Source organism: Pseudomonas sp. NBRC 111131 (genome assembly GCF_001320525.1).
GTDB classification, from domain to species: domain Bacteria; phylum Pseudomonadota; class Gammaproteobacteria; order Pseudomonadales; family Pseudomonadaceae; genus Aquipseudomonas; species Aquipseudomonas ceruminis.
Window position 1 is genome coordinate 227886 of the sequence record NZ_BCBH01000004.1, and the last position, 57277, is coordinate 285162.

The 57277-nt window shown below is 63.4% G+C and carries 52 protein-coding genes, 1 pseudogene and 1 riboswitch (2 of these 54 only partly in view); of the genes and pseudogenes, 35 read left to right on the top strand and 18 right to left on the bottom strand.

Features of this window, described 5'->3' with window-relative positions; genetic code table 11:
* Positions 1–535, top strand: the final stretch of a protein-coding gene (locus APH34_RS06210; RefSeq protein ID WP_054900302.1) for a sodium:proton antiporter. 698 nt of this gene lie to the left of the window's left edge; the window shows 535 of its 1233 coding nt (coding positions 699–1233); its start codon lies beyond the left edge, outside the window; it ends in the stop codon at positions 533–535.
* Between the two features lie 33 nt (positions 536–568).
* Here the strand turns inward: APH34_RS06210 and APH34_RS06215 are convergent, their stop codons facing one another.
* Positions 569–970: an acyl-CoA thioesterase gene (locus APH34_RS06215; RefSeq protein WP_054900303.1), complete on the bottom strand. Its 402-nt coding sequence runs from the start codon at positions 968–970 to the stop codon at positions 569–571.
* A 179-nt stretch (positions 971–1149) separates the two neighbouring features.
* A riboswitch (S-adenosyl-L-homocysteine riboswitch) is annotated at positions 1150–1245 on the top strand.
* 20 nt (positions 1246–1265) lie between these two features.
* Here APH34_RS06215 and ahcY point away from each other — a divergent pair.
* The 5 genes from ahcY (at position 1266) to APH34_RS06240 (ending at position 7790) form a co-directional block, all read left to right on the top strand.
* Positions 1266–2675 (top strand): adenosylhomocysteinase, encoded by a 1410-nt coding sequence (gene ahcY / locus APH34_RS06220; protein WP_054900304.1) that lies wholly within the window; start codon positions 1266–1268, stop codon positions 2673–2675.
* A gap of 148 nt (positions 2676–2823) precedes the next feature.
* Complete coding sequence (gene metF / locus APH34_RS06225; protein WP_054900305.1) at positions 2824–3669, top strand: methylenetetrahydrofolate reductase [NAD(P)H]; 846 nt, start codon at positions 2824–2826, stop codon at positions 3667–3669.
* Positions 3670–3763: 94 nt separating this feature from the next.
* Positions 3764–4840, top strand: a complete 1077-nt coding sequence (locus APH34_RS06230; protein WP_054900306.1) for a hypothetical protein — start codon at positions 3764–3766, stop codon at positions 4838–4840.
* A 46-nt stretch (positions 4841–4886) separates the two neighbouring features.
* Positions 4887–5675, top strand: coding sequence for an ABC transporter substrate-binding protein (locus APH34_RS06235; protein ID WP_054900307.1), 789 nt, complete (start codon positions 4887–4889; stop codon positions 5673–5675).
* 219 nt (positions 5676–5894) lie between these two features.
* On the top strand, positions 5895–7790 hold the full coding sequence (locus APH34_RS06240) for a DEAD/DEAH box helicase (protein ID WP_054900308.1): 1896 nt from the start codon (positions 5895–5897) through the stop codon (positions 7788–7790).
* A 60-nt stretch (positions 7791–7850) separates the two neighbouring features.
* On the opposite strand, the gene APH34_RS06245 is transcribed toward APH34_RS06240, so the two are convergent.
* The 3 genes from APH34_RS06245 to APH34_RS06255 form a co-directional block, all read right to left on the bottom strand.
* Positions 7851–8429: a YceI family protein gene (locus tag APH34_RS06245; protein WP_054900309.1), complete on the bottom strand. Its 579-nt coding sequence runs from the start codon at positions 8427–8429 to the stop codon at positions 7851–7853.
* A gap of 34 nt (positions 8430–8463) precedes the next feature.
* The gene (locus APH34_RS06250) at positions 8464–9015 is read right to left on the bottom strand and encodes a cytochrome b (RefSeq protein ID WP_054900310.1); all 552 of its coding nucleotides are present in this window, start codon (positions 9013–9015) and stop codon (positions 8464–8466) included.
* Between the two features lie 205 nt (positions 9016–9220).
* Positions 9221–11095, bottom strand: a complete 1875-nt coding sequence (locus tag APH34_RS06255) for a flavin monoamine oxidase family protein (protein ID WP_054900311.1) — start codon at positions 11093–11095, stop codon at positions 9221–9223.
* A 281-nt stretch (positions 11096–11376) separates the two neighbouring features.
* On the opposite strand from APH34_RS06255, the gene APH34_RS06260 reads away from it, so the two are divergent.
* Both APH34_RS06260 and APH34_RS06265 read left to right on the top strand, forming a co-directional pair.
* Positions 11377–12783, top strand: a complete 1407-nt coding sequence (locus APH34_RS06260; RefSeq protein WP_054900312.1) for an adenosylmethionine--8-amino-7-oxononanoate transaminase — start codon at positions 11377–11379, stop codon at positions 12781–12783.
* Positions 12784–12873: 90 nt separating this feature from the next.
* Complete coding sequence (locus tag APH34_RS06265; protein WP_054900313.1) at positions 12874–13593, top strand: 16S rRNA (uracil(1498)-N(3))-methyltransferase; 720 nt, start codon at positions 12874–12876, stop codon at positions 13591–13593.
* Here the strand turns inward: APH34_RS06265 and APH34_RS06270 are convergent.
* From APH34_RS06270 to APH34_RS06300, 7 genes are all read right to left on the bottom strand, one after another.
* On the bottom strand, positions 13590–14207 hold the full coding sequence (locus APH34_RS06270) for a hemolysin III family protein (RefSeq protein ID WP_054900314.1): 618 nt from the start codon (positions 14205–14207) through the stop codon (positions 13590–13592). The genes APH34_RS06265 and APH34_RS06270 overlap by 4 nt on opposite strands.
* A gap of 138 nt (positions 14208–14345) precedes the next feature.
* Positions 14346–14819, bottom strand: a complete 474-nt coding sequence (locus APH34_RS06275; protein ID WP_054900315.1) for a chemotaxis protein CheW — start codon at positions 14817–14819, stop codon at positions 14346–14348.
* Positions 14812–19701: an Hpt domain-containing protein gene (locus tag APH34_RS06280; protein ID WP_054900316.1), complete on the bottom strand. Its 4890-nt coding sequence runs from the start codon at positions 19699–19701 to the stop codon at positions 14812–14814. Before APH34_RS06280 ends, APH34_RS06275 begins: the two co-directional genes overlap by 8 nt.
* 10 nt (positions 19702–19711) lie before the next feature.
* Entirely contained in the window at positions 19712–21736 is a 2025-nt protein-coding gene (locus APH34_RS06285; protein WP_220462373.1) for a methyl-accepting chemotaxis protein, read from the bottom strand.
* A 47-nt stretch (positions 21737–21783) separates the two neighbouring features.
* Complete coding sequence (locus tag APH34_RS06290; protein ID WP_054900318.1) at positions 21784–22338, bottom strand: chemotaxis protein CheW; 555 nt, start codon at positions 22336–22338, stop codon at positions 21784–21786.
* Positions 22335–22700: a twitching motility response regulator PilH gene (pilH, locus tag APH34_RS06295; RefSeq protein WP_054900319.1), complete on the bottom strand. Its 366-nt coding sequence runs from the start codon at positions 22698–22700 to the stop codon at positions 22335–22337. The genes APH34_RS06290 and pilH overlap by 4 nt, the downstream gene beginning before the upstream one ends.
* A gap of 47 nt (positions 22701–22747) precedes the next feature.
* Complete coding sequence (locus tag APH34_RS06300) at positions 22748–23149, bottom strand: PleD family two-component system response regulator (protein WP_054900320.1); 402 nt, start codon at positions 23147–23149, stop codon at positions 22748–22750.
* Between the two features lie 241 nt (positions 23150–23390).
* Between APH34_RS06300 and gshB the strand changes: the two genes are divergently transcribed.
* The 14 genes from gshB (at position 23391) to APH34_RS06370 (ending at position 37245) form a co-directional block, all read left to right on the top strand.
* Positions 23391–24344, top strand: coding sequence for a glutathione synthase (gshB, locus tag APH34_RS06305; RefSeq protein ID WP_054900321.1), 954 nt, complete (start codon positions 23391–23393; stop codon positions 24342–24344).
* 147 nt (positions 24345–24491) lie between these two features.
* Entirely contained in the window at positions 24492–25397 is a 906-nt protein-coding gene (locus APH34_RS06310; RefSeq protein WP_054900322.1) for an energy transducer TonB, read from the top strand.
* An 86-nt stretch (positions 25398–25483) separates the two neighbouring features.
* Positions 25484–26053, top strand: a complete 570-nt coding sequence (locus APH34_RS06315; protein WP_054900323.1) for a YqgE/AlgH family protein — start codon at positions 25484–25486, stop codon at positions 26051–26053.
* Positions 26053–26478 carry a Holliday junction resolvase RuvX gene (gene ruvX / locus APH34_RS06320; protein WP_054900324.1) on the top strand — a complete coding sequence of 142 codons (426 nt, stop codon included), beginning with the start codon at positions 26053–26055 and terminating at the stop codon, positions 26476–26478. Before APH34_RS06315 ends, ruvX begins: the two co-directional genes overlap by 1 nt.
* A 50-nt stretch (positions 26479–26528) precedes the next feature.
* Positions 26529–27047 carry a bifunctional pyr operon transcriptional regulator/uracil phosphoribosyltransferase PyrR gene (gene pyrR / locus APH34_RS06325; protein ID WP_054900325.1) on the top strand — a complete coding sequence of 173 codons (519 nt, stop codon included), beginning with the start codon at positions 26529–26531 and terminating at the stop codon, positions 27045–27047.
* A gap of 13 nt (positions 27048–27060) precedes the next feature.
* Positions 27061–28065 (top strand): aspartate carbamoyltransferase catalytic subunit, encoded by a 1005-nt coding sequence (locus APH34_RS06330; protein WP_008099987.1) that lies wholly within the window; start codon positions 27061–27063, stop codon positions 28063–28065.
* Positions 28062–29333, top strand: coding sequence for a dihydroorotase (locus tag APH34_RS06335; protein ID WP_054900326.1), 1272 nt, complete (start codon positions 28062–28064; stop codon positions 29331–29333). Before APH34_RS06330 ends, APH34_RS06335 begins: the two co-directional genes overlap by 4 nt.
* 172 nt (positions 29334–29505) lie before the next feature.
* Entirely contained in the window at positions 29506–30036 is a 531-nt protein-coding gene (hslV, locus tag APH34_RS06340; RefSeq protein WP_054900327.1) for an ATP-dependent protease subunit HslV, read from the top strand.
* Between the two features lie 86 nt (positions 30037–30122).
* Positions 30123–31466 carry an ATP-dependent protease ATPase subunit HslU gene (gene hslU / locus APH34_RS06345; protein ID WP_054900328.1) on the top strand — a complete coding sequence of 448 codons (1344 nt, stop codon included), beginning with the start codon at positions 30123–30125 and terminating at the stop codon, positions 31464–31466.
* A gap of 136 nt (positions 31467–31602) precedes the next feature.
* Complete coding sequence (locus APH34_RS06350) at positions 31603–31980, top strand: gamma-butyrobetaine hydroxylase-like domain-containing protein (RefSeq protein WP_054900329.1); 378 nt, start codon at positions 31603–31605, stop codon at positions 31978–31980.
* Positions 31981–32331: 351 nt separating this feature from the next.
* On the top strand, positions 32332–33969 hold the full coding sequence (gene phaC, locus APH34_RS06355) for a class II poly(R)-hydroxyalkanoic acid synthase (protein ID WP_054900330.1): 1638 nt from the start codon (positions 32332–32334) through the stop codon (positions 33967–33969).
* A 59-nt stretch (positions 33970–34028) separates the two neighbouring features.
* The gene (gene phaZ, locus APH34_RS06360; RefSeq protein ID WP_054900331.1) at positions 34029–34880 is read left to right on the top strand and encodes a poly(3-hydroxyalkanoate) depolymerase; all 852 of its coding nucleotides are present in this window, start codon (positions 34029–34031) and stop codon (positions 34878–34880) included.
* Between the two features lie 54 nt (positions 34881–34934).
* Positions 34935–36617, top strand: a complete 1683-nt coding sequence (gene phaC, locus APH34_RS06365) for a class II poly(R)-hydroxyalkanoic acid synthase (RefSeq protein WP_054900332.1) — start codon at positions 34935–34937, stop codon at positions 36615–36617.
* Positions 36618–36630: 13 nt separating this feature from the next.
* Positions 36631–37245: a TetR/AcrR family transcriptional regulator gene (locus tag APH34_RS06370; protein ID WP_054900333.1), complete on the top strand. Its 615-nt coding sequence runs from the start codon at positions 36631–36633 to the stop codon at positions 37243–37245.
* A 118-nt stretch (positions 37246–37363) separates the two neighbouring features.
* Here the strand turns inward: APH34_RS06370 and APH34_RS06375 are convergent, their stop codons facing one another.
* Together APH34_RS06375 and APH34_RS06380 are read right to left on the bottom strand one after the other, a co-directional pair.
* Positions 37364–38134: a phasin family protein gene (locus APH34_RS06375; RefSeq protein WP_054900334.1), complete on the bottom strand. Its 771-nt coding sequence runs from the start codon at positions 38132–38134 to the stop codon at positions 37364–37366.
* A gap of 10 nt (positions 38135–38144) precedes the next feature.
* The gene (locus APH34_RS06380) at positions 38145–38564 is read right to left on the bottom strand and encodes a phasin family protein (protein WP_054900335.1); all 420 of its coding nucleotides are present in this window, start codon (positions 38562–38564) and stop codon (positions 38145–38147) included.
* Positions 38565–38746: 182 nt separating this feature from the next.
* Here APH34_RS06380 and APH34_RS06385 point away from each other — a divergent pair, with 182 nt between their 5' ends.
* Positions 38747–43474, top strand: a complete 4728-nt coding sequence (locus tag APH34_RS06385; protein ID WP_054900336.1) for a DUF6543 domain-containing protein — start codon at positions 38747–38749, stop codon at positions 43472–43474.
* 36 nt (positions 43475–43510) lie between these two features.
* Here APH34_RS06385 and APH34_RS06390 read toward each other — a convergent pair whose 3' ends face one another.
* On the bottom strand, positions 43511–43786 hold the full coding sequence (locus APH34_RS06390) for a polyhydroxyalkanoic acid system family protein (protein WP_003249289.1): 276 nt from the start codon (positions 43784–43786) through the stop codon (positions 43511–43513).
* Positions 43787–43910: 124 nt separating this feature from the next.
* Here APH34_RS06390 and ubiE point away from each other — a divergent pair, with 124 nt between their 5' ends.
* From ubiE to APH34_RS30275, 12 genes and pseudogenes are all read left to right on the top strand, one after another.
* A complete protein-coding gene (ubiE, locus tag APH34_RS06395; protein WP_054900337.1) occupies positions 43911–44681 on the top strand; it encodes a bifunctional demethylmenaquinone methyltransferase/2-methoxy-6-polyprenyl-1,4-benzoquinol methylase UbiE in 771 nt (256 codons plus the stop codon).
* Positions 44681–45304: an SCP2 domain-containing protein gene (locus tag APH34_RS06400; RefSeq protein WP_054900338.1), complete on the top strand. Its 624-nt coding sequence runs from the start codon at positions 44681–44683 to the stop codon at positions 45302–45304. Before ubiE ends, APH34_RS06400 begins: the two co-directional genes overlap by 1 nt.
* A complete protein-coding gene (ubiB, locus tag APH34_RS06405; RefSeq protein WP_054900339.1) occupies positions 45301–46920 on the top strand; it encodes a ubiquinone biosynthesis regulatory protein kinase UbiB in 1620 nt (539 codons plus the stop codon). The genes APH34_RS06400 and ubiB overlap by 4 nt, the downstream gene beginning before the upstream one ends.
* Before the next feature lie 73 nt (positions 46921–46993).
* Complete coding sequence (gene hisI, locus APH34_RS06410; RefSeq protein WP_054900340.1) at positions 46994–47386, top strand: phosphoribosyl-AMP cyclohydrolase; 393 nt, start codon at positions 46994–46996, stop codon at positions 47384–47386.
* A 1-nt stretch (position 47387) separates the two neighbouring features.
* Positions 47388–47723: a phosphoribosyl-ATP diphosphatase gene (locus APH34_RS06415; RefSeq protein ID WP_054900341.1), complete on the top strand. Its 336-nt coding sequence runs from the start codon at positions 47388–47390 to the stop codon at positions 47721–47723.
* Positions 47724–47748: 25 nt separating this feature from the next.
* On the top strand, positions 47749–48027 hold the full coding sequence (locus APH34_RS06420; RefSeq protein WP_054900342.1) for a twin-arginine translocase TatA/TatE family subunit: 279 nt from the start codon (positions 47749–47751) through the stop codon (positions 48025–48027).
* Between the two features lie 3 nt (positions 48028–48030).
* Positions 48031–48411 carry a Sec-independent protein translocase protein TatB gene (tatB, locus tag APH34_RS06425; protein ID WP_054900343.1) on the top strand — a complete coding sequence of 127 codons (381 nt, stop codon included), beginning with the start codon at positions 48031–48033 and terminating at the stop codon, positions 48409–48411.
* Positions 48408–49199, top strand: coding sequence for a twin-arginine translocase subunit TatC (tatC, locus tag APH34_RS06430; protein ID WP_054900344.1), 792 nt, complete (start codon positions 48408–48410; stop codon positions 49197–49199). The genes tatB and tatC overlap by 4 nt, the downstream gene beginning before the upstream one ends.
* The gene (locus APH34_RS06435) at positions 49196–49903 is read left to right on the top strand and encodes a 16S rRNA (uracil(1498)-N(3))-methyltransferase (RefSeq protein ID WP_054900345.1); all 708 of its coding nucleotides are present in this window, start codon (positions 49196–49198) and stop codon (positions 49901–49903) included. Before tatC ends, APH34_RS06435 begins: the two co-directional genes overlap by 4 nt.
* Before the next feature lie 103 nt (positions 49904–50006).
* Positions 50007–51923, top strand: coding sequence for a methyl-accepting chemotaxis protein (locus APH34_RS06440; protein ID WP_054900346.1), 1917 nt, complete (start codon positions 50007–50009; stop codon positions 51921–51923).
* 150 nt (positions 51924–52073) lie between these two features.
* Positions 52074–53114: pseudogene (locus APH34_RS30270) on the top strand (methyl-accepting chemotaxis protein); the annotation flags it as partial.
* Positions 53115–53312: 198 nt separating this feature from the next.
* Entirely contained in the window at positions 53313–54017 is a 705-nt protein-coding gene (locus tag APH34_RS30275; protein WP_371263297.1) for a methyl-accepting chemotaxis protein, read from the top strand.
* A gap of 32 nt (positions 54018–54049) precedes the next feature.
* Here APH34_RS30275 and APH34_RS06450 read toward each other — a convergent pair whose 3' ends face one another.
* From APH34_RS06450 to mdoH, 4 genes are all read right to left on the bottom strand, one after another.
* Complete coding sequence (locus APH34_RS06450; protein ID WP_054900388.1) at positions 54050–54784, bottom strand: amino acid ABC transporter ATP-binding protein; 735 nt, start codon at positions 54782–54784, stop codon at positions 54050–54052.
* Entirely contained in the window at positions 54777–55739 is a 963-nt protein-coding gene (locus APH34_RS06455) for an amino acid ABC transporter permease (protein ID WP_054900348.1), read from the bottom strand. The genes APH34_RS06450 and APH34_RS06455 overlap by 8 nt, the downstream gene beginning before the upstream one ends.
* Before the next feature lie 78 nt (positions 55740–55817).
* Complete coding sequence (locus APH34_RS06460) at positions 55818–56615, bottom strand: transporter substrate-binding domain-containing protein (RefSeq protein WP_054900389.1); 798 nt, start codon at positions 56613–56615, stop codon at positions 55818–55820.
* Positions 56616–56832: 217 nt separating this feature from the next.
* Positions 56833–57277: the final stretch of a glucans biosynthesis glucosyltransferase MdoH gene (gene mdoH / locus APH34_RS06465; protein ID WP_054900349.1), read on the bottom strand. Its footprint extends 2129 nt past the window's final position; the window shows 445 of its 2574 coding nt (coding positions 2130–2574); its start codon lies off the right edge, out of view; its stop codon occupies positions 56833–56835.

Consider the following 57277-nt stretch of genomic DNA (forward strand, 5'->3'; position numbering starts at 1 on the left):
GGTCATGCTGACCCTGGCACTGGTTATCGGCGGTTCGGCGATGTGCTACGAACTGCATGTCTCGGCGCCGATCGCCATGGTGGTGGCGGGGTTGATCATCGGCAACCTGGGGCGCAACCTGGCGATGAACGACATGACCCGTCGCTACATGGACGGTTTCTGGGAATTGATCGACGACATGCTCAACGCGCTGCTGTTCGCCTTGATCGGCCTTGAGCTGTTGCTGCTGCCGTTCAACTGGATGCACCTGGCAGCAGGGGGTGTGCTGGCGCTGGCGGTGCTGCTGTCTCGACTGCTGACTGTCGCCCCGGCGATCTTGCTGTTGCGCCGCTGGCGCAGTGTGCCCAAAGGCACTGTGCGGGTTCTGACCTGGGGTGGCCTGCGTGGCGGCGTGTCAGTGGCGCTGGCCCTGTCGCTGCCGCTGGGTGAGGAACGTGACCTGTTGCTGTCGATCACCTACATCGTGGTGCTGTCCTCGATCCTGGTGCAGGGGCTGAGCATTGGGCGGGTGGTGCGCAAGGTCAGCGCACCCTGAAAGGCCAGGGCCGCTTCGCGGCCCAATGGCCAGTCACTCCACCGCGGAGTCCGGGAACTGGTCCTGCACGTACTTGATCTCGGTCCGCCCGTGGGGTGCCGGCAGGCCATCCTCGCCAAGGTTGACGAAGACCATACGGTCAACCGTGAGAATGCTCTTGCGGGTGATCTTGTTACGCACTTCGCAGCGCAGAGTGATCGAGGTGCGGCCGAATTCGGTCGCGGTGATGCCCAGCTCGATGATGTCGCCCTGACGCGAGGCGCTGACGAAGTTGATCTCCGACATGTACTTGGTCACCACCCGCTGGTTGCCCAGCTGGACGATGGCGTAGATCGCCGCTTCTTCGTCGATCCAGCGCAACAGGCTACCGCCGAACAGGGTGCCGTTGGGGTTGAGGTCTTCGGGTTTTACCCATTTGCGGGTGTGAAAGTTCATCTGTACTCCTGACCTGCTTGGCTAACGTGTAGCCATGATGGCAGAGCGGCCGCCGCCACTCCATTGAACATCGACTATCGTCGCGATAAATCGACAGAAAGCCTTGGGTGTGTAACGCAGCCACGGCTATAATCCCTGCCGATTCACATGGTAGCCATTAGCGGTGCCATGCCCGCCACCCGTCCGAGGGGCGCTGCAGCAGGTCATCCTGTCAGGCTCGGATGGGGCGTTGTCCGCTCCCGCGGACGCTTAACGCACAACGGCGCCCATTCGCACACTACGAATGGAGGCTCTAATGAGCGCTGTAAACACGCCTGCAGGTTTTTCCGACTTCAAGGTCGCCGACATCTCCCTGGCCGACTGGGGCCGTAAGGAAGTCATCATCGCCGAATCGGAAATGCCCGCGCTGATGGGCCTGCGCCGCAAGTATCAAGCCGAGCAACCGCTCAAGGGCGCCAAGATCATCGGCTGCATCCACATGACCATCCAGACCGCGGTACTGATCGAGACCCTGGTCGCCCTGGGCGCCGAAGTACGCTGGTCGTCGTGCAACATCTTCTCCACCCAGGACCAGGCCGCTGCCGCCATCGCCGCTGCCGGTATCCCGGTTTTCGCCTGGAAAGGCGAGACCGAGCAAGAGTACGAGTGGTGCATCGAGCAGACCATCCTCAAGGATGGCCAGCCATGGGATGCCAACATGGTGCTGGATGACGGCGGTGACCTGACCGAAATCCTGCACAAGAAATACCCAGCCATGCTGGACAAGATCCATGGCGTGACCGAAGAGACCACCACCGGCGTGCATCGCCTGCTGGACATGCTGGCCAAAGGCGAGCTGAAGGTCCCGGCCATCAACGTCAACGACTCGGTCACCAAGAGCAAGAACGACAACAAGTACGGCTGCCGTCACAGCCTGAACGACGCGATCAAGCGCGGTACCGACCACCTGCTGTCGGGCAAGCAGGCCCTGGTGATCGGCTACGGCGACGTGGGCAAGGGCTCGGCCCAGTCCCTGCGCCAGGAAGGCATGATCGTCAAGGTCACCGAAGTCGACCCGATCTGCGCCATGCAGGCCTGCATGGACGGCTTCGAAGTTGTCTCGCCCTTCAAGGACGGTATCAACACGGGTACCGAGGCCGGCATCAATGCCGACCTGCTGGGCCGCATCGACCTGATCGTCACCACCACCGGTAACGTCAACGTCTGCGACGCCAACATGCTCAAGGCCCTGAAGAAGCGCGCCGTGGTCTGCAACATCGGCCACTTCGACAACGAGATCGACACCGCCTTCATGCGCAAGAACTGGGCATGGGAAGAGGTCAAGCCGCAGGTCCACAAGATCCACCGTACCGGCGCTGGCACCTTCGACCCGCAGAACGACGATTACCTGATCCTGCTGGCCGAAGGCCGCCTGGTGAACCTGGGCAATGCCACCGGCCACCCGAGCCGCATCATGGATGGTTCGTTCGCCAACCAGGTGCTGGCACAGATCTTCCTGTTCGAGCAGAAGTTCGCCGAACTGCCTGCCGCCAAGAAGGCTGAGCGCCTGACCGTGGAAGTACTGCCGAAGAAACTCGACGAAGAAGTGGCCCTGGAAATGGTCCGCGGCTTCGGTGGCGTGGTGACCCAGCTGACCCCGCAACAGGCCGAGTACATCGGTGTGACCGTCGAAGGCCCGTTCAAGCCGGACGCCTACCGCTACTAAGCGGCAAGCTTGCAGCCTCAAGCGACAACCATGCCGTTGTCGCTTGAGGTTCAGGCGCCCAGGATCTTGAACGATGCCCAAGCCAGATCGGCCATCACCGATCTGGCTTTTACTTGCAGCGTGAAGCGTGCTGCTTGAGGAACGACCAATGTCACAAGACCGCCGTTACAGTTTCGAATTTTTCCCGACCAAGACCGATGCCGGTCACGAGAAGCTGATGGCCGTCGCCCGTCAGCTGGCGACCTATAACCCCGACTTTTTCTCCTGCACCTATGGTGCCGGTGGCTCGACCCGCGACCGCACGCTCAATACCGTGCTGCAGCTGGAAAGCGAGGCCAAAGTCCCTGCCGCGCCGCACCTGTCGTGCGTGGGTGACACCAAGGAAGAGTTGCGCGCCCTGCTCGCCCAGTACCAGGCTGCCGGCATCAGGCGCATCGTCGCCCTGCGTGGCGACCTGCCGTCAGGCATGGGCATGGCCAGTGGCGAACTGCGTTACGCCAGCGACCTGGTCGAGTTCATCCGCCAGGAAACCGGTGACCACTTCCACCTGGAAGTGGCGGCCTACCCGGAAATGCACCCACAGGCTCGCAACTTCGAGACCGACCTGGCCAATTTCGTGCACAAGGTCAAGGCCGGTGCCGACAGTGCCATCACCCAGTACTTCTTCAATGCCGACAGCTACTTCTACTTCGTAGAGCGCGCGCAGAAGCTGGGTGTGGATATTCCAGTGGTACCCGGCATCATGCCGATCACCAACTACAACAAGTTGGCGCGCTTCTCCGACGCGTGCGGTGCCGAGATCCCGCGCTGGATCCGCAAGCAACTGGAAGCCTATGCCGACGATGCCGCCAGCATTCAAGCCTTCGGTGAGGAAGTGATCAGCCACATGTGCGAGCAATTGCTGCAAGGCGGCGCGCCAGGTCTGCACTTCTATACCCTGAACCAGGCCGAAGCGAGCCTGGCGATCTGGAACAACCTGAAGCTGCCTCGCTGAAATCTTTTGGCAATATCCTATTCAGAAATGCTTAAGGCTTTAGTCATAGACTAAGGCCTTATTCATTTTCTGGTTCAACAGGTCATTGCCTGCAATGCAACTGCCCCCACCCTCGCGCCCCCAGCTGGTCTACCTGGCCTTCGGCCCAGCCACCTACCATCAGGAAGCCTGCTTCAGCATCGTCAGCGCCCTGGCCCATCTGGGCTCGCCGGCAGGCCAGGCCATGGACATCCAGGTCTACACCGACACTGCCGAGCCCTACGCCCAGCTACCGGTCACCGTCCACCTGCTCGATGAGGCCACGCGCCAGGCCTGGAACGCACCCCATGGCTACCATTTTCGCAGCAAGCACGTGCTGTTGCGCCAAGTGCTGCAGCAGCACCCGCTTGCCGTGCTGATCGATACCGACACCTTTTTCCGCACCTCGCCGATGCAGTTGTTCCAGCGCGTACGGCCTGGCCAGCTGCTGTGCAACATGATCGGTTCGCGCTACGGGGCCAACCAGCAGTGCCTGCTGTATAAAAACCTGCTCACCCTCCTCAAGCAACGTGGCCTGGCCGACTGCCGGATGCCGCTGATCAATTCAGGGGTCATCGGGCTGACCGCCGCAGACGCCGGAACACTGGAGCAGTCCATTGCCATGATGGACGAGTTTCACCCTCTGGCACGCTCTGCCTACACCCTGGAGGAGTTCTGCCTTGCGGTGGCTGCCTACCGCAAGCTGGCACTGGCCCAGTGCCCCGACGTCATTCACCATTACTGGAGCCGCAAGGCGCAGTTTCGCGCCAAGATCCAGGCCTGGTTGCGCAAGCACGCCGACGACCTGCTCAGTGAGGCAGCCCTGGCGGATGTCGCCCTGGTCAACGACCAACTGCCGCGGCCGCCCACCTTGCAACGCCTGGGCTACAAGGCCTTAAGCCTGACCATGCCCAGCCGCGAACGTCAGTTTGCCCGCGAGTTGCTGTATGGCTGCTACCCCTACCCCAACGAGTTCGACCGCGCCTGCGCGCCGGCCTGGTGGGACAAAGCGCTGCAAAACCTCAACGAACGGTACGGCCACATCGAGCCCGACCGGCTGCGCCAGTGCCTGCGTCATCCAGGCCTGCGTCTGTCGCTCGGTGCACGACGCAAGGATATCGAGGCACATTTGCTGAGAGCCTCCCAATCCTGAACCGCAGGCTCTGGCCTTGGGTTTGCCTTGCGCGTAATCTCGCGCCATGCCGCACATCGCCCGCCTGTTCTGCATCCTGCTGCTCGCCTGCCTGAGCCCCATGGCGCAGGGCGAACGCCTGCGCCTGGTAAGCGACGACTGGGCGCCCTACATCTACCAGGATGCAGGCCAGGCCAAGGGTATCGACTATGAAGTCACCACTGAAGTGTTCAGGCGCCTGGGCGTCGAGGTGGAGTGGCAATTCCTGCCCTGGAAACGCTGTCTGGCCATGATCGAGCAAGGGCTGGCCGATGGAATCATGGACATCTTCCAGGTCGATACGCGTAAGGCGTACCTGATCTACCCTCTGGAACCGATGTCCAATGTCGAGTTCGTGCTGTACCAGGCCTCCGCCCGCCGCCACGCCATCGGCCAGCTCAGCGACCTCGCCGACCTGACCGTGGGCACGTCACCAGGCTATGCCTACAGCGCCGAATTCAATGAGGCGTCCAGTTTCAGGCGTGAAGCGGCGCCCAGCCAGGAAGCCAACTTCGGCAAGCTGATGCTTGGGCGTATCGACCTGCTGATCACCGACCGCCTGGTCGGCCGCTACCTACGCAAGCAATTGGGCCTTGAGCAGCAGATAGAAGAACTGCCGCTGGTGGTCAGCCGACAATCGCAATACCTGGGTTTGACCCGCAAACCCGGGCGCGAGGAACTGGCCCAGGCGTTTACCCAGGAGCTGCGGCGTTTCAAGCAGGAGGCGGCATTCACCACCATAATCCAACGCTATGTCAACGACGCTAGCCATCTTCCCGCCGCCGTTGAGCAGCAGGAAAGCAGCACGTTGCGATAGCTCTGTTATACTCGGGCCTTCCCGCCCGGCTCACGCCCGGACGCTCGGCCTCGCAACAGGCATCCCGATCAGCATCGACGCCCCTTTGGCGTCCACCCTGCGTTTTCCGGATGTGCAGTGAAAGCCCAGCTGGACCGGACGCGATCGCATCCCACCGATGCCCGTCGCGCCAGGCAGAATATCCCTACGGGCCCAGCCCACACGAGAACAGGATTGCCCATGTCCTTTGCTTCCCTCGGTCTCTCCGAGGCTCTTGTCCGCGCTATCGAGGCAGCGGGCTATACCCAGCCGACTCCGGTGCAACAGCGGGCGATTCCCGCCGTGTTGCAAGGCCGCGACCTGATGGTTGCCGCACAGACAGGTACCGGTAAAACCGGCGGCTTTGCCTTGCCGATCCTTGAGCGTCTGTTCCCGGCGGGCCACCCCGACAAGTCCCAACGCCACGGCCCGCGCCAACCGCGCGTGCTGGTGCTGACCCCGACCCGCGAACTGGCGGCTCAGGTGCATGACAGCTTCAAGGTATATGCCCGCGACCTGCCGCTGGTCAGTGCCTGCATTTTCGGCGGCGTTGGCATGAACCCGCAGATCCAGGCCATTGCCAAGGGCGTGGATGTCCTGGTGGCCTGCCCGGGCCGCCTGCTCGACCTCGCCGGGCAAGGTCGCGTCGACCTCGCCCACGTGGAAATCCTGGTCCTTGATGAAGCCGATCGCATGCTCGACATGGGCTTCATCCACGACGTCAAGAAGGTCCTCGCCCGCCTGCCGGCCAAACGCCAGAACCTGCTGTTCTCGGCCACCTTCTCCAAAGACATCACCGACCTGGCCGACAAGCTTCTGCACAACCCGGAGCGCATCGAGGTCACCCCACCGAACACCACGGTCGAACGTATCGAGCAGCGCGTCTATCGCCTGCCCGCCAGCCATAAGCGTGCACTGCTGGCACACCTGATCACGCTCGGTGCCTGGGAACAGGTCCTGGTGTTCACCCGTACCAAGCACGGCGCCAACCGCCTGGCCGAGTACCTGGAAAAGCACGGCCTGACCGCCGCCGCGATCCACGGCAACAAAAGCCAGAATGCACGCACCAAGGCACTGGCCGACTTCAAGGCCAACAATGTGCGAGTGCTGGTGGCGACCGACATCGCTGCCCGCGGCCTGGACATTGACCAATTGCCGCACGTGGTCAACTTCGAGCTGCCGAATGTCGAAGAAGACTACGTTCACCGTATCGGCCGTACCGGCCGTGCCGGGCGCTCGGGCGAGGCCATTTCCCTGGTTGCGCCGGATGAAGAGAAGCTGCTCAAGAGCATCGAGCGGGTCACCAAGCAGAAAATCGCCGACGGCGACCTGATGGGCTTCGACCCAAGCCAGGTGGAAGCCGAGAAGCCTGAAGTACGCGAACGCCCGCAGAACAACGGCCGCGGTGGCCGTAATCAGCAGTCGCGTGGCGACGGTGGCAAAGACGGCAGCGGTGGCCGCAAAGACAAAGGCAAGGACAGAGGCAAGGCCAAGCAGCAGGCTGCCGATAAGCCGGCCGACAAAGAAAAGGCCGGCGAAAAGCAGCAGCAACCGCGCAAGCCCCGGGACAAGAAACCCCGTCAGCAGCAGGCTGGCCAGAACGCCGCCCCTAAAGCACCCGCCGACCGTGCGCCGGATGAATTCCTGGACGACGAAATCGACAACTTCGGTAACCGTGCCGACTACGTCAGCCCGTACCAGAATGCCAAGAATCAGGGGCGCAACCGCCGCCCAGGTGGTGGCACCGGCCAAGCCCAGCAAGGCCAAGGTACCGGGCAACGCAGCAACGGCGGTGGCCAGGGCCGTAATGGCGGCCAGCCGCGCAACGCCAGTGGCGAGAAGCGTCCGCCGCGCAACAACAATGGTGGTGGCGCGCGCCGTGATGGCAACGGTGGTGGCCGCAACCGTTCAGCCGGCCGTGATGATGCGTCGCGCCAGGAACCGGCCGTGCGCAGCTCGCGCGAGCCGCAGAACCAGCCGGTGATCATCCGTAAGGAATCCAAGCTCGACCGCTACCCGACACCCGAGCAACTGGACGACCTGCCAAGCCGCCCACGCGGTGAGCGCCCTGCGCTGCTGACCCGCAAGGGCTCGTAACGCAGCCGCAATAAAAAACGCCGCCCGATGGGCGGCGTTTTTTATTGCCTGAGCAATGGATTACTTCTGCTTCACGCCTTCGACGCTGATATCCAGGTCAAGGGTCTGCGAGGTTGGGCCAGGGCCCTTGATGCCGAAGTCGTTCAGGTTCAGGGTCGTGGTGGCGTTGAAGCCTGCACGCTCGCCGCCCCATGGGTCCTTGCCCTCACCGTTGAAGGTGGCCTTGAAGGTCACCGGCTTGGTCACGCCGTGCAGGGTCAGGTCGCCGGTCACGTCAGCGGTCTTGTCGCCAGTGGACTTGACGCTGGTGGAGACGAACTTGGCTTCCGGGTATTTCTTCACGTCCAGGAAGTCGGCGCTGGCGATGTGCTTGTCACGCTCGGCGTGGTTCGACCACAGGCTGGCGGTTTTCAGGTCGACGGCGATCTTGCTGGCTTCAGGCTTGGCACTGTCCCAGGTGAAGTTACCGTCGAAGTCCTTGAATGTGCCATGGATGAAGCTGTAGCCCAGGTGGCTGATTTTCCAGTCGACGAACGCGTGCTGGCCTTCCTTGTCGATCTTGTACTCGGCGGCCATGGCCTGGCCAGCGGAGAGCAGAGCGGTACCGAGCGCCAGAGCGGCAAAAGTCTTTTTCAACATCCTTACTTCCTTCCTTTGCAATTGAGGTTGAGAGTCAAGCTTTGCGGCCCAGCATGCGGGTCAGGGTCGCGTCACGGTCGATGAAATGATGCTTGAGTGCGGCCAGGCCATGCAGCACGGCGAAAATCACCAGGCCCCATGCCAGCCAGAGATGAATCACACCCGCGAGGTCAGCCTGATCGGGTATGTCGCTGATCAGCGCCGGCACTTCGAACAAGCCGAACACCGGAATACCGACACCGTCGGCGGTGGAGATCAAGTAGCCGGCGATCATCACCGCAAACAGGCCCAGGTACAACGCCAGGTGGCCCAGCTTGGCTGCCACACGGGTGAATGCCCCGTGGTTGGCCGGTGCCGGGGGTGGCGGGCTGATGAAACGCCAGACTACGCGCAGCAGCATGACCGCCAACAATACCAGGCCGATACTCTTGTGCAGGTCCGGGCCGGCCTTGCGCCAGGGGCTGTAGTAGTCGAGGCCGACCATCCACAAACCCAGGCCGAACAGGCCAAAGACCGCCAGCGCCACACCCCAGTGCAGAACAATGCTGACCACGCCATAACGAGAAGTTGAATTACGCAGTTGCATGATGACGTGTTTCCCCGTGAAAGCTGTGCACAGACTAACGCGTAACGTATCGAATAAAAGCGGAAAAAATTGCTTCGGATTATCGAGAAATCCGATATTTAGTGTGTGAGTTTGCTATTAAGGAAACATTAACAATAGCGGGGAATTGTAAGTTGTCAGGTCATGACCCTGCCGCCTTTTTGCGGCGGCAGGGTCATGATAGACCTCAGTTGGCCTTGGCCTGAACGTCGGTCACTGGCTTCTTGGCGGGGTCTGACTTGGCATTGGCCTTCTTGGCCTCGGCCGGCTTGTGCGTCTGCTTGGGCGCAGGCTTGTGCGCCGGCGCATGTTTGGCAGGTGCGGCCTTGGTCGCGGCCGGCTTGGCAGGCGCTTGCTGGGCGACCGCTGCCGGCGCAACCGGCGCTGGCGCTGGCGGGGCGGCAGGGGTAGGCACTGGCGCCACATCCTCGGCCTTGGCAACCGGCGCGGCTTTGGCCTCAGGCTTGTCAGCCCCCCCGAACAGACGCGAGAAGAAGCCAGGCTTGTCCTGCTTGGCTTCTTCGGCATTCGCAGGTGCTGCTTTCACAGGCGCTTTCTCGGTCTTGTCACCCTTGTCGGACGCGCCACCAAACAGGTTGGAGAAGAACCCGCCCTTGTCTTTCGCGGCCACCGCACCCGCTGCCGCCGCAGCTGCCACGGGCGCCGCCTTGGCCGGGTCGAAGGACTTGCCGGCCAGCAGGTCCTGCACCTGGCTGGCCGCCCGCTGGCCGCTGCGCAGGGCGCCCTCCAGCGTGCCTGGGTAGAGTGCGTCGGTGTGTTCACCGGCAAATGCAATACGCTGCACCGGGCGCTCCCACAGGCGCCAATACTTGCTGATCTGCCCTGGGCCATACGCCAGGTAGGCACCGCCTGTCCCAGCGTCGGTGCTGTAGCGTTTGACCTCATAACCGGTGAACGCGCCACGAGCCTGGGGGTAGAACGCGTGCAGACGGATCAGCACCTGGTCGACCATCTGCTTGTCACCAAAGGCTTGCAGCAGGCGGGCATTGTCGCCAGACAGGTTGATCACCACGTTGGCGCCGCCCTTGAGGGCCGGCTCGATCCACAGCATTCCGAGGCCGGCGTTACTGAAGATTTCACCCGACATGCGCGCCCGGCTCTCCCACACCGGCTGCTTGAACTTGAGCATCAACTGGTCGCGCCAGCCGTAATTGGTGCCCTTGAGCGCCGCCAGGTGCTGGTTGTCCAGCCCCGGGGTGATCTGGATCTTGGCCAGCGCACGCAGCGGCACCGCCATCACCAGGTAATCGGCCTGATAACCGACACTGCCGACCTTGACCGTCACACCGTCCTTGTCCTGGACGATGGCGGTGACCGGTGAACTGGTCTTGATGGTTTTGAGCTGCTTGACGAAGGCCTGGGCCAGCACCGGGCTGCCGCCAGGCAAACGCGCCGCACGCAGGTCGCGGTCACTGACACCGCGGTACACACGGTTCTGTTGGGCGAAGTAGAGCAGCGACAGGCGCGAAGGCTCATCGTAACGGGTACGAATCTGCTGGTTGATCAATTGCCGCGCGGTGGCTGGCAGTTGCAGCTTGTCGAGCCAGGAAGACACGTTGATCTGGTCGAGCGCGAACAGGGTGCTGGTTGCCTGCGGGTTGAGCGGGTCATCGATCGAGCGGGCGAGGTCATCGAGGGTTTTCTCGTAACGCTTGAGCGCTTCGGCCGTCGCCGGCTGCTTGGTGGCCAGGTCGGTGGCGCTGAAGTATTCACCGTCGATCAGATAGCCTGGGGTACGCACGAACTCCGGCGCAGGCAGTGTTTCAAGCTTGAAGCGGTCCAGGTACTGGTTGACTACCGGCTGGGCCTTGCCGTTGCCGATCCATTCGCTGGTGGCCAGGCCCGAGCGCCCACCCATGCCCGACTTGGCCTCCAGCAGGGTAACCTGCCAGCCCTTGTTTTGCAGTTCGTAAGCTGCGGTCAGGCCTGCCAGGCCACCTCCGACCACGATTGCCGAAGGTGTCTTGTCCTTTGCCAGCGCGGCGCCGCTGGACACACCGATCAATACCAACGCGCACAGGCGCACCCAAGCAGCAGCCATGATGGCGAACTCCGAGTCAGACGTTACAGAAATGGGAAGAGGCAGAAACGCCCCGAGCGGCAATGCGTTAAGAATACGTCAGGTCTGCAGACCCTGCCAGCACAGCGATATCAAGTGCCTTTGGCAACAGGTATTTTTGTCATCGGCCTGGCCAAAGGCCGCCATGACCTTCTGATCCGCTTGCCCGACAGGCCGCCTGCGACCACCAGCGGTTGTCCTGCCTCCCGGCATTGCTTAGGCTTACGCGGTCTACCCAAGCCGCAACGCCAGGAGAAGTGCCCATGGGCCTCAACGATCAGTGGATGCAACGTGACCTCAAGGTCCTGTGGCACCCCTGTACCCAGATGAAAGACCACGAGCAGCTACCGCTGATCCCGATCAAGCGCGGCGAGGGGGTATGGCTCGAGGACTTCGAGGGCAAGCGCTACCTGGATGCGGTCAGCAGCTGGTGGGTCAACGTGTTCGGCCATGCCAACCCGCGCATCAACCAGCGCATCAAGGACCAGGTCGATCAGCTCGAGCATGTGATCCTCGCCGGTTTCAGCCACCAACCCGTGATCGAGCTGTCCGAGCGCCTGGTGGCCATGACGCCGGCCGGGCTGGATCGGGTGTTCTATGCCGACAATGGCTCGTCGTGCATCGAAGTGGCGCTGAAAATGAGCTTCCACTACTGGCAGAACATCGGCAAACCGGCCAAAAAACGCTTTGTCACCCTGACCAACAGCTACCACGGCGAAACCATCGCTGCCATGTCGGTCGGCGACGTACCGCTGTTCACCGAAACCTACAAGGCGTTGCTGCTCGACACCCTCAAGGTCCCCAGCCCGGACTGCTACCTGCGCCCTGAAGGGATGGGTTGGGAAGAACACTCGCGCAACCTGTTCGCGGTCATGGAACAGACCCTGGCCGAACACCACGACACCCTCGCGGCGGTGATCATCGAACCGTTGATCCAGGGCGCCGGAGGCATGCGCATGTATCATCCGGTCTACCTCAAGCTGCTGCGCGAGGCCTGCGACCGTTATGGGGTACACCTGATCCATGACGAAATCGCCGTTGGCTTCGGCCGCACCGGCACGATGTTCGCGTGCGAACAGGCCGGTATCCGCCCCGACTTCCTGTGTCTGTCCAAGGCGTTGACGGGCGGCTACCTGCCGCTGGCCGCCTGCCTGACAACCGACACCGTGTATCAGGCGTTCTACGACGACTACCCGACCCTGCGGGCGTTCCTCCACTCGCACAGTTACACCGGTAACCCGTTGGCCTGCGCCGCCGCCTTGGCGACCCTGGACATCTTCGAGCAGGACAACGTGATCGAGGCCAACAAGGCGCTGTCCGCACGCATGGCCAGTGCCACGGCGCACCTGGCCGACCATGCCCACGTCGCGGAAATCCGCCAGACCGGCATGGCCCTGGCCATCGAAATGGTACAGGACAAGGCCGGCAAGGTGGCCTACCCCTGGCAGGAGCGCCGTGGCCTGAAAGTATTCGAGCATGCCCTGACCCGCGGCGCCTTGCTGCGTCCGCTGGGCAGCGTGGTGTACTTCCTGCCGCCGTATGTGATCACGCCCGAGCAGATCGACTTCCTGGCGGATGTCGCCAGCGAAGGCATCGACATCGCCACCCGCGAGAGCGTCAGTGTCGCCGTGCCGGCCAACTTCCACCCCGATTTCCGCGACCCGGGCTAGGCCCGAAAGCGCGTCACGCGACTTTCCCTGCCGGAGCGGGCTTGCCTGTCCCTGCAGGGGATCTGTGTACCTCTTTTACCGAGCAAAACCATGAGACTGTCCCGCTTCTTCATCGACGCCCCCCTGAGCCTTGGCGAGCACGACCTGCCCGAGGCCCAGGCCCATTACATCGGCCGCGTATTGCGCATGGCGCCCGGCGATGCCGTGCAACTGTTCGACGGCAGCGGCCAGGAGTTTCTTGGCCAGTTGCTCGAAGTGGGCAAAAAAAGCGTGCGCGTGAGTCTCGACCAGGCCCTCGCCGGTCAGGCGGACTCACCCTTGCATATCCACCTCGGCCAGGGCCTGTCCCGCGGCGAACGCATGGATTGGGCGATCCAGAAGGCGACCGAACTGGGCGCCAATGAAATCACCCCGATCGTCAGCGAACGCTGCGAAGTGCGCCTAAAAGACGAGCGCGCGGACAAACGCCTCGCCCACTGGCGCCAAGTGGCCATCAGCGCCTGCGAACAATGCGGCCGCTCGACCTTGCCGATCATCCATCCACCCGTCACCTTGGCCGAATGGCTCCAGGGCAGCGAAGCCGACCTGAAGCTGGTGCTGCACCCGGTCGCCGAGCCCCTGACCCGCCATGAAAAGCCGGCGCGCCTGGCCTTTCTCATCGGCCCCGAAGGCGGTTTGAGCGACACCGAGGTCGAACAGGCGAAGGCCGCTGGCTTCCACGCCGCACGCCTGGGCCCGCGCGTATTGCGCACCGAAACGGCGCCCGTGGTGGCGCTGTCGGTTGCGCAGCAGCTGTGGGGCGACTTCTAACGCACGTACAGCGACACCGCCACGAAGTGCATCAGGCTGCCGGCAATCACGAACAGGTGCCAGATGCCATGCCAGTGGCGGAAGCGGCTGTCGAACGCAAAGAAGATGATACCCACCGTGTAGAACACGCCACCGGCCGCCAGCCAGGCGAAACCGGCAGTACCCAGGCTTTGCAGCAGCGGTTTTACTGCTATCAGGACGATCCAGCCCATCACCGCATAGATGATGATCGAGAGGATGCGCGCCTCTGAGCGCGGCTTGATTTCCTGCAGCATGCCGATCACGGCCAGGCCCCAGACCACGCCGAACAGGCTCCAGCCCCAAGGCCCACGCAGGCTGACCAGGCAAAAGGGTGTGTAACTACCTGCGATCAGCAGGTAGATCGACAGGTGATCGAGCTTGCGCATGATCACCTTCGCCTTGCCGCGGGTGCTGTGATAGAGGGTGGAAATGCTGTAGAGCAGCAGCAATGTGCCGCCGTAGATAGAGAAACTGACGATCTTCCATGGGTCGCCCTGCAGGCCCGCGACCACGATCAGCCAGATGCCACCAATACAGGCCAGGACGGCACCGATCAGGTGGGTCCAGGCGTTGAAGCGTTCGCCGTAATACATGCAAACACAGACCTCCTTGAGTGGGCTGGGTTCCTTCTGTAGTCAGTTGCGGCCTCTTCGCGGGTAACCCCGCCCCCTCGGTGTGCCACTTATCTCGCGGCAGCGGTGTACCCGCGAAGGGGCCGTCAACTGCACATCCTAACCACGGACAGGTTGCAGTTGCGCGTCTCGCACCAGCCGTTCCAGCCCGACCAAATCCGGCACCCGCGCCACCTGCTCGCCCACCTGTACAGCGGCGAGTTCCAAGCTGCCCAGTGGCACATCCACATAGTTGAGCTGGCTGTCGAGCTTGCACGAGCGTGGAATGTCCTGCAGCAGTACGGCCAGGTAGCGCAGGCCAGTATCGCCCAAGGCATTCAGCACCACGATTCGCGCACGCTCGCCGCAGGGCGTCTGGCCGCCGCAAGCAGCCTCGAAACCGATCAGCGGCAGATGTTGCCGGCGCCAGTCGATCCACCCCAGATGCCAGGGCAGCTCCCCTGGCTGGCAGAGCAAATTGCGCTGTCCAATCAACTCGGCCACGGCCACGTTCGGCAGCACCAGCGTGCGGTCCCCCAATGGCAGCAACAGGCCCGTCAGGCTGCTGCGCTGGCCTGCGATCAACTCAAGCATGGGCGTGGCTCCAATGGGCAATGCTCTGCAACAGCACCGATTCCTGATACGGCTTGCCCAGGTAGTCGTTGACGCCGATGGCCATGGCCCGGTCGCGGTGTTTCTGGCCGGTACGTGAAGTGATCATGATGATCGGCAAGTCTTTCAGCCGCTCATCGCGACGAATGCGGGTGGCCACCTCGAAGCCGTCCATGCGCGGCATCTCGATATCCAGCAACAACACGTCTGGGCGGTGCTCCTCCAGCAAGGTCATGGCATCGACCCCATCCTTGGCCGTCAGTACCGTCATGCCGTGGCGCTCGAGCAGGCGGCTGGTGACCTTGCGCACGGTCACCGAGTCATCCACCACCATCACCAGTGTCGCGCGCCGCGGTGCCGGCCCGAACAGCGTACGCTGCACCCCGCTTCCGCCGGGCAGGCGCGCCAGGCGACGCTGCTGGCCGCGCAACTGCCCCAGCAAGTCGAGAATCAGCACGACCCGGCCATCACCCAGCAGGGTCGCACCCGACAGCCCGGGCACTGCGGCAAACTGCGGGCCCAGGCTCTTGACCACGATCTCGCGGCTGGGCGACATGCTGTCCACCTGAATGGCGAACGACTGTTCCTGGGAATGCACCAGCAACACCGGCAGCGGCACACTCTGCCCAAGCAGGCCGGGCCGTGGCAAACCTTGCAACAACTCTCCCAGGTAGCGCAGCTCATACGCGTGGCCGGCATACACATAACGGGGCGTTTCCAGCTGATAGCAGGCGGCCAGCTCGGCCGGCGGCACGCGCACGATGCCTTCGATGGTATTGAGCGGGATCGCGTACTGCTCCTCACCCAGGTGCACCATCAACGCACGGTTGATCGACACGGTGAAAGGCAGGCGAATCAGGAAGCGCGCCCCCTTGCCCTGGGCCGACTCGATGCTCATCGACCCCCCCAGTTGCTTGACCTCTTCGTGCACGACGTCCATGCCCAGGCCACGGCCAGAAATCTGCGTGATCTTTTCTGCAGTGGAAAACCCTGGGCGCAGGATGAACTGCAGAATCTCGTGGTCGCTCAGGTGCGCCTGCGGGTCCAGCAGGCCGCGCTTGATCGCCTTGCGCCGCACCGCCTCCAATGGCACGCCTGCACCGTCGTCGGTCATCTCGATGACGATGTCGGCGCCTTCGTGCAGCAAATTCAGGTGGATGATGCCTTGCTCCGGCTTGCCGACCGCCAAGCGTGCCTCACGGGCCTCCAGGCCATGGTCGACGGCATTGCGCAGCATGTGCTCGAGCGGCGCAACCATGCGCTCCAGTACGCTGCGGTCCAGCTCACCTTCGGCATTGCCCACCACCAGCTCGACCTGCTTGCCCAACTCGGCCGCCACCTGGCGCACCACCCGCTGCAAACGGGGCACCAGGCGTTCGAACGGCACCATCAAGGTGGCGGTCAGGCCTTCCTGCAGCTGGCTGTTCACCCGCGCCTGTTGTTGCAGCAGGTTGTGCGCTTCCTGGGCACGCTGAGCCAGGGTTTCCTTCAAGTCGAGCAAGTCCGATGCCGACTCGAACAGCGCCCGCGACAACTGCTGCAACTGGGAATGCCGGTCCATTTCCAGAGGGTCGAAGTCTTCGTACGCATCGCCCTCGAACGGCTGCCGGCTGCTGACCCGCCCTTGAGTCTCGATATCCAGGCGCAGCAATTGGTCGCGCATACGCTCCAGGGTGGTTTCCATTTCGCTCAGGGCGAACTGGGCATCGTTGACCTGTTGCTCGATGCGCCCACGGATCACCGAATGCTCGCCCGCCAGGTTGCCCAGGTCGTCGAGCAGTTCGGCGTCAACCTTGACCATATCCCCGGCGACACGCTCCGGCGTTGCAGCAGGCACCTCCGCAGGGGTTGCCTCCGCCGGAGCCTGGCCGGCGGCGCTGTCGGTCAGGGCCGCACTGCTGAAGTTGCGGATGTAGTCGATCAAGGCGGTGGCCGCATGCAGCGGCTGGCCCAGGCGCACGGCATCGAGCATGTGCGCCAGGCGGTCATGGCAGTTCTGCAACAAGGCGAACAGCGGCGCGCTCGGCGGCAAACGCCCGGCAGCCAGCAACTCGTAAAGGAATTCCAGCTCGTGGGCGAGGTCGCCAATGGCGGTGATCTCGACCATGCGAGCACCACCTTTGAGCGTGTGCAGGTCACGCAGCAGGTTCTCGACCTCGACACTGTTGCGTGGGTCGGCCTGCCAGCGCGCCAGTGCGGCGGCGGCACTTTCCACGATGTCGGAGCTTTCTTCGAGGAACACCTCCAGCAGCTCTTTGTCGCCAGGGCTGTCAGCCTCATCAACCAGCCCCAGCGATGCTGGCAAGGGGGTCACCGAGCCAGGTGCCACCAGGCCGGTGGCATCCGGCGCCAGCGCCCCCTCCAGCAGCCCGCGCAAGCCCTCGATACAATCTGGGCGCGGCGTCGGCTCCTGACCCGCGGCGACCTCGTCGAGCATGTCCAGCAGCGCCTCGTGGGCCTGGCGAGCCTGGGCGAAAAAGTGCGTATCGGCGCCCAGGCTGCCCTCTTCCACCGCGCCATACAGGTCCAGCAGCGCCTCGCAGACATCGTCCAGCTGCCACAAGTCGACCAGGTGTGCGCCATGGCACAGCGTGGTCAACTCATCCAGCAAGGTCTCCAGTGACTGGCGCTGGCCCGGCTGCTCCTGCCAGCGCGACAGCAGCGACTCGGCATCCAGCAGGATGTCCATGGCCTGGGCAAGAAAACTGGCGATCAGTTGCGGGTCCCGCTTGCCCCGGCGTACCGGCTGCGTGGCGTCATGCAAGCTTGCCAGGCGAGTATCCACAGCCTCGCCGACCTGCTCGATGAGCGACGCCGCGCCAGGGAGGGCCGCCAGCGGCGTGCTGCCAAGCTGCGCCAGGCCTTGGTGGAACAAGGCCCGCGCCGCTTCCAGCCATTCCAGTTCAGCCCCCTGCAACGGCACCTGGTGGCCTCTGTACTCACGCACCAGTCGATCGAAGGCGGTGGCCAGCTCGGCGACGGGCATGACCCCAGCCATGGCGGCGCTGCCCTTGAGTGTATGCAAAGCGCGCTGCAGACCGTCACTGACCGGCGTGTCGTGGCCATCGGCGGCCTGCAGGAATGCCTCCAGACTGGCCAGATGGCCCTGGGCCTCGGTGCGGAAAATCTCCAGCAAGCGTGGGTCGAGGCCATCGATCTCGCTACCCGCCAGTGAATCGTTCTCTGCCAAGGCATGCAGGTGGCTGGCCAGTTGCTCGATTTCGGTCACTTGTGGCATCTGGCCTGCTGCAAAATCTGCCAGCAGATCGGGTAAATGCACGACCACCTGCTGCAGCGCCACCACGGCCTCGGGCGCCAGCGCGATACGCCCTTCCAGCACCCGGTTGAGCAGGTGCTCGCCGCCCCAGGCCAGCTCGGCCACCGCTTCGGCATGGACCATGCGGCCACTGCCTTTGAGCGTGTGCAAGTCGCGGCGCACCTCTACCAGGGCATCGCGCAGTGAATTGTCGGCGCGCCAGCGCAACCAGTGGCGCTCGATCTCCGGCAACAGTTCGCTCGCCTCTTCGAGGAACACCTCGCGCAATTCATCATCGATACCATCGCCGCCGTCCTGCAGGTGGGCCGTATCGCCAAGCGCGCATTGCACGCCCAGTGCTGCCAGGCTGGCGCGCGCCATGTCGAGGAAGGGTTGGCCATCTGCCAACGGGTCTGCTACCCGCCATTGCAGGTAGCATTCTCCAGCACTCAGGGCCTCGGCCAAATGGTCCAGTTCATCTGCCGGCGGCTCGGTTTCCAGGTGCTGCAACCAGCCTTGCACATAGCCAGCACAGCCTGCGAACACCTCAGCAGCGGCCGGCAGCATCAGCATCGCCAGCGCCCCGCGCACCTGCTGCAACAGCCCCGGCAGTGGTTGCAGACGCTGGCGCGGCCAGCCCGACTCCAGGCAATCACCGATCAAGTCCTTGGCCTGCTGCAGCACGGCCAAGGCTTCGCTCAGCACCAATTGCCGGATTTCGGCCAGGTCAGAGCCTGGCAGGCCACCTTGCCCACCCTCGTCGAGCGGGCCAACCATGCCATTGAGGCTGGCCTCTACATACAGCAGGGCACCGGCCACATCCATGAGCACCGCGTCATCCACGGAGCGTTCACCCTGGGCCAGGGCTTGCAGGGCCAGCACCTGGTCGATGATGACCCGCCGTGGTTGCTGAAAGCCCAGCACCGCGAGGGTGTCGGCAACGTGGCGCAGAGGCGCCAGCAGGCTGTCGAGCTGCTCGCTGTGCTGGCGGTCACCCCGCACGAACTGGTCCAGGCGCTCCTTGATCCGCATCAGGTCGTCGCACAAGGCAGTGACGACCGATCGCAGGGCATCGCGGCCCGGCCCTGCCTGAATCTGCTCGCGCCAATTCCCCAGCGACAGGTCGAGGTTGGCCAGGTCGTCGGAGCCTGCAAAGCGCTGGGCTGCGCCACTGATCAGGCTGCCCTGGGCCAAGGGCTCGACCCCGCGACAGGCGCGCAGTTGGTTGAGCAATGGCAGCATCACCAAGGGCAGGTCATGACGCGCCCCGCGCAACCGCTCCAGGTACGACGGCAACTGCTCCAGGCCGCGAAACAGCGGGCCCAGGCAATCACCGCGCGGGCTTACATGGCCCTCGGCCATGGCCCTGGCCAACAGTTCCAGTTCTTCGGCCAGGCGCGTGGCACCGCGCAGTTCGAGCATGCGCAGGCAGCCGTGCACCTGGTGCAGGTTATCCACCACGAACGCCAGTATCGACAGGTCGTCCGTCTCCCCGGCAAAGCGCTCCAGGGCCTGACGTGCCTGGCCCAGGCAATCGAGGATCGCCGCCCTGGTCCAGGCCAGGGCGACCGTGTCGTGGCGTTCGGGGCTTACTGCTGCTGAAGCCATGGATGATCCCTCAGCGCCGCTCGGCGGGTGCCGGCAAGGTGAAACCGGACACCGACCGGCGCATTTCGCTGGCCATGCGTGCCAGGTGGCGGATGCTATCGGCCGTGGCGCCAGAACCGGCGGAGGTCTGTGCAGTAATCTGCTGAATCACCGCCATGGTGTGGGAAATCTGCCCTGCCGAGGAGGTTTGCAACTGGGCAGCGTCGGAGATGCTGTGGATAAGTTCGGCGAGGGTTTGCGAAACCCCTTCGATTTCGGCCAGTGCAACCCCGGCATCCTGCGCCAGGCGTGCGCCACGGACCACTTCGGCGGTGGTCTGCTCCATCGAGATCACCGCCTCGTTGGTGTCGGCCTGAATGGTCCGCACCAGCGCCTCGATCTGCCGCGTCGCCGAAGACGAACGCTCTGCCAGACGCTGCACTTCGTCGGCGACCACGGCAAACCCTCGGCCTGCCTCACCTGCCAGCGATGCCTGGATGGCCGCGTTCAGGGCAAGAATGTTGGTCTGGTCGGCAATGTCGTCGATCAGGCTGACGATGTCGCCGATCTCTTGCGAAGACTCACCCAGGCGCTTGATCCGCTTGGCGGTGTCCTGGATCTGCTCGCGAATGTTGTCCATGCCATTGATGGTGTTGTGCACCACCTCGTTACCCTTGTTGGCGATCGCCACCGAACGCTCGGCCACCTTGGCCGATTCGTAGGCATGTGCCGACACCCGGTCGATCGATTCGACCATGTCACCCACCGCTTCGGACGCCTCGCTGATCTGCTCGGCCTGGTGTTCCGAAGCCTTGGCCAGCTGGCGTGCGGTGTTCTGCGTATCCTGCACGGCCGCCGCCACTTGTTCGGCACTGTGGTTGATGGTGGCCACCAGGTCGCGCAACTGGTCGACGGAATAGTTGATCGAGTCGGCGATGGCACCGGTAAAGTCCTCGGTAACCGACACGGTCACGGTCAGGTCACCGTCGGCGAGCTCTTCGATTTCATCGAGCAGGCGCATGATCGCCTGCTGGTTGCGCTCGTTCTTCTCAGCAGTTTCGTGCAGTTGCCTGTGGGTGGTGCGCACCATTACCAGGCCGATAAGGATGATCGAGGCCAGCGCCAGCAGGCCCAGGGCATAACCACCGACGGTATCGAGGGTGCGCCCGGCGGCCAGGTTCTCGAAACTGTTGGCCAGGTGTGACGCTTCGTCGAGCAGGGTCTGCGACAGGCTGAAGATGTTGCCGGCCGCTTCACGCACGCGGAACAGTTCTGGCGAGGTTTCGAGGATTTCATCCACCGAGCCTGCAACGAACTGGAACAACTCGGCGATTTCGGCCAGACGGGCCCGGGCGTCGGCGTCTTCGACACGGGTGACCTGGATGGCCGGGTTGCCCCCGAGCATCCCCTCGAGCACTTGGCCGAAGCGGTTTGCATCGCGGCCGAAGGCATCGGCGGCCTGCGCGGCGGTATCGTCGCCGGCCAGCACGGTATTGACCGAGCCAAGAATGCGTTCGGCAAGCAGCAACTGGCGCTGGGCCACCACTACCTGATTGGCCGGGGCGCCGCTTTGCAGCAGGATTTCGACCACCTTTTCGTACTCGACCTGCAGTTGCGGCACGGTTTCAGCGAGCGTGGCTGCCACCTGGTGCAACGAAAGCACGGTCTGTTCGCTGGCAAGAATGGTGTCGGTGTTCTTGCGCAGGTTTTCCCAATCCTGCCGCACCGCTTCCATTTCATCCTTCACGGTGGCCGGCGCCGCCGGCAGACCGGTGGACTTGTCGCCTTCGCGCAAGTAGCTCCAGCGCCGCTCGAAGTCGTTGCGCGCATCCGACAGCAGCTTGAATGCCAGGGCCTTGCCGGCCGCCGCCTCGGTAGCGTTCTTGGCAATCCGCTGGGACAACACGCGCAACTCGCCGGCATGGCCGATGTACTGCTTGTCGTGATTGGACTGGGTGTTGAGATACGCGAAATTGGCGAACAGCAGGATGATCGACAGGATCAGCACCACGAACAGCACGGTGATCTGCACGATACTGCGGGTGCGCGGGGTCATGCTGGCAGGCGCGACATTGGTGGCTGGCTTGTTCACGTTCGAAAGTCCTATAGCGCCACGTCGAGAAAGCCCGGCGCCTGGGCCAGGGCGAAGGGGCTGAAGATCGCCCAACTGCGCTCACGCAGGAAATGCCCCTGCACGAACCGCGCTGCGGCGCGAATCAGCGGCTGCGGCGGTGACAGCTCCAGGCTGTCCAGGGCAAAGTGCTGCAGGCCCAGCACTTCATCGACCAGCAAGCCGACGAACAGGTCCTCGTGGTCAAGCACCAGCACACGCCGCTGCTTGCCCGGTGCCACCGGGCCCAGGCCAAAGAAACTGCTCAGGTCCATCACCGGCAGCAGCCGCCCGCGCAGGTTGGCTACCCCGCAGACCCAGGGCTGTACCCCCGGTACGCGGCTGCTGCGCGGCTCGCGCAACACCTCAGCCACCTCGCCCATGGGCGCAACGAACCACTGCCCGGCAATGCGAAAACCGATACCGCTCCATTGCTGCGGGCGCGTACCCTGCGGCGGTTGGTCGGCTACCAGCAGGCGGCAGCGCCGGTCGATGTCCAGCAACAACTCGAAGGCGGTCAGCGACGCGCCCTGGGGGCGGGTGGTCAAGCGCCCAGCACTTCGTTGAGTTTGGCGATCAGGGCGTTTTCTTCCACCGGCTTGGTGACGAAACCGCGCGCACCCTGACGCTGGGCCCAAATCCGGTCGGTTTCCTGATCCTTGGTGGTGACGATGAGCACTGGGATGGCGCTGGTTTCTGGGTCCTTGCTCAATTGCCGGGTGGCCTGGAAACCATTCATGCCGGGCATGACGATATCCATCAGCACCGCGTCGGGCCTTTCCTGGCGAGCCAAGGCCACAGCGTCGGCACCGTTGTTGGCCTTGAGCACTTGGTGGCCATGCTTCTCGAGCCATTCGGTCAATCTGTACATCTCTGTCGGCGAATCGTCGACAATCAGAACTCGGGCCATGCTGTTTCCCCGTCAGGAAAATAAAGGCCGCACCACCTCGGGCGCGGTCAGGGTACGTCTTGTTCGTGCACGGCGAACCCGGGCACATGGGCCCTGATCGCATCGAGCAGTTCTTCCTTGCTGAATGGTTTGGTCAGGAACTGGTCAGAGCCAACCACCCGGCCTCGGGCCTTGTCGAACAGCCCGTCCCGTGATGACAGAAGGATCACCGGGATGTCCTTGAATGCACTGTTGTGCTTGATCACGGCGCAGGTCTGGTAGCCGTCCAGGCGCGGCATCAGCACATCGACGAAGATGATCTGTGGCGCGTGGTCGACGATCTTGGCCAGGGCATCGAAGCCGTCGCTGGCCGTGATCACCTCGCAGCCTGCTTCGCCGAGCAACATCTGCGCGGTGCGGCGGATCGTGCGTGAATCGTCGATCACCATCACCTTCAGGGGTTGTTCCATAGATGCCTACCAGAGGAAATTAGCAGCAAGTTGCAAGCGCCAGGCTGCAAGCAAAAGCAGCCCGTCGCAGGGCTGGTCTTTCTTGAAGCGTGTGGCTCAAGGCTTGCAGCTGCATTTTTAGCACACTCCGGGAGGCCATTCCATCTACCACGCCCCTTGACCCGCGGCGTTCGCGGCGCCACCCTGAGCCACTTTTCTTTCGATTCGTCGCGGCCACACGCCGCCAAGAGGAACCACCCCCATGAGCGTTCGCCTCGGCATTGTCATGGACCCTATTGCGTCCATCTCCTACAAGAAGGACAGCTCGCTGGCCATGTTGCTGGCCGCCCAGGCCCGCGGCTGGAGCCTGTTCTACATGGAGCAGCGCGACCTGTATCAGGGCCAAGGCAAGGCCCGCGCACGGATGCGCCCACTCAAGGTCTTCGCCGACCCGGCGCGCTGGTTCGAACTGGGCGAAGAACAGGACAGTACCCTGGCCGAACTCGACGTGATCCTGATGCGCAAGGATCCGCCGTTCGACATGGAGTTCGTCTACAGCACCTACCTGCTGGAACAGGCCGAGGCCGACGGCGTGCTGGTGGTCAACCGCCCGCAGAGCCTGCGCGACTGCAACGAAAAACTGTTCGCCACCCTGTTCCCGCAGTGCACGCCCCCCACCCTGGTCAGCCGTCGCCCGGACATCATTCGCGAGTTCGCCGCCCAGCATGGCGACGTGATCCTCAAACCCCTGGACGGCATGGGGGGTACCTCGATCTTCCGCCACCGTGTGGGCGACCCCAACCTCTCGGTGATCCTGGAAACCCTGACCGCGCTGGGCGCCCAGCAGATCATGGCCCAGGCCTACCTGCCGGCCATCAAGGACGGCGACAAGCGCATCCTGATGATCGACGGCGAGCCGGTCGACTACTGCCTGGCGCGCATTCCCGCCAGCGGCGAGACCCGCGGCAACCTGGCCGCCGGTGGCCGTGGCGAAGCGCGGCCGCTGAGCGAACGTGACCGCTGGATCGCCGCGCAGGTCGGCCCCACCCTGCGTGCAAAGGGCCTACTGTTCGTCGGCCTGGACGTGATCGGCGACTACCTCACCGAGATCAACGTCACCAGCCCAACCTGCATCCGCGAGATCGATGCTGCTTACAACACCGATATCGGTGGCAAGCTGATGGATGCCATTGATCGCCAGTTGCAGGCACGCTGACCGCGGACGCGGAGCAAACGCGCGGAGTGGGTTATGATGCGCAGCCGCAAGCTCCAAGCTGCAAGCCGCAATAAACTGCCGGCATGCACCCATCTGCACTTTCTTGCAGCTTGCGGCTTGTAGCTTGAAGCTGACCGTGGATACCCGATGACGCTGCCCGCCGACATCCCTGCCGACCTGTTGCCACCCCGCGTCCGCCCGGTGGACCGGCTTGGCTTTACCCTCTTCCTGGCTGCCCTGGTGCACCTGGCGCTGATCCTGGGCGTGGGCTTTACCGTGGTCAAGCCGGCTGAAATCCGCCAGACCATGGACATCACCCTGGCCACCTTCAAGAGCGAGAAAGCACCCGAGAAGGCGGATTTTCAGGCCCAGGACAACCAGCAGGGCAGCGGCACCCTGGATAAAAAGGCGGTGCCCACTACCACCGAGGTCGCGCCGTTCCAGGACAGCAAGATCAACAAGGTTACCCCGCCACCAGCGGCCAAGCCCGAGGTCGCGCCACCGCCGACGCCGCACAAGTCCGCGGTGACCACCAAGGCGCCCAAACCGCAAAAGGTCGAACCCAAGCCCAGGGAAAGCAAGCCGCAGCCCAAGCCTGCCACCGCCACGCCAGAATTCGACAGCTCGCAGCTGTCGAGCCAGATCGCCAGCCTTGAGGCCGAGCTGTCCAACGAGCAGCAGATGTACGCCAAGCGCCCGCGTATCCACCGCCTGAACGCGGCCTCGACCATGCGCGACAAGGGTGCCTGGTACAAGGAGGAGTGGCGCAAGAAGGTCGAGCGGGTGGGCAACCTCAACTACCCCGACGAAGCCCGTCGGCAACAGATCTACGGCAACTTGCGGATGATGGTGTCGATCAACCGCGATGGCTCGCTCTATGAGGTGCTGGTGCTGGAGTCCTCCGGGCAGCCGGTGCTGGACCAGGCGGCGCAGCGCATCGTGCGGCTGGCGGCGCCGTTTGCACCGTTTACCGGGGACCTGGCCGAGTACGACCGGCTGGAGATCATCCGCACCTGGCGGTTTGCCCGTGGGGACCGGCTTTCCAGTAACTGATCTGCAGCCGGCGCTGCCCCGGTGGGGGCGCGCAAGCCATGCACAGCACCTTGTCAGCCTCGCCACCTGGCGCCACACTATCCCCCATGAAAACCCTCGCCCCGAGCTACCTCAAGCATCAGTTCCTGATCGCCATGCCGCACATGGCCGATCCGAACTTCGCCCAGACCCTCACGTACATCGTCGAGCACAACGCCAATGGCGCCATGGGCCTGGTGGTCAATCGACCTCAGGAACTGAACCTGGCGGATATTCTCGAGCAGTTGCGCCCGGACGAAGAGCCCCCTGCCAGCACCCTGCAGGTGCCGATTTACCAGGGCGGCCCAGTGCAGACCGACCGCGGCTTCGTGCTCCACAGCAGCGAATGCAGCTACCAGGCCACTGTCGAGCTGGAGGGCCTGTCGCTGTCCACCTCCCAGGACGTGCTGTTCGCCATCGCCGAGGGCGTGGGCCCACAGAAAAGCCTGATCACCTTGGGCTATGCGGGCTGGGAAGCCGGGCAACTGGAGGCCGAGCTTGCCGACAACGCGTGGCTCAATTGCCCGTTCGACGCGCAAATCATCTTTGGCCTGGCCAGCGACCTGCGCCTGAACGCCGCAGCCGCCAGCCTGGGGATCAACCTCAGCCTGCTGACCAGCCAGGCGGGTCACGCCTGATGGCCGAATTACGCCTGCTGCTGGGTTTCGATTACGGCAGCAAACAGATCGGTGTGGCCGTGGGCCAGGTGGTTACTGGCCAAGCCCGCGAACTGTGTACCCTCAAGGCGCAGAACGGCGTGCCGGATTGGGCCCAGGTGGAAAAACTCATCGCTGAGTGGAAGCCCGACGCAATCGTCGTCGGCCTGCCACTGAACATGGATGGCACACCCAGCGAAATGAGCGCCCGCGCCGAAAAGTTCGCGCGCCGCCTCAACGGCCGCTTCAACCTGCCGGTGCACACCCACGACGAACGCCTGACCACCTTCGAGGCCAAGGGCGAACGCCTGGCCCGTGGCGGCCAGCGCGGCAGTTACCGCGACAACCCGGTCGATGCCATCGCCGCCGCCCTGCTGCTGCAAGGCTGGCTGGAGGCCAACACCTGAATTTTACGCCTTGCCGTCGGGCCAACCCGGCGCCCTCCAGGAGACACGCAATGAGCCTACCCAATCCCGCCGACCTGATCCGGCAGATGGCTGTCGACCTTCGCGCCCATCTGGCCCGCCGCGGCATCACCGAACCGCGGTTCATCGGCATCCGCACCGGCGGCGTCTGGGTAGCCCAGGCCCTGCAGCAGGAGATGGGCGACAGCAGCCCACTGGGCGCCCTGGACGTTTCCTTCTACCGCGACGACTTCAGCCAGAACGGCCTGCACCCGCAAGTGCGCCCGTCGGAGCTGCCGTTCGAGGTCGAGGGCCAGCACCTGGTGCTGATCGATGACGTGCTGATGAGTGGTCGTACCATCCGCGCCGCCCTCAACGAACTGTTCGACTACGGCCGCCCGGCCAGCGTCAGCCTGGTCTGCCTGCTCGACCTGGATGCCGGCGAATTGCCGATCCGTCCGAATGTACTGGGCGCTACCCTGTCGCTGGCTGCCCATGAACGGGTAAAATTGACCGGACCCGCACCGCTCGCCCTCGAGCGCCAGGACCTCGCCACCGCTTCCGCCCTTTAAGAGTCCCCTCGCGATGACGCCAATCGACGCCAAGCGCCCGCTGCAGCTCAATGACCAGGGCCAGCTGCGCCACTTCCTCTCGCTCGACGGTTTGCCCCGCGAACTGCTCACCGAGATTCTCGACACCGCCGACTCGTTCCTTGAAGTCGGCGCCCGTGCCGTCAAGAAAGTCCCGTTGCTGCGCGGCAAGACCGTGTGCAACGTGTTCTTCGAGAACTCCACCCGCACCCGCACCACCTTCGAGCTGGCGGCCCAGCGCCTCTCGGCCGATGTGATCAGCTTGAATGTGTCGACGTCCTCGACCAGCAAGGGCGAAACCCTGTTCGACACCCTGCGCAACCTCGAGGCCATGGCGGCCGACATGTTCGTCGTGCGCCATTCCGACTCGGGCGCCGCGCACTTCATCGCCGAGCACGTGTGCCCGGATGTGGCGGTAATCAACGGCGGCGACGGCCGCCATGCGCACCCGACCCAGGGCATGCTCGACATGCTGACCATCCGTCGCCACAAAGGCAGCTTCGAAAACCTTTCGGTAGCGATCGTCGGCGATATCCTGCATTCGCGTGTGGCCCGTTCCGACATGCTCGCGCTCAAGGCCCTGGGCTGCCCCGACATCCGTGTGATCGGCCCGAAAACCCTGATTCCGATCGGTATCGAACAGTATGGGGTGAAGGTGTACACCGACCTGGCCGAAGGGCTGAAGGACGTGGATGTAGTGATCATGCTGCGCCTGCAGCGTGAGCGCATGGCGGGCGGCCTGCTGCCCAGCGAAGGCGAGTTCTACCGCCTGTTCGGCCTGACCACCGCGCGCCTGGCCGGGGCCAAGCCTGATGCGATCGTGATGCACCCGGGGCCGATCAACCGCGGCGTGGAGATTGAATCGGCGGTGGCCGACGGCAAACACTCGGTGATTCTCAACCAGGTCACCTATGGCATCGCCGTGCGCATGGCCGTGCTGTCCATGGCCATGAGCGGGCAGAACGCGCAACGTCAATTCGACCAGGAGAACGCCCAGTGACCATCAGCATTCTTGGCGCCCGGGTCATCGACCCCAAGAGTGGCCTGGACCAGATAACCGACCTGCATTTGGACGGCGGCCGCATTGCCGCCATCGGCGCCGCACCGGCTGGCTTGCGTGCCAGCCGCACGATCCAGGCCGACGGCCTGATCGCCGCACCTGGGCTGGTCGACCTCGGGGTGTCCCTGCGTGAACCGGGCTACAGCCGCAAGGGCAGCATCGCCAGCGAAACCCGAGCCGCAGTGGCCGGTGGCGTGACCAGCCTGTGCTGCCCGCCGCAAACCAAGCCGGTACTCGATACCTCAGCGGTGGCCGAACTGATCCTTGACCGCGCCCGTGAAGCCAGCAACAGCAAGGTCTACCCGATCGGCGCCCTGACCAAGGGCCTGGAAGGCGAACAGTTGGCCGAACTGGTGGCCCTGCGCGATACCGGCTGCGTTGCCTTCGGCAACGGCCTCAAGGAAATCCCCAACAACCGCACCCTGGCCCGCGCCCTGGAATACGCCGCTACCTTCGACCTGACCGTGGTGTTCCACTCCCAGGACCGTGACCTGGCCCAGGGCGGCCTGGCCCATGAAGGCGCGATGGCCAGCTTCCTCGGCCTGCCCGGCATCCCGGAAACGGCAGAGACAGTGGCCCTGGCGCGCAACCTGCTGCTGGTCGAGCAGACCGGCGTGCGTGCGCACTTCACCCAGATCACCAGCGCCCGCGGCGCACGGCTGATCGCCCAGGCCCAGCAGCTCGGCCTGCCGGTGACTGCCGATGTGGCGCTGTACCAGCTGATTCTCACCGACCAGTCGCTGCGTGAGTTCTCCAGTCTCTACCACGTCCAGCCGCCGCTACGCAGCGCAGCCGATCGCGATGGCCTGCGTGAAGCCGTGAAATCGGGTGTGATCCAGGCGATTTCCAGCCACCACCAGCCCCACGAGCGCGATGCCAAGCTGGCCCCGTTCGGTGCCACCGAGCCAGGCATCAGCAGCGTCGAACTGCTGCTGCCGCTGGCCATGACCTTGGTCGACGATGGCCTGTTGGACCTGCCGACCTTGCTGGCCCGTCTGAGCAGCGGCCCGGCGGCGGCACTGCGCCTGCCCGCCGGTGAGCTGAAAGTCGGTGGCGCGGCCGATCTTGTGCTGTTCGACCCGCAAGCCTCCACCGTTGCTGGCGAGCAGTGGTTCTCACGTGGCGAGAACTGCCCATTCATCGGCCACTGCCTGCCGGGCGCGGTGCGGTATACCTTTGTCGATGGGCACCTCTGCCACGAAGGCTGAACAGACCCAGGGGCCGATTGGCGGCCCATTCGCGGGGGCAATCCCGCGAATGGGCCCGCACAATTTGCCGCGCCAAGCACGACCATTCATCCCCCCCGGTTGAAATCCTTCCCCCCACCCCCATATGAGTCTGCATCAGGCATTTTCGCCCCGCTGCGTGGAGACTCTCCCCTTGACCACCATCGTTTCTGTCCGCCGTCACGGCAAAGTCGTCATGGGCGGCGACGGCCAGGTATCCCTCGGCAACACCGTCATGAAAGGCAACGCCAAAAAGGTTCGTCGCCTGTACAACGGCGAAGTCATCGCCGGTTTCGCCGGTGCCACCGCCGACGCCTTCACCCTGTTCGAACGCTTCGAAGCGCAACTGCAGAAACACTCCGGTCATCTGGTACGTGCCGCTGTCGAGCTGGCCAAGGAATGGCGAACCGACCGTTCCCTGAGCCGCCTGGAAGCCATGCTGGCCGTGGCGAACAAGGACGCATCGCTGATCATCACCGGCAACGGTGACGTGGTAGAACCCGAAGACGGCCTGATCGCCATGGGTTCCGGCGGCGCCTACGCCCAGGCCGCAGCCCGTGCCCTGCTGAACAAGACCGACCTCTCGGCCCGCGAAATCGCCGAGACCGCCCTGAACATCGCGGGTGACATCTGCGTGTTCACCAACCACAACCTGACCATCGAGGAGCAGGACCTGGCCGACTGATCAGTTGTTTTGGCGTCCCGCCTGCTTCAGTAGAGCCAGCCGGGGCTTTTCCACACTGATCACTCCGCTCGAGGACCATTTTCATCATGTCCATGACCCCCCGCGAGATCGTCCACGAACTCAACCGCCACATCATCGGCCAGGACGACGCCAAACGCGCCGTGGCCATTGCCCTGCGCAACCGCTGGCGGCGCATGCAACTGCCGGCCGAGCTGCGTGCCGAGGTGACCCCGAAGAACATCCTGATGATCGGCCCCACCGGCGTCGGCAAGACCGAAATCGCCCGTCGCCTGGCCAAGCTCGCCAACGCGCCGTTCATCAAGGTCGAAGCGACAAAGTTCACCGAAGTCGGCTACGTTGGCCGCGATGTCGAGTCGATCATCCGTGACCTGGCCGACGCCGCGCTGAAAATGCTGCGCGAGCAGGAAATCATCCGCGTGCGCCACCGCGCCGAAGACGCCGCCGAAGACCGTATCCTCGATGCCCTGCTGCCCCAGGCCCGGGTGACCAGCTTCAGCGAGGAAGCCGCGCAGACCAGCAGCGATTCCAACACCCGCCAGCTGTTCCGCAAGCGCCTGCGCGAAGGCCAGCTGGATGACAAGGAAATCGAGATCGAAGTGGCCGACTCGGTAGGCGTCGAAATCGCCGCGCCGCCGGGCATGGAAGAAATGACCAACCAGCTGCAGAGCCTGTTCGCCAACATGGGCAAGGGCAAGCGCAAGGCGCGCAAGCTCAAGGTCAAGGAAGCGCTGAAGATGGTTCGCGACGAAGAAGCGGGCCGCCTGGTCAACGAGGAAGAGCTCAAGGCCAAGGCCCTGGAGGCGGTCGAACAGCACGGTATCGTGTTCATCGACGAAATCGACAAGGTGGCCAAGCGTGGCAACGTTGGCGGCGCCGATGTTTCGCGTGAAGGCGTGCAACGCGACCTGCTGCCGCTGATCGAAGGCTGCACCGTCAACACCAAGCTGGGCATGGTCAAGACCGACCATATCCTGTTCATCGCATCCGGTGCGTTCCACCTGAGCAAGCCGAGTGACCTGGTGCCGGAGCTGCAAGGCCGCCTGCCGATCCGCGTCGAACTCAAGGCCCTGACCCCGGAAGACTTCGAACGCATCCTGCAGGAGCCGCACGCCTCGCTGACCGAACAGTACCGCGAGCTGCTCAAGACCGAAGGCTTGAACATCGAGTTCCTCGGCGACGGCATCAAGCGCCTGGCCGAGATCGCCTACCAGGTCAACGAGAAGACCGAGAACATCGGTGCTCGCCGCCTGCACACCTTGCTCGAGCGCCTGCTCGAAGAGGTATCGTTCAGTGCCGGTGACCTGGCCAGTGCCCACGATGAAGCACCGATCCAGATCGATGCGGCGTATGTGAACGGCCACCTCGGTGAGCTGGCGCAGAACGAAGACCTGTCGCGTTACATCCTGTAAGCGGCAAGCGTGCTGCAAGCGACACGCTGTTGAGCGTCGCTTGCAGCACTGCGATACATGATTTTTCCACCATGGCTTGAATATCATTTCTTGTAGCTGGAAGCTTGCAGCTTGTCGCCCTGAAGAGATTCCAGCCATGGCCCGCCTGCCCACCGCCATCAATCTGCACAAAGCCTCGAAAACCCTCAGCCTCACCTACGGACCCGATGAGGTCTACCACCTGCCCGCCGAGTTTCTGCGTGTGCACTCCCCCTCCGCCGAGGTTCAAGGCCACGGCAACCCCATCCTGCAGTTTGGCAAGGTCAATGTCGGGCTTTCCGGCCTCGAACCCGCCGGCCAGTACGCACTGAAACTGACCTTCGACGACGGCCATGACAGCGGCCTGTTCACCTGGGAATACCTCGAACAGCTCTGCCTGCGCCAGGACCAGCTGTGGGCCGAGTACCTCGACGAACTGCACAAGGCGGGCAAATCTCGCGACCCGGCCGAGTCGGTCGTCAAGCTGATGCTCTAGCGCAACCCTTCCAGCCTTTAGAGCGCATTTTCTAATCTCATCTGCTTGAATGCCCTACAGACAGCTCATTGATGGGCTGTCTTGCGCATTACATGAAAGTCGGGTAACCAATGGAGCTGGCAAGTTCCCTGCATCGCCATTAAGGCCATCAGGGCATGGCTGGTTTGCAGAGGTCGCGAGCGAAAGCAGGCTGTCTTCACACGCAGAACTCCCCGCAGCTCATCGCCGAATGCATCCGGCCGCAGCACCGCTGTTCCTTATCACTGGTCACCCGAGTAACAGTACCGGGCTGTCGACTGTGCCTATGCCACAGCAAACCGGTACTCGTCTCAGGACAACGGAGCGTCGTAGATGAGTAACAAGAACAACGATGAGTTGCAGCGGCAAGCCTCGGACAACACTCTGGGCCTGAACCCGGTCATTGGTATCCGCCGCAAGGACCTGCTGAGTACCGCGCGGACCGTGCTGCGCCAGGCCGTGCGCCAGCCATTGCACAGCGCCAAGCACGTGGCGCACTTCGGGCTGGAGCTGAAAAATGTGCTACTGGGCAAATCAAGCCTTGCCCCTGAGGGTGATGACCGCCGTTTCACCGACCCTGCCTGGAGCAACAACCCGCTGTACCGGCGCTACCTGCAGACCTACCTGGCCTGGCGCAAGGAACTGCAGGAGTGGATCGCCAGCAGCGACTTGTCGCCTCAGGACATCAGCCGCGGGCAGTTCGTCATCAACCTGATGACCGAAGCCATGGCACCGACCAATACCCTGTCCAACCCCGCAGCGGTCAAGCGCTTCTTTGAAACCGGCGGCAAAAGCCTGCTCGATGGCCTGGCCAACCTGGCCAAGGACGTGGTCAATAACGGCGGCATGCCCAGCCAGGTCAACATGGACGCTTTCGAGGTGGGCAAGAACCTCGGCACCAGCGAGGGCGCGGTGGTGTTCCGCAACGACGTGCTCGAGCTGATCCAGTACAGCCCGATCACCGAGCAGGTGCATGCCCGCCCGTTGCTGGTGGTACCGCCACAGATCAACAAGTTCTATGTCTTCGACCTTAGCCCGGAAAAGAGCCTGGCGCGCTTCTGCCTGCGCTCCCAGCAGCAGACGTTCATCATCAGCTGGCGCAACCCGACCAAGGCTCAGCGCGAGTGGGGCCTGTCGACCTACATCGACGCGCTCAAGGAAGCGGTGGATGCCGTGCTGGCGATCACCGGCAGCAAGGACCTGAACATCCTCGGCGCCTGCTCCGGCGGCATTACCTGCACCGCGCTGGTCGGCCACTATGCCGCGCTGGGCGAGAAGAAAGTGAATGCCCTGACCCTGTTGGTCAGCGTGCTGGACACCACCCTGGACACCCAGGTGGCGCTGTTCGTCGACGAACAGACCCTCGAGTCCGCCAAGCGCCATTCCTACCAGGCAGGCGTGCTTGAAGGCAGCGACATGGCCAAGGTGTTCGCCTGGATGCGCCCCAACGACCTGATCTGGAACTACTGGGTGAACAACTACCTGCTCGGCAACGCGCCGCCGGTGTTCGACATCCTGTTCTGGAACAACGACACCACGCGCTTGCCCGCAGCCTTCCATGGCGACCTGATCGAGATGTTCAAGAACAACCCGTTGACCCGCGCCGATGCGCTGGAGGTGTGCGGCACCGCCATCGACCTGAAGAAAGTCCAGTGCGACATTTTCAGTGTCGCCGGCACCGCCGATCACATCACTCCCTGGCAATCGTGCTACCGCTCGGCGCACCTGTTCGGCGGCAAGATCGAGTTCGTCTTGTCCAACAGCGGCCATATCCAGAGCATCCTCAACCCGCCCGGCAACCCCAAGTCCCGCTACATGACCGGGGCGGACCGGCCGGGCGACCCAGTGGCCTGGCAGGAGAACGCCGACAAGCATGCCGACTCCTGGTGGCTGCACTGGCAGAGCTGGCTGGGCGAGCGCGCCTATGCGGCTGGCGAGGCTGCACCTGGAACCTACGTCCACGAACGCTAGTTGCAACGCCGTGGCGTACTCGTGCGCCACGGTGCTTTTTTCACTAAAGAGCCACGCGCATGTCGCAACCCTATGTTTTCCGCACCGTCGAGCTGGACGACCAATCCATCCGTACCGCCGTACGCCCGGGCAAACCACACCTCACGCCGCTGCTGATCTTCAACGGTATCGGCGCCAACCTGGAGCTGGTCTTCCCGTTCATCGAAGCGCTGGACCCGGACCTGGAAGTCATTGCGTTCGATGTGCCTGGTGTGGGGGGCTCGTCCACCCCACGCCACCCTTATCGCTTCCCCGGGTTGGCCAAGCTCACCGCGCGCATGCTCGATTACCTGGATTACGGCCAGGTCAACGTGATCGGCGTGTCCTGGGGTGGCGCCCTGGCTCAGCAGTTCGCCCATGACTACCCAGAGCGCTGCAAGAAGCTGGTGCTGGCAGCGACTGCCGCCGGCGCGGTGATGGTGCCGGGCAAGCCTAAGGTGCTGTGGATGATGGCCAGCCCCCGGCGCTACGTGCAGCCGTCACACGTCATCCGCATTGCCCCGCTGATCTATGGCGGAGGCTTTCGCCGCGACCCGGATCTGGCCATGCATCACGCATCCAAGGTGCGGTCGGGCGGTAAGCTGGGCTATTACTGGCAACTGTTTGCCGGGCTGGGCTGGACCAGCATCCACTGGCTGCACAAGATCCAGCAGCCAACCTTGGTGTTGGCCGGCGACGATGACCCGCTCATCCCCTTGATCAACATGCGCCTGCTGGCCTGGCGAATTCCCAATGCCCAGCTACACATTATCGACGACGGTCACTTGTTCCTGATCACCCGGGCCGAGGCCGTTGCCCCGATCATCATGAAGTTCCTCCAGCAAGAGCGTCAGCGCGCGGTCATGCACCCGCGCCCGGCCTCTGGCGGCTAGGGTGCTGCCTGTTGCTGTGCTGACCAGACCATGGCCTGACGAGGGAGTGTTGCCATGAAAGACAAACCAGGCAAAGGAACGACAACGGTCCCCGCCACCCGCATGAACGCGCAGAACGCCATGCTTGGCCTGCGCGGACGCGACTTGATTTCCACGTTGCGCAACGTGGGCCGCCAGGGCCTGCGCAACCCACTGCACACAGCCCGCCACCTGCTGGCCCTCAGTGGCGAGCTGGGGCGCGTGATGCTGGGTGATACCCCCTACCAGCCCAACCCGCGTGACAGCCGCTTCGCCGACCCCACCTGGAGCCAGAACCCGTTCTACCGCCGCGGCCTGCAGGCCTACCTGGCCTGGCAGAAGCAGACCCGCCTGTGGATCGAGGAAAGCCACCTGGATGACGATGACCGTGCCCGTGCGCATTTCCTGTTCAACCTGATCAACGACGCCCTGGCGCCGAGCAACTCACTGCTCAACCCCCTGGCAGTCAAGGAGCTGTTCAACACAGGCGGGCAAAGCCTGGTGCGCGGTGCGGCCCAACTGCTCGACGACCTGCGCCATAACGACGGCCTGCCGCGCCAGGTGGACGAGCGCGCCTTCGAAGTCGGCGGCAACCTGGCGACGACGCCGGGCGCCGTGGTGTTTCGCAATGAACTGCTGGAGCTGATCCAGTACAGCCCCATGAGCGAGAAACAGCACGCCCGGCCCGTGCTGGTGGTGCCACCCCAGATCAACAAGTACTACATCTTCGACCTGCAACCGGCCAACAGCTTCGTCCAGTACATGCTCAAGCATGGCTTGCAGGTGTTCATGGTCAGTTGGCGCAACCCCGACCCACGCCACCGCGAATGGGGCTTGTCCAGCTATGTCCAGGCCCTGGAAGAGGCTCTCAACGCCTGCCGCAGCATCAGTGGCAGCCGCGACCCCCACCTGATGGGGGCCTGCGCTGGTGGCCTGACCATGGCCGCGCTGCAGGGCCACCTGCAGGCCAAGCACCAACTGCGCCGAGTGCGCAGCGCCACGTACCTGGTCAGCCTGCTCGACAGCACGTTCGACAGCCCCGCCAGCCTGTTCGCTGATGAGCAGACCATCGAATCGGCCAAACGCCGGTCCTACCAGCGCGGGGTACTGGACGGCGGCGAAGTCGCGCGCATCTTCGCCTGGATGCGGCCCAACGACCTGATCTGGAACTACTGGGTCAACAACTACCTGCTGGGCAAGACGCCACCTGCCTTCGACATCCTCTACTGGAACGCCGACAGCACGCGCCTGCCCGCCGCCCTGCACGGTGACCTGCTGGATTTCTTCAAGCTCAACCCGCTGACCCACCCCACTGGGCTGAACGTGTGTGGCACACCTGTCGACCTCACCCAGGTCGACCTCGACAGTTTCACCGTGGCCGGCAGCAACGACCACATCACCCCGTGGGATGCTGTGTACCGTTCCGCCCTGCTGCTGGGCGGGAACCGGCGCTTCGTGCTGTCCAACAGCGGGCATATCCAGAGCATCATCAACCCGCCTGGCAACCCCAAGGCGTACTACCTGGACAACCCCAGGCTGCCCAGCGACCCACGCGCCTGGTTCCATGATGCGCAACGCAGCGACGGCAGTTGGTGGCCGTTGTGGCTGGCGTGGATCACACCACGCTCCGGCCCGCTGAAGGCACCGCGGCGGGAACTGGGCAACGCAACGTATCCACCCCTGGGCCCCGCGCCAGGCACCTATGTCCTGACCCGATGAGCGCAGTGACTGGATGAAGACACGCGACCGAATCCTCGAATGCGCCCTGCAGCTGTTCAACCAGCAAGGCGAGCCCAATGTTTCCACCCTTGAGATTGCCAATGAGATGGGCATCAGCCCCGGCAACCTGTACTACCACTTCCACGGCAAGGAGCCACTGGTGCTCGGCCTGTTCGAGCGCTTCGAGGAGGGGCTGATGCCCTTGCTCGACCCGCCGCTGGACGTGCGCCTGGACGCCGAGGACTATTGGCTGTTCCTGCACCTGATCGTCGAACGCATGGCCCAGTACCGTTTTCTGTTCCAGGACCTGTCGAACCTCACCGGGCGCCTGCCGAAACTGGCGCGTGGCATGCGCAGCCTGATCAATGCGCTCAAGCGCACACTGGCGGCGTTGCTGGCCAGCCTCAAGGGCCAGGGGCAGGTGGTCAGTGAAACGCAGGCATTGGGGCAACTGGTGGAACAGATCACCCTGACGCTGATGTTCTCGCTGGATTACCAGCGGGTCCTGGGGCGCGAGGGGGATGTGGGGGTCGTGGTTTATCAGGTGATGATGCTGGTGACGCCGCATCTGCAGGCGCAGGCACGGGGGGCGGCCGAGCAATTGGCGCAGCGGTATCTGGAGGGGTGAGCCTACCGGCTTGGCAATGCCTTCTTCGCCGATGGGCCCGCCTCCACCTGGCCAGCGCTGCCTTCAAGGCAGCGTGTAGGTGTGGGCGCGGGCTCATCGGCGAAGGGCCGACGCGGTATCAGGCCTGAGAGGCCGAATTCCCCGGTGCCGACGGCGCGCTGCTGGCGGGCGCTGCGCTTGGCGCCGCAGTAGCGGCCGGTGCGTTGCTGGCTGCCGGTGCCGCTTTGGCGGCAGCGGGTTTGGCTGGAGCCTTTTTCACCGCAGGTTTTTTCGCCGCGGTGGGTTTGGCCGCTGCAGGCTTGGCCGCCGGTTTCGCTGCAGGTTTCGCCGCAGCAGTCTTGGCAGCAGGTTTGCTCGCAGCAGCTTTGGCTGCCGGCTTGGCCGCCGCCGTTTTCGCAGCAGGTTTCGCCGCCTTGGCCAGCGGTTTGGCCGCTGTCTTGCTGGCGGCAGGCTTGGCCGCGGCGCGCGACGAGATCGGCGTGACCGAAGCACCGGTAAGCTTCTCGATCTGCTTGGTCAGGGTGTCGACCTGCTGGTGCAGCGCCTTGATTTCGTTGCGGCTTGGTACGCCCAGGCGCGAGATGGCGCTGTTCAGGCGCTTGTCGAAGGCCTCTTCGAGCTCGCTCCACTTGCCCAGCGCACGGTCCTTCACGCCGGACACACGTGAAGTGGTCGAAGACTTGGCGTTTTCCGCCACATCCTCAGCCGTCTTCTTCGCTTGCTTCTCGGCCTTCTCGCCATCTTTGACCAGCGAGTCGAACAGCTTCGGGCCGTCCTGGTCGATCTTTGAGTAGATACCCAGCCCTGCCAGCCAGATCTTGCGGGAGTACTTCTCTATCCCGCCGACCCAGGAGCTGCCTTCTTTATCGGAATTCTTCTTGCCAGCCATCCTGCTCTCCTTATGGTTTGTGCGCGACACGCTCGAGCAGCTCATGCAGCTGTTCAAGCTTGATGGACAACGCCTCAACGTCATGTTTAGACGGAATGCCGAGGCGATTCAAGGCGCGACCAACCCGTGCGTCGAAAGCCTTTTCGATCTTGTCCAGTTGAACTTCGACCTTGCCACGTACGCGGCTTACCTCATGGGAGGCTTCGTCAAGCTGGTGGTTGGCGGCGTCGAGCTCTTTGTCGATGCGCTTGCGGCCACGTTTTTCAACGCCTTCGCCGGCCTTGACCAGCTCATTGAGGTAGTCGGAACCCTCTTGCCCGACACGGGCGTAAGCGCCAATGCCCGCCAGCCAGATCTTGCGTGCGTAGCCGCGCACTTCGCCCAGCGTGCCCAGGGCGTCTTCCTTTTTCTTCACAGTCACTTTGGCCATGTTCTGTGCCTCATATTCGTCAGTGGAGGAGGATGCGCCCATGGAAGCTGGGCTGATGCCTAAGGTAGGGAACAAAATTAGAAACCACACCCTAAGAACGCGCTTCATGAACTATTTACCCCACCAGCCTCCCTCACAACTTCTATCGTTCGCGCTCACTTGCTAACCGGAGCTCGACGCACATGGCGGTTTCCTCCTCGACCACCACCTATCGACAGCTGGTGGCCACCCGCTTCGCCACACGCCCCACGCTACGGCAACTGCTGGCTAAAGAAGGCTTCAGCGTGCTCGCCGACCGCTACCCCTGGATCGTTCGCAACTACCCGAACCTTCAAGGTCTCGACCGTTTCACCGTACTCCACGCAGAACCGTCCAAGCCGCCGCAACAGCCACTGGTGCAGTTGCTGCTGGAGCACTACCTGAGCGGCCAACCCAAGGCGCTGAGCGCAGAGGATCAGCTCAGCCTCGCCCCACCGAAGCCCTTTTACCCCCAGGAGCAAGGCGCCGATCCCAGCAGGCAACCCAGCATCGCGCTGGATATGGCAATACTCAACGACGGCTTCGACACGCTGCTGCCCGCCCTCGGCGATGCTTTCCAGCAAGCGCAGATCAGCTTCTGGGCGGGCTGCGATGGTAATGCCGAAGTGTCTAACTTGCGCTGGCTGGCACATACGCTGAAAGCGTCGCTGCTGAACGGGGTGGAACGCCAAGGCCTGAATGAAACCGCCAAAGAGAGGCTCTATCGCCTGTTGGAAGGGGTCGACGCCCCAGCCGTCAGCGGCCTGCAGATAGCACTGAGCACATCGGGCAACATCCAATCGTTCATCCTGGCCGACCTTTTGCTCATCGAGCCGGGTCAGGTGCTGTGGTGCAGCCCTTGCGGCACAGTCCGCAGCTACGGCGACACCGCCACCTTCGCGAGCGCCCTGCGCGACGAGCTGGCGCACGGGTATCACTTCGACGCCTTCAGCTGGGCACAGCGCCCAGTGGTCGGCGACCCCTTCGAATACCAGGCCACCGCCATGCTCAATGGTGTGCTTGAGCGCCTCGGCCGCCTGAATATCGCGTCACTCAGCACCGTCGAGGCGCTGGAACACACGCTCAATGCCATGACAGACCCCAGCGTCGGCATTTCTGGCCAGCCGCTGGTGAATGATGGTCAACCAGGCACCGCCCTACCGGCCTGGCTGGTGTCGGCAACTGCCGGTGACCGCCTGCGTTACAGCGCTGCGTTACTGCGGCTTTGCGCACGCCAGGCGCAGGCGGCGAGCAAAGGCTCGCTGGACGATATCGAGTCGTTGGACGCTTATGCCAGGCGGCGCCTGCGCGAGCAAATGCAGGCCGCCCACCCAGGCCAGGCACCGCTCGACCCTGATGTGCTGATGATAGAGATCTCCGTCGTGGTGCCGCTGTCTTCGACAGGGCCCGCCGAGTTGTCCTACCTCAAGAGCATGTCCCTTACCGAAATGGCGGTAGCACGCCTGCACACCGAGATGAACGAAGTGGCCTCCGGCCTGACCTACCAGGGGCGCAAGCCGGACCCGGCCTGGATGACACTCGACTACATCCAGGCATTGATCGCAGACGTGGACATCGGTGGCCAGTACCCCCTGTACGTGGCCGCCCAGTTGCGGGCATTCGAGCATGAGCCCGAACAAGTCCAGCGCTTTGCCAGTGAATGGCGTGGGAATCTGGCGTTCTCGGCCCTCAAGGCGAAGATTGACGGCAAGATTGGCGAGGTTGCCTGCCAGGCGGTGGTCGAATTCTGCCTGGGTAACGTGCGGTCATCGCAGCCGTTGACCTTCTCGGCGCTGACGCTCAAACCGCTCGCAGGCTGCGAAGGCGACACGGTGCACGGCATGTTCCTGCTACATGTCCGGGCCAGCGCCAGCTATCTGCTCTACCGCCCATTTTTTGCCGACCAACCCTTGATCGAGCAAGCCAGCCTGGATGCCCTGATGGCGCAGATCCAGACCAATCAGCAACTGCAGCAAGACGTGCTTGACTGGATAGACGATGAAAACCGGCCCATTTACCAGAACGGCGGCTTCCTCCGCCCTCACCTGCACCCGCGCATGTCGAAGCTGGCGCGTTGGCTGGGCGGTGACACCGCGTGGACAGACGCTGCGCTGGAGGCCCTGCGTGCCCCGGTGACCCTTGCCGATGAACCCTGGCAGGGCGACCTGGACATTGCGCTGCATGAAGCCAGAGTCAAGGCGCTGTTACTGCTTGCCTCGCGCCAGACAGTCTCGAACTCACAACAGCGCTGGGCGCTAGCCAGGCAGCTCGGCTGGATGCTGTTCAACGCCACCACGCCGCTGCTGCGGGGCCCGGTTGCGGTCGTGGCCTGGGTGGTGGCTGCGGTGACACAGATGAGCGACGATCTGTCCGCACTCACTGAAGGCACACCCCAAGAGCAGGCCCTGGCAGTCACTGACTTGCTGGCCAGTGTCGCCATGCTGCTGATTCATGAGGTGGGCGGCGTCACGCCTGAGCAACCTCAGGCCCGGCTGCAAGGCCCGCTACCACGGTTGGAGGGCCTGGAAACCCGGCCGGCACCTACCACCGTCTTGCTCAAGGCACCCAACGAAGGTGAATGGCGATCGCCGATACCGACCCAAACCCACGTCACCCTGCTGAACTGGAGCGACAACCAACGCCTGAGCAACCTGCCAGCGCCTGCACGGCAAGCGCTGGGCCAGCTGCAGGCCACCATTTCACTGGAGGGGCGTACGGCGCAACGCCAGGGCCGGCTACGCGGGTTGTATGCCATCGATGGCCGCTACTACGTAAAATTGCACGGCGCAGCCTATGAGGTGCAGGAAAGCGAAACAGGCTTGCGCGTCATCGGCCCGCCGCAAAGCGCGGATGAATGGCAAACCCGCTGGGGTGGCAACCCGGACGGCTACCATATCGTTGGCCGGCAACGCAGTTACGGCCCATGGCTGACACGCTGGAACGACACCTGGGTCCTGGACCTCACCCTGGCAGGGGGCATGCCGAGGAGCAGGCAGCAGATCATCGCGCTGAACCAGCAGCAGTTCGACAGTTTGAACCAAGCCGTGTTGGCCAATCAAACCGCACTGAAAAAGCTTAAACCGCTGCTGGAAGCGAACCAGCAGTTGATGGCCGAGTACGATGCCAAGGCGAATGCCTTCGGGCAGGCCTTGGCCAGAGTGGGCGGCCCGGCAGCCATGGACGAGGCGCTCAGCCAACAGAGCCGGGATCTGACTGACCAGCGCATCGTGCTTCTGCCGCAGATTCGGACAATATCGCTCTGCCTGGAAAAACAGTCATCGCTGCTGCAGCGCAATGCCTCTCTCCTGCGTCAGTTGATGGAGCCTAAGTTCGCCAGATTAGACCCGCTAGGGTCCGCCCGACGCAGCCTGGGGGTGCTGTCCGAAACGCTGATCGAAAACGACATCCTCCTGCTTCGCCGGCTGTTGGAGCAATCGGATCACGAGAGCGTTCAGCAAAAGTCCGTCGGCCTGAAGAAACGGCCTGCTACCGATGAGCAGGTCCAACAACACGTTACGCTCCGCCAGGCGATACGGGACACGCTGGACAACATCAGCCGCCTTCTCACGGTGAGTGAACGGCTGGACACGCTCTTGCCTCAGATGCTCGACGACCCGCTGATCGTGTTTCAGAACAAGGACAAGAAAGCCAAGATCGAGGACGCCATAGGCCTGCGCCCCTACTCTACGCTGATCATTCGCGCGCAGAAGCTCAGTGACATGGCGTACCTGCTGCTGGACAAGACGCGCCTGACCGAGCAGGCGGCCGTCGATCTGTTGCCGCTGCAGCAAACGCTGGACAGCCGAGAGTTCGCACAAACCATCTGGACACAGGACGGCATAGCGACGGCCAACCTGTCCCAGGAAGAGCAGGCAGGATTGCTCGGCGACGCGTTGCGCGAATATCAAACCACCCTTGGCAAGGCTCAGTACCTGCAGGCCTTCGATCACCCGGCCCTCGACCAGAGCATGCTCAAAGCGTACATCGAAGAATTGTCTGTACTGGTGCGCATCACCGAAACGCAGCTTGCCAATGCCCTGGTCAACGTGGACAGCGGCGCAAGCCCCGCCCCAGCACCTGTGATGCACCGCGTGCATCCTCGCAGAAGTACGGTCATCAAGACCGCCCAAGGCCGCCGGCTACTGGTTGATCGATCACAGGACAGCAACCGCGCGGTTCAGCATGACCCCGTCACCCAGCAACCGGTCAGCAATTTCGAACAGCGGGACGGCGAGTGGTTCGAGCTGGCCCCGCCGGAACTGCCGGTAACGCTCGACACAGCCGAACTGCGCCAACGCGCGACCAGCCTGCTCGCCAACCGTGACGTGCGCATAGCAAAAGCCGCACGTCACCTCAACGAACCGAATGCCCTGTCAGATTTGATGGACTGGCACATCGAAGACCTTCTCGAAATCACCCATAAACTGCAGGCCATCGAGAACACGCCCCGGTCGCTGGCCTTGACCCAAGAACTGCGTGCCGCAGCCGCACACGTGCGGGCGGAGAAAAACCGCCTGCTTACGCAGTCTTACCTCACCACGCAACACCCCGATGGCACTGCATTGCGTTACCTGCATGAACAACAACGCCTGCAGATCACCCCAACCGTGGTACGAAAACCCACGCGCCGACCTGATGATTACCTGGATGTGTATGAGGTGCGCGACACGCACGCCCCCACAGCGGTGCTCTGGGAAGCGCATTTTCATTACCGCAGCACGCAGGCCAGCGCCCGCCGCTTCGTCAAGGGACACTTGAAGTTCTGGGAGCCCAGGAGCCTGGAGCGAGAAGAGAAGCTGAAGAACGCCACGAATGCCGAACGGATCAAGATCTACCGCGGCGATCTGAAGCTCGAAGAGGTGGCAGATATCATACCGTTCCCCCCCGATTGATCCTGCAATGGGCCGACATGCGTCGGCCCGTTCCACTCAGGCCAACGCTTTGTCCAATGCCCGTTCGATCTCGCCCTTGATGGTGCCGCTCATCATCGACAGCATCATGCCCAGTTTGAGCTCGACCCGGATGCTGTCATCACCGATGTGCACGCTGCCATTGGCACCACTGCGCGCTACATCGACGCGATCACCGTTCCAGGTAGCCTTGAGGTCATATTCACGGCTCAGTTTGTCCACCAGCGCCTCTGCTTTGGCACGGGCGGCGTCGCGGCCGAGGGAGTGTTTACGTTCGACGCTGATCTGGGTCATGCGGAGGATCCTGGGTATGAAGACATAATTGGCATTATGCCCGCCCCTGCCGCATGGCACACCCCGCCAAGACAAATCCGCCCGTTCGCCCTAGAATGGCGGTAATTTTTTTCGGTGAAGCGATATGAACGACCAGCGCAAAGGCGAACACGCCGAACCCACCACTCATTTCGGCTATCAGGATGTTCCCGAGAGCCAGAAGGCGAAAAAAGTCGCCGAGGTGTTCCACTCGGTGGCCGCCAAGTACGACCTGATGAACGACGTGCTCTCCGGCGGCATGCACCGCCTGTGGAAGCGCTTCACCATCGAGCTGTCGGGCGTGCGCAGCGGCAACCGGGTACTGGACATCGCCGGTGGTACCGGCGACCTGGCCGCCAAGTTCTCGCGCCTCGTCGGCCCCACCGGGCAGGTGGTGCTCGCAGACATCAACGAATCGATGCTCAAGGTCGGCCGCGACCGCCTGCTCGACCGTGGCGTGGCCGGCAACATCGAGTTCGTCCAGGCCGACGCGGAAAAACTGCCGTTCCCGGATAACCACTTCGACTGCGTCACCATCGCCTTCGGCCTGCGCAACGTCACCCACAAGGACGAAGCCATCCGCTCGATGCTGCGTGTGCTCAAACCGGGCGGGCGCCTGCTGGTGCTGGAGTTCTCCAAGCCGACCAACAAGCTGATGTCCAAGGCCTACGACGCCTACTCGTTCGCGTTCATGCCCCTGGCCGGCAAGCTGATCACCAATGACTCGGAAAGCTACCGTTACCTGGCCGAGTCGATCCGCATGCACCCCGACCAGGAAACCCTCAAGGCCATGATGATCGATGCCGGTTTCGATCGCGTCACCTACCACAACATGACCAGCGGTATCGTCGCCGTGCACCGGGGAATCAAGCCCTGATGTTGCTGGCAGGGCTGCTCGCCAGCGTCGAACATGGCCTGAACCGCGTCCTGCGCATGGACAGCACGGCCCTGCCGCGGCTGGCCGCGCTGGAGGGCAAGGTCATCGAAATCGACTGCCGCCAGCCGGCCCTGCAGGTATTCATCCTGCCCGATGAAGAGGGCTTGATGCTCGCTGGGCAATGGCAGGGCGAGGTCGACTGCAGCCTGCGCGCCCCGGCCGGCAGCCTGCTGCAACTGGCCGTGGCCAAGGACAAGAGCGCCGTACTGCACAGCCCGCAGGTCGAACTGCATGGCGACAGTGCCGCGCTGCTCGACCTGTTCGGTGTGCTGCAGGACCTGGAGCTGGACTGGGAGCACGAGCTGCAACGCTGGCTAGGCCCCGTCGCCACTTCGCTGCTGGCCGGCCATGTGCGCTTGCGCGCACGCTGGACCCGCCAGGGCCTGGCACGATTCAGCCAGAATCTGTCCGAGTACCTGGCCGAAGAGTCGCGCACACTGGTTGGCAAGCGCGAAGCCGAAGCTGCTTTCAGTGAGCTCGATACCCTGAAGGTCGATATAGAACGCCTCGAGGCGCGCCTGCAGCGCCTCTCCCGATCCCTTGATACCAGCGATAACGCATGAAGCTGCTCGCCGTCCGCCGTCTTTTCCGCATCCAGCGCGTGGTGATCCGCTACCGTCTCGATGACCTGTTGTTCGACCTGCCCCTGCCCTGGTGGCTGCGCAGCCTGCGCCTGCTGATGCCGTGGCGCTGGCTGCCGCGCAAACCGTCGGCACTGAGCCGCGGCGCGCGCCTGCGCCTGGCGCTGCAGGACCTGGGGCCGATCTTCATCAAGTTCGGCCAGTTGCTGTCTACCCGGCGCGACCTGCTGCCCACCGACGTCGCCGACGAGCTGATGCTCTTGCAGGACCGCGTACCGCCGTTCGACCCGCAAAAGGCCGTGGCGCTGATCGAGGCACAGCTCGGGGCCAAGGTCAGCGAGGTGTTCAGCCGCTTCGACGTCGAGCCGCTGGCATCGGCATCGGTCGCCCAGGTGCATGCCGCGCGCCTGAAAAGCGGCGAGGAAGTGGTGGTCAAGGTCGTGCGCCCGGGCCTCAAGCCCGTGATTGCCCAGGACCTGGCCTGGTTGTTCCTGATCGCCAAAGGCGCCGAACGGGCCTCGGCCGACGCCCGCCGCCTGCACCCGGTGGAAATCGTCGGCGACTACGAGAAAACCATCTACGACGAACTCGACCTGCTGCGCGAAGCAGCCAATGCCAGCCAGCTGCGGCGCAACTTCGAAGGTTCGCAGCTGATGTACGTGCCCCAGGTCTACTGGGACCTGTGCCGCCCCAAGGTACTGGTAATGGAGCGCATCTACGGGGTGCCGGTCACCGACATGGCGACCCTGGCCGACCAGCGCACCGACATGAAGCTGCTGGCCGAACGGGGCGTGGAGGTGTTCTTCACCCAGGTGTTCCGTGACAGCTTCTTCCACGCCGACATGCACCCGGGCAACATCTTCGTCAGCACGGTCAAACCGTGGAGCCCGCAGTACATCGCCATCGACTGCGGTATCGTCGGCAGCCTCACGGCCGAGGATCAGGACTACCTGGCGCGCAACCTGATCGCCTTCTTCAAGCGCGATTACCGCCGCGTCGCCGAACTGCACATCGATTCGGGCTGGGTGCCGGCGAACACCAAGGTCAACGAGTTCGAAGCGGCCATCCGTACCGTGTGCGAGCCAATCTTCGAAAAACCGCTCAAGGACATTTCCTTCGGCCAGGTGCTGATGCGCCTGTTCCAGACCGCCCGGCGCTTCAACATGGAAGTCCAGCCGCAGTTGGTCCTGCTGCAGAAGACCCTGCTCAACATCGAAGGCCTGGGGCGTCAGCTGTACCCCGACCTTGACCTGTGGAGCACCGCCAAACCCTTCCTGGAGCGCTGGATGCGCGACCGCATGAGCCCCAAAGCCATGCTGGGCAACCTGCACAGCCAGGTCGAGCAATTACCGCATCTGGCCAACATGACCCGCGACCTGCTCGAACGCCTGTCGCAGCCACACCTGCACGACCCGCAGCTGCCCGAGCGACGGCGTCAGGGCGACCGCTGGGCGCTGCGCCTGCTGGGTGCTGGCCTGCTAGGGGGCGGTGCCGTGCTGGCTGCGGGTGCCGCCGAGGCCGCCAGCCTGGCCGCCCCGGCGGCTTGGCCGGCCTGGCTGATGTTTGCCGCAGGCCTTTACCTGATCGTGCGCCAATAGCCAGCCGCGCTGCTGGCTGGCACACTAGCGCAAAGGGCCCGGTACAGGAGCGGGCCCGGCTTTGGAGTCGACGATGAAAGACTGGCTGGACGAGATCAAGTGGAACAGCGATGGCCTGGTACCGGCGATCGCCCAGGACCACAAGACCGGACGCGTGCTGATGATGGCCTGGATGAACCGCGAAGCGCTGGCACTGACTGCCGCCGAGCAACGCGCCATCTATTGGTCGCGCTCCCGTGGCAAGCTGTGGCGCAAGGGTGAAGAATCGGGCCATGTGCAGAAATTGCACGAAATGCGCCTGGACTGCGATGCCGACGTGATCATCCTGATGGTCGAGCAACTGGGCCATATCGCCTGCCATACCGGCCGTGAAAGCTGTTTCTATCGCGTCTTCGAAGACGGCCAGTGGAAAACCGTCGACCCGGTCCTGAAAGAACCGGATGCCATCTACAGCGCAGGACACTGACATGAGCGACACCCTCACTCGCCTGGCCGAAGTGCTCGAGGAGCGCAAACACGCGGCCCCCGACAGTTCCTATGTGGCCAGCCTGTACCACAAGGGCCTGAACAAGATCCTCGAGAAGCTCGGCGAAGAGTCCGTCGAGACCATCATTGCTGCAAAAGATGCCGCGATCAGCAAGGATTGCAGTGATGTCATCTATGAAACCGCAGACCTGTGGTTTCATAGCATGGTCATGCTCAGCGCGCTGGGCCAGCATCCACAAGCCGTGCTCGATGAACTGGAGCGCCGTTTCGGCCTGTCCGGGCACGATGAAAAGGCCGCCCGTCAGCCCTCGGCCTGACTGAATCGCATTCTAGGAGAACACCATGGGTATTTTTGACTGGAAACACTGGATTGTCCTGCTGGTCGTCGTGGTCCTGGTGTTCGGCACCAAGAAGCTGAAGAACTTCGGCAGCGACCTGGGCGAGTCGATCAAAGGCTTTCGCAAAGCCATGAACGAAGAAGAGACCAAGCCGGCCGAGCAGGCCCCGCCGCCCGCCCAGCCAGTGCCACCGGTACAGACCACCACACAGCAGAACCAGGGTGCGGGGCACACCATCGAGGGCCAGGCACAGCCGGTCCAAGAGCCGCAGCGGAAAGACTGAGCCATGTTCGGCATCAGTTTCAGTGAGCTGCTGCTCGTCGGCCTGGTCGCCCTGCTGGTACTGGGCCCTGAGCGCTTGCCGGGTGCTGCGCGAACGGCGGGGCTGTGGATCGGCCGCCTGAAACGCAGCTTCAACGCGATCAAGATGGAAGTCGAGCGCGAAATCGGCGCCGACGACATCCGCCGCCAGTTGCACAACGAGCACATCCTGCAGATGGAGCAGGAAGCCAAGCGCATTCTCAATCCGCAGACGCCACCTGCCCAGGCCCCGGCCGCTACGGCCGCCGAGCACACTGCCACGCCGCCCGACGCTGCGCCTGCGCCTGCAGCGCCGGCAAGCACGCCTGAACAGCCCGAACAGCCTCAACCGCCGCGAGCCCCATGAGCGAAAATCCGCAAGACGACCAGCCCATGCCGCTGGTCTCGCACCTGACCGAACTGCGCACGCGTCTGTTGCGCTGCGTTGCCGCCATCTTCCTGATCTTTGCCGGCCTGTTCTCTTTCGCCCAACAGATCTACACCCTGGTCTCCGCGCCACTGCGTGCGCACCTGCCGGCCAATGCGACGATGATTGCCACCGATGTGGCCTCGCCGTTCCTGACGCCGTTCAAGCTGACCATGATCGTCTCGCTGTTCCTGGCCATCCCGTTCATCCTGCAACAGATCTGGGGCTTTATCGCACCTGGGCTGTATCGTCATGAAAAGCGCATCGCCATCCCGCTACTGGTCTCGAGCATCTTCCTGTTCTACGCCGGCATGGCGTTCGCCTACTTCCTGGTATTTCCGCTGATCTTCGGCTTTTTCGCCAGCGCCACGCCGGAAGGCGTGTCGATGATGACTGACATCTCCAGTTATCTGGATTTCGTCATGACCCTGTTCTTCGCCTTCGGCGTCGCCTTCGAGATCCCCGTGGCGGTGGTGCTGCTGGTATGGATCGGCGTGGTCGATGTGCAATACCTGAAGAAGGTCCGCCCTTACGTGATCATCGGCTGCTTCGTGGTAGGGATGATCCTGACCCCGCCGGACATCTTCTCCCAGACCCTGCTCGCCGTGCCCATGTGGCTGTTGTTCGAGATCGGCGTGCTGTGTGGCAGCTTGATCCGTAAACGCAGCCATGACCGCGATGAAGCGGCAGACGACCCTAACGACCAGCCGCCAGCGACCCAGCCGTGAACCTGTTGCTCCTCGAAGAGGCCGACTTCGTCGCGCCCGACCGCGTCGTCCTTGCCGACCGGCGCTTTACCCACATGCAGGACATTCACCGTGTAGCGGTGGGTGACACCCTGCGCGTGGGCCGCATCAACGGCCTGATGGGCAGCGCCACGGTGGTGCGCCTGGCACCGCACGAAGCCGAGCTCGAAGTCGGCTTCGACCAGCAGCCCCCTGCCAAGCTGCCACTGACCTTGGTACTGGCTGTACCGCGGCCCAAAATGCTGCGCCGGCTGTTCCAGACCGTGGCCACGCTGGGTGTGCCACGGCTGATCCTGGTCAACAGCTACAAGGTCGAGAAGAGCTTCTGGCAAACGCCCTTCCTCAACCCGGAGACTGTACGCGAGAACCTGGTGCTGGGCCTTGAACAGGCCCGCGACACGGTGCTGCCCGAAGTCATCATGGAGAAACGTTTCAAGCCGTTCGTCGAAGACCGTTTACCCGCCATCGCCGACGGCACCCTGGGCCTGGTTGGCCACCCTGGCCCTTACCCGGCCTGCCCACGCGCCGTAGAAGGGCCGGTAACCCTGGCAATCGGCCCCGAAGGCGGCTGGATCCCCTATGAAGTCGAACTGCTGGGCAAGGCGGGCCTTGCCCCGGTACAACTGGGCGAACGGATTTTGCGGGTAGAAACGGCCGTGACGGCGCTCCTATCGCGAATTTTCTGACGAGCCAAGTAGACTTTCCCCCCATCAAGTTTCCCCAGCGCAAGCCGATGGCCTTGGCAACACAACAATTAAACTGTGCTGCCGAGTTACCGGGGAGTCGAACATGTACCGATGGTTATCCCACTCGCTGGGGAATGTGAGCGTCAATCGCAAACTGGGCCTGGGCTTCGGCCTGGTATTGTTACTGACCCTAGCGATCACCTTGACGGGCTGGCTGGGCTTGAACAGCGTCATCGCCCGAGGCGACAAGCTGGGTAACATCTCGCTTATCCTCCAAGGCACCCAGGAACTGCGCATTGCACGCCAGCACTACCAGCGCGACCGAAACGACGCCGCGATCGGGGAACTGGAAAAAGCCCTCGCAGGCCTGGAACGCCAGATCACCTTCATGCTCGGCCAGATCGAACACCCTGCCGACCGCCAGCGCCTGCAGCAGCAACAGGACGCCGTGCGCAAGTATCAACAGGCCTTCACCGACCTCAAGCAGGCCGCACAACGGCGCGAAGCCAGCCGCAGTGTGCTGGGTGACAGCGCCGACAAGGCCGCCGAGCTGATCAGCCGGGTTCAGCAACGCTTGCTGCAAAGCGGCGATATCGCGCCATACCAAAGCGCGGTAGAGGTCAGCGCACTGGTGCAGCAGGCACGCTTCCAGGTACGCGGCTACACCTACAGCGGCAACGCCGACTACCAGCAGACCGCACTCGCAGCCATCGATCAGGCCATGGCCAACCTTAAGGCACTGCCGGCCAAGCTGCCGGCCGAATACGCCGCCAGCCTGGACGATTCCGCGGACGCTCTCGCCGCTTACCGTGATGCTGTCAACCAGTTCGGCAATGCACAGTCGGCCAGTGAGCAGGCCCTGCAGGTGATGGCTGAGCAAGGCTCAGTGCTGCTGGATACCAGCCAGGCGATGACCCTCTCACAAACCGCCGTGCGTGATGCCGGGACTCGCCAGGCCAAGACCATGCTGGCGATTGCCACTGGCCTGGCCCTGCTGCTTGGGCTACTGGCCGCCTGGACAATCACCCGGCAGATCATCATCCCGCTGCGCCAGACGCTCGCCGCCGCTGAGCGAGTGGCCAATGGTGACCTGAGCCAGGACCTGCCAGCGACCCGCCGCGACGAGCTGGGCCAGTTGCAGGCCAGCATGCAGCGCATGACCCAAGGCCTGCGCGAACTGATCGGCGGCATAGGCGACGGCGTCACGCAGATCGCCAGCGCTGCCGAGGAACTGTCGGCGGTGACCGAGCAGACCAGCGCCGGGGTCAACAATCAGAAGATCGAGACGGACCAGGTAGCGACTGCCATGAACGAAATGGCCGCCACCGTGCATGAAGTGGCGCGCAATGCCGAGCAGGCCTCGGAGGCGGCACTGATGGCCGACCAGCAGGCCCGTGAGGGTGATCGCGTGGTCACCGAGGCAGTCAACCAGATCGAGCGCTTGGCCAGCGAAGTGATCAACTCCAGTGAAGCGATGAATGTACTCAAGGCTGAAAGTGACAAGATTGGCAGCGTGCTCGACGTGATCAAATCGGTGGCCCAGCAGACCAACCTGCTGGCCCTTAACGCCGCTATCGAAGCCGCGCGGGCCGGTGAGGCCGGGCGCGGCTTTGCCGTGGTCGCCGATGAAGTGCGCAGCCTGGCCCAGCGCACCCAGCAGTCCACCGAAGAGATCGAAGAACTGATCGCCGGCTTGCAAAGCGGTACCCAGCGTGTGGCCAGCGTAATGGACGCCAGCCGTCAGCTCACCGATAGCAGCGTCGAGCTGACACGCCGTGCAGGCACTTCACTGGAGACCATCACCCGAACGGTGTCGTCGATCCAGGCGATGAACCAGCAGATCGCCACGGCGGCAGAGCAGCAGAGTGCGACAGCCGAGGAGATCAATCGCAGCGTGATGAATGTGCGGGATATCTCCGACCAGACCTCGGCAGCTAGCGAAGAGACGGCCAGCTCTAGCGTTGAGTTGGCGCGGCTGGGCACGCATTTGCAGGGCCTGGTAGGGCGGTTCCGCCTGTAAACACGAGTAGGGTACTGATTCATACATTCTTGGCTGAATTTTCCTACTCGATTCTCAGGTCAAGTCTTACACCTCCTCCGCCGATGGGCAGGGTGTCATGCCAGCAGAAGGCCGGCGTGGCATCCCTTCTCACCTGGACGGAGACTTGCCATGTTCGGCTACCTCAACCGCAGACTCGGCAACATAAGTGTCGGCGCCAAGCTCGCCCTGGGCTTCGCCGTGGTCCTGCTGCTCACCCTGGCCACCACCGTGAGCGGCTGGCGTGCCCTGGACGGCGCCATCACCCGCTCGGAGCAACTCAGTGAAATTGGCCAGATCAATGACCTGGCCAAAGACCTGCGTGCCGAACGCATCACCTACAGGGTGCTCGCCGACGAAACCAGCAAGGCGCAGATCGCCAGCACCCTTGAGCAACTGGAAGCCAAGCTGACCCTGCTGCAGCAACGCAGCAGCGTCGATGAGTCGCACCAGATGCTGAGCCAGAAGGTGCAGATGCTGCAGCACCTGCGCGAAAACTTCACCACCTTGCAGCGCAGCGTTGAGCACCGGCGTGCCTTGCGCGAGGCCATGCAGGTGCAGGAACAGAAGCTCAATGACGCCATCGACGAGCTGCAGACCCAAGCGCTGCTGAAGATGCCCGCCGACAGTCAGCAAGGTGGTGTGCTGGGCCTGATGGATACCCTCAGCCGACACATCGACGGCGCCAACCAGCAGAGCCTGGTACCCGCCTATACCTTTTCGCCGCTGGAGGATTTCGCCAAGGTGGGCGACGCTGCCCTGACCGCCGCCGACACCAGCCTCGCCCAATTGCTCAAAGGCCTGGCTGCACTGGGCCTGCCGCGCGCGGTGATGGAGCAGCCAGGCCTGGAACTGGCCAGGTATCGCGCCAGCCTTGACCAATACCGGCGTACCGCCCTGCAGGTGGAGCAGCTGCAAAATGAAATGGAGCAGATGGGCAACCAGCTGCGGGCGACCAGCCTTGAGTTGAGCGCCAAAAAGATCGAACAACGTGACAGCGAGGCGCTGGCAGCGCGCTCGCTATTGACCAGTGTGGCCCTTTTGGCGCTGCTGGTGGGCGTGCTGGCTGGTTGGCTGATTACCCAGCAGATCACCCAACCCTTGGGCCAGACCCTGTCTGTGGCGGCGCGCATCGCCCGTGGCGACCTGAGCCAGCTGGAGCCAGTACAGCGCCGTGACGAGATGGGTCAACTGCAAACCAGCATGCGCGAAATGACCCTGAGCCTGCGCGAGCTGATTGGCGGTATCGACCAGGGAGTGGGCCACCTGTCACAGGCCGCCACGCAGCTGGCTGCCAGCAGCGAAAACACCAAGCTGCGCATCAACCAGCAGCGCGAGGAAACTGACCAGGTGGCCACCGCCATGAACCAAATGAGCGCGACGGTTCAGGAGGTAGCGCAGAATGCCGAGAGGGCCTCGTTGGCGGCAACCAACGCCGACCAGCAAGCGCAGGTGGGTGACCAGGTGGTGGCCGATGCCATTGAGCGCATTGAACGACTGGCCGGGCAGATGGACGAGTGCCTGGCCGCCATGCAACACCTGGCCGGTGAAAGCCAGCGCATCGGCAGCATTCTGGATGTCATCAAGTCGGTGTCCGAGCAGACCAACCTGCTGGCGTTGAACGCGGCCATCGAGGCCGCCCGCGCTGGCGAGGCCGGGCGTGGCTTTGCGGTGGTAGCGGACGAGGTACGCGGGCTGGCTCAACGTACTCAGCAATCCACTGAAGAGATCGAACAATTGATTGAAAGCCTGCACAGCGGCACCGATGAGGTCACCAGCCTGCTCGACAATAGCAAACGGCTGACCGAGCAGAGTGTCGAGCTGAGCCGCAAGGCCGGGCAAGCCTTGAGCCAGATCACCGATACGGTGTCGAGCATTCAGGGTATGAACCAGCAGATTGCCACGGCCAGCGAAGAACAGAGCGTAGTCGCCGACCAGATCAACCGCAGCGTGATCAACGTGCGCGACGTGTCAGACCAGACCAGCGCGGCCAGTGAGCAGACCGCGGCGTCGAGCGGGGAGCTGGAGCACCTGGGGCAGCAACTGCGGGGGATGGTGGGGCGGTTCAGCCTCTGAGATTGCCGGGGCCGCTGCGCGGCCCCGTAGCGTTACAGCACCTGGCGCAGAAACGCCTGCGCCCGCGGGTCCTTCGGCGCGGCAAAGAACTCGTTCGGCGGCGAATCTTCCAGTAGCTTGCCGTGATCGAAGAACAGCACGCGGTCCGCCACTTCCCGGGCAAAACCCATTTCATGGGTGACACAAACCATGGTCATGCCTTCCTGGGCGAGGGTCTTCATCACGTCCAGCACCTCGCCGACCATTTCCGGGTCCAGCGCCGAGGTCGGCTCGTCGAACAGCATCACCTTAGGCTCCATCGCCAAGGCGCGGGCAATCGCTACCCGCTGCTGCTGGCCACCGGAAAGCCGCGAGGGGTATTCGTTGGCCTTCTGCGAAATGCCTACCTTCTCCAGCAGCGCCCGCGCCTTGGCCTCACGCTCGGCCTTGCCGCGCTTGCGCACGACCTTCTGCGCCAGGCACAGGTTTTCCAGCACCGTCATGTGCGGGAACAGGTTGAAATGTTGGAACACCATGCCGACTTCACGGCGGTAGGCGTTGATATCGGTCTTCGGGTCTTCAAGGCGCAGGCCGTTGATGGCCACATGGCCTTCGTCGAAGTGCTCAAGGCCATTCAGGCAGCGCAGGAAGGTCGACTTGCCGGAACCCGACGGGCCCAGCACCACCACCACTTCACCCTTGGCCACCTGGGTGGTGACGTTGTCCACCGCACGAACCACCTGGCCCCGGGTATCGAAGACTTTCAACAGGTCACGGACTTCAATCACTTTGCGCAAGCCTCCGCTCGAGCCGGCTGGCCAGGTGCGACAGCGGCAGGTTGATCAGCAGGTACAGGCCTGCCACGCAGAACCAGATCTCGAAGGTCGAGAACGAGGTGGTGATGGCCTCACGGCCGCTCTTGGTCAATTCAGTGATGGCAATCACCGACACCAGCGAGGTGTCCTTGACCAGGCTGATGAACTGCCCTGCCAGGGGCGGCAGCACGCGCTTGAAAGCCTGCGGCAGGATCACGTGGCGCATCGACTGGCTGGCGTTCAGGCCCAGCGAGCGGGCGGCTTCGTTCTGGCCCTTGGCGATCGACTGCACGCCGGCACGTACAATCTCCGCCACGTAGGCACCGGTGAACAGCGCCAGCGCCGCGACCCCGGCGAACTCGCGGGACAGGTTGAGCACGGTGCCGATGAAGAAGTAGAAGATGAAGATTTGCACCAGCAGCGGCGTGCCGCGCACCAGCTCGACATACACGGTCGACAGGTCGCGCAGGGTCGGGTTGTTCGACAGCCGGCACAAGCCTGCGAACAGGCCGATCAGCAGCCCCAAGGCACCGGATACCACCGAAAGCCACAGCGTGGTCCACAGGCCCCAGGCCAGCGGGCCCGCCGCCCAGTGGCGGGTGACGCCGACCTGGTCGCCTTCGGCGACATCGTCACCGCGGCTCAGTTGCAGGCTGTCCTTCGCCACGTCGAGCACTTGCTCATCACCGTTCTCGTCCTTGAGCGTAACGCGGGCGTTATCGCCGGAGACGACAATTTCCTGCACCGTGCCGTAACCGCTGGCACGCTGCACTTCCTCGGCCTTGTAGGCAAAGTACTGTGGTACGCGGTTCCAGCGCCACTCATAGGAAATCATCGAGGTGGCCAGGTACAGGCTGATCGCCAGGCCCACCAGGACCAGCGCGGTCAGCGCATGCCAGGGCCACTGGGCTTTCTTGTGTTTGATCACGTGGGTACTTCCGTAAATGCGAACGCGCAGGGTTTACCTGCGCGTTGGGGTCAAAGCCTGGGGCTTGTGGCCTGGGCCTTATTCCATTTCCTTCAGCCAGTCCTTGTTCTTGAACCACTTGTCGTGGATACGATCGTAGGTCCCGTCATGCTTGATCTGGTGCAGGAAGTTGTTGATGAAGTTGATGCTGTCGTAGTCGCCTTTCTTCAGGCCGAAGGCCAGCGGCTCGTAGGTGAACGGCTCCTCGAGGAACAGCAGCTTGCCAGCACCCGCCTTCTCGACCGCCACCACGTTGTACGGCGCGTCGTAGACGAAGGCATCAGCCTTGCCGTTGACCACGTCCATCACCGCTTCCTGCTCGTTGTCGTAGCCGTGGTACTTGGCTTTGGCGATCAGCTTCTTGGACACCATCTCACCGGTGGTGCCCAGCTTGGAGGTGATGCGGTACTTCTCGTTGTTCAGGTCTTTGTACGACTTGATTTCGCCCGCCAGCTCCTTGCGGATCAGCAGGGTCTGGCCAACCACGATGAAGGGTTCGCTGAAGTTCAGGCGCAGGTTGCGTTCCTGGGTGAGGGTCATGCCGCTGCCGATGATGTCGAACTTGTCGGTCAGCAGGGCGGGAATGATCCCGTCATAGGCGGTGGAGACTGCCTCGAACTTGACGCCCATGGACTTGGCCATGGCTTTAAGGATATCGACTTCGAAGCCGATGATCTCGCCGCGCTTGTTGGTCATCTGGAACGGCATGTAGGTTGGGTCCATGCCCACCCGCAGGGTGCCGCGCTTGACCGCGTCGTCGATGGCGCCGGCCTGGGCCGAGGCCACTGCGACCAGCGCGGTGACGCCTACCAGCAGCCGCGAAAGGTATTTCTTCATCATCACCAAGTCCCCTAGCAAGAAAAGTAGCGAATCTTATTGTTGGCACGGCCGTACTGGCCGGCGTGGCTTATCGGAGAGGGATGCTAACGCATGGCGGCTCTGGGACCTAGAGCCAGGGGGGACTTTGTTGGCCAAAATCCGTAGGTGATCAGGGCGATGGGGTAGCCCCCATTCGCCGGCGAGCCGGCGAATGGGCTGCAAACCCAGGGGTCGATCAGGCGCCGACGAGTGCCGGTTGGCCTTCATTCTCCGGGTGCAGCGGCAACAGCGGCGAATGCGGGTCGTTCTTGATCGACGCGCGCCACACGTCGATCCACGCCGCATTGTGCTCGGCCCAGACCTGCTCATGCAGGCGCGACAGGGCAACTGGGTCGCTGAGCAAGGCCAGGCGCGTGCTGAGGTCCAGCCCTTTTGGGCCAACCTCGATCGCCTTGGCCACACGCTCAGCGCGCAGCGCTTCGATCGGTGCCGCCTGGCCATGGCGGGCAGTGGCCATGGCGCAGGCCAGGGCGTTCTGCCGCGGGTCGACCACTGCCCGCACGAAGCCGTCGTGCAGGGCATGCCAGCGGTTCTCGTGGGTGTACTGGTCCGTCGCCAGCAGCTCCTGAGGCGTCGCGTATTCCTCAGGGATCAGGAACAGTTTCTCGTCCTTGGCTGCC

What these genes read in the sequence shown, in the direction of transcription:
- APH34_RS06275 (WP_054900315.1), bottom strand. Translation starts at nt 14,819, where the DNA reads ATGCTTGAGTTGATCGCAGGCCAGCGCAGCAGCCTGACGGGCCTGTTG.
- ruvX (WP_054900324.1), top strand. Translation starts at nt 26,053, where the DNA reads ATGGCCGAATTACGCCTGCTGCTGGGTTTCGATTACGGCAGCAAACAG.
- APH34_RS06260 (WP_054900312.1), top strand. Translation starts at nt 11,377, where the DNA reads ATGGGCCTCAACGATCAGTGGATGCAACGTGACCTCAAGGTCCTGTGG.
- tatB (WP_054900343.1), top strand. Translation starts at nt 48,031, where the DNA reads ATGTTCGGCATCAGTTTCAGTGAGCTGCTGCTCGTCGGCCTGGTCGCC.
- APH34_RS06315 (WP_054900323.1), top strand. Translation starts at nt 25,484, where the DNA reads ATGAAAACCCTCGCCCCGAGCTACCTCAAGCATCAGTTCCTGATCGCC.
- tatC (WP_054900344.1), top strand. Translation starts at nt 48,408, where the DNA reads ATGAGCGAAAATCCGCAAGACGACCAGCCCATGCCGCTGGTCTCGCAC.
- APH34_RS06420 (WP_054900342.1), top strand. Translation starts at nt 47,749, where the DNA reads ATGGGTATTTTTGACTGGAAACACTGGATTGTCCTGCTGGTCGTCGTG.
- hisI (WP_054900340.1), top strand. Translation starts at nt 46,994, where the DNA reads ATGAAAGACTGGCTGGACGAGATCAAGTGGAACAGCGATGGCCTGGTA.
- APH34_RS06250 (WP_054900310.1), bottom strand. Translation starts at nt 9,015, where the DNA reads ATGCAACTGCGTAATTCAACTTCTCGTTATGGCGTGGTCAGCATTGTT.
- APH34_RS06415 (WP_054900341.1), top strand. Translation starts at nt 47,388, where the DNA reads ATGAGCGACACCCTCACTCGCCTGGCCGAAGTGCTCGAGGAGCGCAAA.
- ubiB (WP_054900339.1), top strand. Translation starts at nt 45,301, where the DNA reads ATGAAGCTGCTCGCCGTCCGCCGTCTTTTCCGCATCCAGCGCGTGGTG.
- APH34_RS06385 (WP_054900336.1), top strand. Translation starts at nt 38,747, where the DNA reads ATGGCGGTTTCCTCCTCGACCACCACCTATCGACAGCTGGTGGCCACC.
- metF (WP_054900305.1), top strand. Translation starts at nt 2,824, where the DNA reads ATGTCACAAGACCGCCGTTACAGTTTCGAATTTTTCCCGACCAAGACC.
- APH34_RS06280 (WP_054900316.1), bottom strand. Translation starts at nt 19,701, where the DNA reads ATGGCTTCAGCAGCAGTAAGCCCCGAACGCCACGACACGGTCGCCCTG.
- hslU (WP_054900328.1), top strand. Translation starts at nt 30,123, where the DNA reads ATGTCCATGACCCCCCGCGAGATCGTCCACGAACTCAACCGCCACATC.
- APH34_RS06240 (WP_054900308.1), top strand. Translation starts at nt 5,895, where the DNA reads ATGTCCTTTGCTTCCCTCGGTCTCTCCGAGGCTCTTGTCCGCGCTATC.
- pilH (WP_054900319.1), bottom strand. Translation starts at nt 22,700, where the DNA reads ATGGCCCGAGTTCTGATTGTCGACGATTCGCCGACAGAGATGTACAGA.
- phaC (WP_054900330.1), top strand. Translation starts at nt 32,332, where the DNA reads ATGAGTAACAAGAACAACGATGAGTTGCAGCGGCAAGCCTCGGACAAC.
- APH34_RS06255 (WP_054900311.1), bottom strand. Translation starts at nt 11,095, where the DNA reads ATGGCTGCTGCTTGGGTGCGCCTGTGCGCGTTGGTATTGATCGGTGTG.
- APH34_RS06400 (WP_054900338.1), top strand. Translation starts at nt 44,681, where the DNA reads ATGTTGCTGGCAGGGCTGCTCGCCAGCGTCGAACATGGCCTGAACCGC.
- phaZ (WP_054900331.1), top strand. Translation starts at nt 34,029, where the DNA reads ATGTCGCAACCCTATGTTTTCCGCACCGTCGAGCTGGACGACCAATCC.
- APH34_RS06370 (WP_054900333.1), top strand. Translation starts at nt 36,631, where the DNA reads ATGAAGACACGCGACCGAATCCTCGAATGCGCCCTGCAGCTGTTCAAC.
- APH34_RS06300 (WP_054900320.1), bottom strand. Translation starts at nt 23,149, where the DNA reads ATGGAACAACCCCTGAAGGTGATGGTGATCGACGATTCACGCACGATC.
- APH34_RS06460 (WP_054900389.1), bottom strand. Translation starts at nt 56,615, where the DNA reads ATGAAGAAATACCTTTCGCGGCTGCTGGTAGGCGTCACCGCGCTGGTC.
- APH34_RS06390 (WP_003249289.1), bottom strand. Translation starts at nt 43,786, where the DNA reads ATGACCCAGATCAGCGTCGAACGTAAACACTCCCTCGGCCGCGACGCC.
- APH34_RS06285 (WP_220462373.1), bottom strand. Translation starts at nt 21,736, where the DNA reads ATGACCCCGCGCACCCGCAGTATCGTGCAGATCACCGTGCTGTTCGTG.
- APH34_RS06265 (WP_054900313.1), top strand. Translation starts at nt 12,874, where the DNA reads ATGAGACTGTCCCGCTTCTTCATCGACGCCCCCCTGAGCCTTGGCGAG.
- APH34_RS06440 (WP_054900346.1), top strand. Translation starts at nt 50,007, where the DNA reads ATGTACCGATGGTTATCCCACTCGCTGGGGAATGTGAGCGTCAATCGC.
- ubiE (WP_054900337.1), top strand. Translation starts at nt 43,911, where the DNA reads ATGAACGACCAGCGCAAAGGCGAACACGCCGAACCCACCACTCATTTC.
- APH34_RS06375 (WP_054900334.1), bottom strand. Translation starts at nt 38,134, where the DNA reads ATGGCTGGCAAGAAGAATTCCGATAAAGAAGGCAGCTCCTGGGTCGGC.
- gshB (WP_054900321.1), top strand. Translation starts at nt 23,391, where the DNA reads ATGAGCGTTCGCCTCGGCATTGTCATGGACCCTATTGCGTCCATCTCC.
- APH34_RS06235 (WP_054900307.1), top strand. Translation starts at nt 4,887, where the DNA reads ATGCCGCACATCGCCCGCCTGTTCTGCATCCTGCTGCTCGCCTGCCTG.
- APH34_RS30275 (WP_371263297.1), top strand. Translation starts at nt 53,313, where the DNA reads ATGAGCGCGACGGTTCAGGAGGTAGCGCAGAATGCCGAGAGGGCCTCG.
- APH34_RS06215 (WP_054900303.1), bottom strand. Translation starts at nt 970, where the DNA reads ATGAACTTTCACACCCGCAAATGGGTAAAACCCGAAGACCTCAACCCC.
- ahcY (WP_054900304.1), top strand. Translation starts at nt 1,266, where the DNA reads ATGAGCGCTGTAAACACGCCTGCAGGTTTTTCCGACTTCAAGGTCGCC.
- APH34_RS06245 (WP_054900309.1), bottom strand. Translation starts at nt 8,429, where the DNA reads ATGTTGAAAAAGACTTTTGCCGCTCTGGCGCTCGGTACCGCTCTGCTC.
- APH34_RS06330 (WP_008099987.1), top strand. Translation starts at nt 27,061, where the DNA reads ATGACGCCAATCGACGCCAAGCGCCCGCTGCAGCTCAATGACCAGGGC.
- APH34_RS06350 (WP_054900329.1), top strand. Translation starts at nt 31,603, where the DNA reads ATGGCCCGCCTGCCCACCGCCATCAATCTGCACAAAGCCTCGAAAACC.
- APH34_RS06270 (WP_054900314.1), bottom strand. Translation starts at nt 14,207, where the DNA reads ATGTATTACGGCGAACGCTTCAACGCCTGGACCCACCTGATCGGTGCC.
- APH34_RS06230 (WP_054900306.1), top strand. Translation starts at nt 3,764, where the DNA reads ATGCAACTGCCCCCACCCTCGCGCCCCCAGCTGGTCTACCTGGCCTTC.
- APH34_RS06380 (WP_054900335.1), bottom strand. Translation starts at nt 38,564, where the DNA reads ATGGCCAAAGTGACTGTGAAGAAAAAGGAAGACGCCCTGGGCACGCTG.
- pyrR (WP_054900325.1), top strand. Translation starts at nt 26,529, where the DNA reads ATGAGCCTACCCAATCCCGCCGACCTGATCCGGCAGATGGCTGTCGAC.
- APH34_RS06310 (WP_054900322.1), top strand. Translation starts at nt 24,492, where the DNA reads ATGACGCTGCCCGCCGACATCCCTGCCGACCTGTTGCCACCCCGCGTC.
- phaC (WP_054900332.1), top strand. Translation starts at nt 34,935, where the DNA reads ATGAAAGACAAACCAGGCAAAGGAACGACAACGGTCCCCGCCACCCGC.